At 56.5% G+C, this 56,841-nt stretch carries 53 protein-coding genes, 4 tRNA genes and 1 rRNA gene; 25 read left to right on the top strand and 33 right to left on the bottom strand.

The genetic code is table 11. From position 1 onward, the window contains the following. The first annotated feature begins 100 nt into the window (after positions 1 to 100). Positions 101 to 388, top strand: coding sequence for a DUF1471 family protease activator YjfN (yjfN, locus tag UTO39_RS16345; RefSeq protein ID WP_032644956.1), 288 nt, complete (start codon positions 101 to 103; stop codon positions 386 to 388). A gap of 171 nt (positions 389 to 559) precedes the next feature. After that, positions 560 to 2,491, top strand: a complete 1,932-nt coding sequence (locus UTO39_RS16340; RefSeq protein ID WP_320727578.1) for a Cache 3/Cache 2 fusion domain-containing protein — start codon at positions 560 to 562, stop codon at positions 2,489 to 2,491. On the opposite strand, the gene UTO39_RS16335 is transcribed toward UTO39_RS16340, so the two are convergent. Next, entirely contained in the window at positions 2,488 to 4,110 is a 1,623-nt protein-coding gene (locus tag UTO39_RS16335) for an isovaleryl-CoA dehydrogenase (RefSeq protein ID WP_048998725.1), read from the bottom strand. The genes UTO39_RS16340 and UTO39_RS16335 overlap by 4 nt on opposite strands. A 194-nt stretch (positions 4,111 to 4,304) precedes the next feature. On the opposite strand from UTO39_RS16335, the gene UTO39_RS16330 reads away from it, so the two are divergent. Further along, positions 4,305 to 5,579 (top strand): MFS transporter, encoded by a 1,275-nt coding sequence (locus UTO39_RS16330; protein ID WP_320727577.1) that lies wholly within the window; start codon positions 4,305 to 4,307, stop codon positions 5,577 to 5,579. Positions 5,580 to 5,669: 90 nt separating this feature from the next. Here UTO39_RS16330 and rlmB read toward each other — a convergent pair whose 3' ends face one another. The 14 genes from rlmB to nnr all read right to left on the bottom strand — a co-directional run bounded on the left by rlmB (position 5,670) and on the right by nnr (position 21,436). Then, a complete protein-coding gene (gene rlmB, locus UTO39_RS16325; RefSeq protein WP_061099474.1) occupies positions 5,670 to 6,404 on the bottom strand; it encodes a 23S rRNA (guanosine(2251)-2'-O)-methyltransferase RlmB in 735 nt (244 codons plus the stop codon). Positions 6,405 to 6,469: 65 nt separating this feature from the next. Continuing rightward, positions 6,470 to 8,911 (bottom strand): ribonuclease R, encoded by a 2,442-nt coding sequence (rnr, locus tag UTO39_RS16320; RefSeq protein WP_061099475.1) that lies wholly within the window; start codon positions 8,909 to 8,911, stop codon positions 6,470 to 6,472. Positions 8,912 to 8,949: 38 nt separating this feature from the next. Further along, on the bottom strand, positions 8,950 to 9,375 hold the full coding sequence (nsrR, locus tag UTO39_RS16315) for a nitric oxide-sensing transcriptional repressor NsrR (protein WP_061099476.1): 426 nt from the start codon (positions 9,373 to 9,375) through the stop codon (positions 8,950 to 8,952). Between the two features lie 192 nt (positions 9,376 to 9,567). Then, positions 9,568 to 10,866, bottom strand: coding sequence for an adenylosuccinate synthase (locus UTO39_RS16310; RefSeq protein ID WP_024907332.1), 1,299 nt, complete (start codon positions 10,864 to 10,866; stop codon positions 9,568 to 9,570). Positions 10,867 to 10,970: 104 nt separating this feature from the next. After that, positions 10,971 to 11,168 (bottom strand): DUF2065 domain-containing protein, encoded by a 198-nt coding sequence (locus UTO39_RS16305; protein ID WP_003855996.1) that lies wholly within the window; start codon positions 11,166 to 11,168, stop codon positions 10,971 to 10,973. Between the two features lie 71 nt (positions 11,169 to 11,239). Further along, positions 11,240 to 12,244 carry a protease modulator HflC gene (gene hflC, locus UTO39_RS16300; RefSeq protein ID WP_061099477.1) on the bottom strand — a complete coding sequence of 335 codons (1,005 nt, stop codon included), beginning with the start codon at positions 12,242 to 12,244 and terminating at the stop codon, positions 11,240 to 11,242. Positions 12,245 to 12,246: 2 nt separating this feature from the next. Next, positions 12,247 to 13,506 carry an FtsH protease activity modulator HflK gene (gene hflK / locus UTO39_RS16295; RefSeq protein WP_028015254.1) on the bottom strand — a complete coding sequence of 420 codons (1,260 nt, stop codon included), beginning with the start codon at positions 13,504 to 13,506 and terminating at the stop codon, positions 12,247 to 12,249. Positions 13,507 to 13,562: 56 nt separating this feature from the next. Continuing rightward, complete coding sequence (gene hflX / locus UTO39_RS16290; RefSeq protein ID WP_151412992.1) at positions 13,563 to 14,843, bottom strand: ribosome rescue GTPase HflX; 1,281 nt, start codon at positions 14,841 to 14,843, stop codon at positions 13,563 to 13,565. 73 nt (positions 14,844 to 14,916) lie between these two features. Continuing rightward, entirely contained in the window at positions 14,917 to 15,228 is a 312-nt protein-coding gene (gene hfq / locus UTO39_RS16285; RefSeq protein WP_008502919.1) for an RNA chaperone Hfq, read from the bottom strand. Between the two features lie 85 nt (positions 15,229 to 15,313). Further along, entirely contained in the window at positions 15,314 to 16,264 is a 951-nt protein-coding gene (gene miaA, locus UTO39_RS16280; protein ID WP_320727576.1) for a tRNA (adenosine(37)-N6)-dimethylallyltransferase MiaA, read from the bottom strand. After that, on the bottom strand, positions 16,257 to 18,101 hold the full coding sequence (gene mutL / locus UTO39_RS16275) for a DNA mismatch repair endonuclease MutL (protein ID WP_320727575.1): 1,845 nt from the start codon (positions 18,099 to 18,101) through the stop codon (positions 16,257 to 16,259). The genes miaA and mutL overlap by 8 nt, the downstream gene beginning before the upstream one ends. A gap of 9 nt (positions 18,102 to 18,110) precedes the next feature. After that, entirely contained in the window at positions 18,111 to 19,442 is a 1,332-nt protein-coding gene (amiB, locus tag UTO39_RS16270; RefSeq protein WP_320727574.1) for an N-acetylmuramoyl-L-alanine amidase AmiB, read from the bottom strand. A gap of 16 nt (positions 19,443 to 19,458) precedes the next feature. Continuing rightward, the gene (gene tsaE / locus UTO39_RS16265; protein ID WP_028015250.1) at positions 19,459 to 19,920 is read right to left on the bottom strand and encodes a tRNA (adenosine(37)-N6)-threonylcarbamoyltransferase complex ATPase subunit type 1 TsaE; all 462 of its coding nucleotides are present in this window, start codon (positions 19,918 to 19,920) and stop codon (positions 19,459 to 19,461) included. Further along, positions 19,913 to 21,436: a bifunctional ADP-dependent NAD(P)H-hydrate dehydratase/NAD(P)H-hydrate epimerase gene (nnr, locus tag UTO39_RS16260; RefSeq protein ID WP_320727573.1), complete on the bottom strand. Its 1,524-nt coding sequence runs from the start codon at positions 21,434 to 21,436 to the stop codon at positions 19,913 to 19,915. Before nnr ends, tsaE begins: the two co-directional genes overlap by 8 nt. Between nnr and queG the strand changes: the two genes are divergently transcribed. Continuing rightward, entirely contained in the window at positions 21,435 to 22,574 is a 1,140-nt protein-coding gene (queG, locus tag UTO39_RS16255) for a tRNA epoxyqueuosine(34) reductase QueG (protein WP_061099483.1), read from the top strand. The two genes, nnr and queG, sit on opposite strands and share 2 nt — an antisense overlap. Before the next feature lie 270 nt (positions 22,575 to 22,844). Here queG and UTO39_RS16250 read toward each other — a convergent pair. The 4 genes from UTO39_RS16250 to orn form a co-directional block, all read right to left on the bottom strand. Further along, positions 22,845 to 22,920, bottom strand: a tRNA-Gly gene (locus UTO39_RS16250). A 157-nt stretch (positions 22,921 to 23,077) separates the two neighbouring features. Beyond that, positions 23,078 to 23,153 (bottom strand) — tRNA-Gly (locus UTO39_RS16245). A gap of 36 nt (positions 23,154 to 23,189) precedes the next feature. Then, positions 23,190 to 23,265, bottom strand: a tRNA-Gly gene (locus tag UTO39_RS16240). Between the two features lie 196 nt (positions 23,266 to 23,461). Continuing rightward, entirely contained in the window at positions 23,462 to 24,007 is a 546-nt protein-coding gene (orn, locus tag UTO39_RS16235) for an oligoribonuclease (protein ID WP_028015247.1), read from the bottom strand. 107 nt (positions 24,008 to 24,114) lie between these two features. On the opposite strand from orn, the gene rsgA reads away from it, so the two are divergent. From rsgA to mscM, 3 genes are all read left to right on the top strand, one after another. Next, complete coding sequence (gene rsgA, locus UTO39_RS16230; protein ID WP_032644955.1) at positions 24,115 to 25,167, top strand: small ribosomal subunit biogenesis GTPase RsgA; 1,053 nt, start codon at positions 24,115 to 24,117, stop codon at positions 25,165 to 25,167. Positions 25,168 to 25,264: 97 nt separating this feature from the next. Beyond that, on the top strand, positions 25,265 to 26,233 hold the full coding sequence (gene asd, locus UTO39_RS16225) for an archaetidylserine decarboxylase (protein WP_028015245.1): 969 nt from the start codon (positions 25,265 to 25,267) through the stop codon (positions 26,231 to 26,233). Between the two features lie 19 nt (positions 26,234 to 26,252). After that, positions 26,253 to 29,576: a miniconductance mechanosensitive channel MscM gene (mscM, locus tag UTO39_RS16220; protein ID WP_320727572.1), complete on the top strand. Its 3,324-nt coding sequence runs from the start codon at positions 26,253 to 26,255 to the stop codon at positions 29,574 to 29,576. Between the two features lie 55 nt (positions 29,577 to 29,631). On the opposite strand, the gene yjeM is transcribed toward mscM, so the two are convergent. Both yjeM and epmA read right to left on the bottom strand, forming a co-directional pair. Further along, complete coding sequence (yjeM, locus tag UTO39_RS16215) at positions 29,632 to 31,113, bottom strand: glutamate/gamma-aminobutyrate family transporter YjeM (RefSeq protein ID WP_320727571.1); 1,482 nt, start codon at positions 31,111 to 31,113, stop codon at positions 29,632 to 29,634. Positions 31,114 to 31,311: 198 nt separating this feature from the next. Then, a complete protein-coding gene (epmA, locus tag UTO39_RS16210) occupies positions 31,312 to 32,289 on the bottom strand; it encodes an elongation factor P--(R)-beta-lysine ligase (protein ID WP_061099488.1) in 978 nt (325 codons plus the stop codon). A 310-nt stretch (positions 32,290 to 32,599) separates the two neighbouring features. Here epmA and frdA point away from each other — a divergent pair, with 310 nt between their 5' ends. From frdA to frdD, 4 genes are read left to right on the top strand one after another with little or no spacing between them, the layout of a single operon-like run. Then, positions 32,600 to 34,390: a fumarate reductase (quinol) flavoprotein subunit gene (frdA, locus tag UTO39_RS16205; protein ID WP_116344014.1), complete on the top strand. Its 1,791-nt coding sequence runs from the start codon at positions 32,600 to 32,602 to the stop codon at positions 34,388 to 34,390. After that, entirely contained in the window at positions 34,383 to 35,117 is a 735-nt protein-coding gene (locus UTO39_RS16200; protein ID WP_041911494.1) for a succinate dehydrogenase/fumarate reductase iron-sulfur subunit, read from the top strand. Before frdA ends, UTO39_RS16200 begins: the two co-directional genes overlap by 8 nt. Positions 35,118 to 35,127: 10 nt before the next feature. Beyond that, positions 35,128 to 35,523, top strand: a complete 396-nt coding sequence (frdC, locus tag UTO39_RS16195; protein ID WP_320727619.1) for a fumarate reductase subunit FrdC — start codon at positions 35,128 to 35,130, stop codon at positions 35,521 to 35,523. A 10-nt stretch (positions 35,524 to 35,533) separates the two neighbouring features. Beyond that, the gene (gene frdD, locus UTO39_RS16190) at positions 35,534 to 35,893 is read left to right on the top strand and encodes a fumarate reductase subunit FrdD (RefSeq protein ID WP_320727570.1); all 360 of its coding nucleotides are present in this window, start codon (positions 35,534 to 35,536) and stop codon (positions 35,891 to 35,893) included. Positions 35,894 to 35,922: 29 nt separating this feature from the next. Here frdD and ampR read toward each other — a convergent pair whose 3' ends face one another. Continuing rightward, positions 35,923 to 36,798 (bottom strand): LysR family transcriptional regulator AmpR, encoded by an 876-nt coding sequence (gene ampR, locus UTO39_RS16185; protein WP_061099491.1) that lies wholly within the window; start codon positions 36,796 to 36,798, stop codon positions 35,923 to 35,925. A 132-nt stretch (positions 36,799 to 36,930) separates the two neighbouring features. Here ampR and blaACT point away from each other — a divergent pair, with 132 nt between their 5' ends. Both blaACT and UTO39_RS16175 read left to right on the top strand, forming a co-directional pair. Further along, positions 36,931 to 38,076 carry an ACT family cephalosporin-hydrolyzing class C beta-lactamase gene (blaACT, locus tag UTO39_RS16180; RefSeq protein WP_320727569.1) on the top strand — a complete coding sequence of 382 codons (1,146 nt, stop codon included), beginning with the start codon at positions 36,931 to 36,933 and terminating at the stop codon, positions 38,074 to 38,076. Between the two features lie 106 nt (positions 38,077 to 38,182). After that, positions 38,183 to 38,713 (top strand): lipocalin family protein, encoded by a 531-nt coding sequence (locus tag UTO39_RS16175; RefSeq protein ID WP_119917119.1) that lies wholly within the window; start codon positions 38,183 to 38,185, stop codon positions 38,711 to 38,713. Here UTO39_RS16175 and sugE read toward each other — a convergent pair. Then, positions 38,710 to 39,027: a quaternary ammonium compound efflux SMR transporter SugE gene (sugE, locus tag UTO39_RS16170; RefSeq protein ID WP_266179807.1), complete on the bottom strand. Its 318-nt coding sequence runs from the start codon at positions 39,025 to 39,027 to the stop codon at positions 38,710 to 38,712. The genes UTO39_RS16175 and sugE overlap by 4 nt on opposite strands. A gap of 257 nt (positions 39,028 to 39,284) precedes the next feature. Here sugE and UTO39_RS16165 point away from each other — a divergent pair, with 257 nt between their 5' ends. After that, positions 39,285 to 39,884 (top strand): LuxR C-terminal-related transcriptional regulator, encoded by a 600-nt coding sequence (locus UTO39_RS16165; protein WP_151413448.1) that lies wholly within the window; start codon positions 39,285 to 39,287, stop codon positions 39,882 to 39,884. Positions 39,885 to 39,921: 37 nt separating this feature from the next. Here UTO39_RS16165 and ecnB read toward each other — a convergent pair whose 3' ends face one another. The 3 genes from ecnB to efp form a co-directional block, all read right to left on the bottom strand. Next, positions 39,922 to 40,068, bottom strand: a complete 147-nt coding sequence (ecnB, locus tag UTO39_RS16160; RefSeq protein WP_003025482.1) for a lipoprotein toxin entericidin B — start codon at positions 40,066 to 40,068, stop codon at positions 39,922 to 39,924. Between the two features lie 108 nt (positions 40,069 to 40,176). Beyond that, positions 40,177 to 40,308 (bottom strand): entericidin A/B family lipoprotein, encoded by a 132-nt coding sequence (locus UTO39_RS16155; RefSeq protein ID WP_320727568.1) that lies wholly within the window; start codon positions 40,306 to 40,308, stop codon positions 40,177 to 40,179. A gap of 58 nt (positions 40,309 to 40,366) precedes the next feature. Further along, positions 40,367 to 40,933 carry an elongation factor P gene (gene efp / locus UTO39_RS16150; protein ID WP_003855940.1) on the bottom strand — a complete coding sequence of 189 codons (567 nt, stop codon included), beginning with the start codon at positions 40,931 to 40,933 and terminating at the stop codon, positions 40,367 to 40,369. Between the two features lie 40 nt (positions 40,934 to 40,973). Here efp and epmB point away from each other — a divergent pair, with 40 nt between their 5' ends. Further along, a complete protein-coding gene (gene epmB / locus UTO39_RS16145; protein WP_320727567.1) occupies positions 40,974 to 42,002 on the top strand; it encodes an EF-P beta-lysylation protein EpmB in 1,029 nt (342 codons plus the stop codon). A gap of 65 nt (positions 42,003 to 42,067) precedes the next feature. Here epmB and UTO39_RS16140 read toward each other — a convergent pair whose 3' ends face one another. Continuing rightward, entirely contained in the window at positions 42,068 to 42,421 is a 354-nt protein-coding gene (locus tag UTO39_RS16140) for a DUF4156 domain-containing protein (RefSeq protein ID WP_014882205.1), read from the bottom strand. A gap of 234 nt (positions 42,422 to 42,655) precedes the next feature. Here UTO39_RS16140 and UTO39_RS16135 point away from each other — a divergent pair, with 234 nt between their 5' ends. From UTO39_RS16135 to iadA, 3 genes are read left to right on the top strand one after another with little or no spacing between them, the layout of a single operon-like run. Next, positions 42,656 to 43,321 carry a nucleoside recognition domain-containing protein gene (locus UTO39_RS16135; protein WP_061099498.1) on the top strand — a complete coding sequence of 222 codons (666 nt, stop codon included), beginning with the start codon at positions 42,656 to 42,658 and terminating at the stop codon, positions 43,319 to 43,321. Further along, on the top strand, positions 43,302 to 43,763 hold the full coding sequence (locus UTO39_RS16130) for a YjiG family protein (RefSeq protein ID WP_061099499.1): 462 nt from the start codon (positions 43,302 to 43,304) through the stop codon (positions 43,761 to 43,763). Before UTO39_RS16135 ends, UTO39_RS16130 begins: the two co-directional genes overlap by 20 nt. A 10-nt stretch (positions 43,764 to 43,773) precedes the next feature. Next, positions 43,774 to 44,937: a beta-aspartyl-peptidase gene (gene iadA, locus UTO39_RS16125; RefSeq protein WP_320727566.1), complete on the top strand. Its 1,164-nt coding sequence runs from the start codon at positions 43,774 to 43,776 to the stop codon at positions 44,935 to 44,937. A gap of 64 nt (positions 44,938 to 45,001) precedes the next feature. Here the strand turns inward: iadA and groL are convergent, their stop codons facing one another. Continuing rightward, positions 45,002 to 46,645 carry a chaperonin GroEL gene (groL, locus tag UTO39_RS16120; RefSeq protein WP_023310114.1) on the bottom strand — a complete coding sequence of 548 codons (1,644 nt, stop codon included), beginning with the start codon at positions 46,643 to 46,645 and terminating at the stop codon, positions 45,002 to 45,004. A 31-nt stretch (positions 46,646 to 46,676) separates the two neighbouring features. Next, positions 46,677 to 46,970 carry a co-chaperone GroES gene (locus UTO39_RS16115; protein ID WP_003855929.1) on the bottom strand — a complete coding sequence of 98 codons (294 nt, stop codon included), beginning with the start codon at positions 46,968 to 46,970 and terminating at the stop codon, positions 46,677 to 46,679. Positions 46,971 to 47,147: 177 nt separating this feature from the next. On the opposite strand from UTO39_RS16115, the gene yjeH reads away from it, so the two are divergent. Continuing rightward, on the top strand, positions 47,148 to 48,395 hold the full coding sequence (gene yjeH, locus UTO39_RS16110) for an L-methionine/branched-chain amino acid transporter (RefSeq protein ID WP_320727565.1): 1,248 nt from the start codon (positions 47,148 to 47,150) through the stop codon (positions 48,393 to 48,395). 22 nt (positions 48,396 to 48,417) lie between these two features. Here the strand turns inward: yjeH and UTO39_RS16105 are convergent, their stop codons facing one another. Next, complete coding sequence (locus tag UTO39_RS16105) at positions 48,418 to 48,882, bottom strand: FxsA family protein (RefSeq protein ID WP_028015228.1); 465 nt, start codon at positions 48,880 to 48,882, stop codon at positions 48,418 to 48,420. Between the two features lie 335 nt (positions 48,883 to 49,217). Here UTO39_RS16105 and aspA point away from each other — a divergent pair, with 335 nt between their 5' ends. From aspA to UTO39_RS16080, 5 genes are all read left to right on the top strand, one after another. Then, a complete protein-coding gene (aspA, locus tag UTO39_RS16100; RefSeq protein ID WP_003855923.1) occupies positions 49,218 to 50,654 on the top strand; it encodes an aspartate ammonia-lyase in 1,437 nt (478 codons plus the stop codon). Between the two features lie 116 nt (positions 50,655 to 50,770). Next, positions 50,771 to 52,072: an anaerobic C4-dicarboxylate transporter gene (locus UTO39_RS16095; RefSeq protein ID WP_008502949.1), complete on the top strand. Its 1,302-nt coding sequence runs from the start codon at positions 50,771 to 50,773 to the stop codon at positions 52,070 to 52,072. Between the two features lie 113 nt (positions 52,073 to 52,185). Beyond that, positions 52,186 to 52,509: a divalent cation tolerance protein CutA gene (gene cutA / locus UTO39_RS16090; RefSeq protein WP_014168278.1), complete on the top strand. Its 324-nt coding sequence runs from the start codon at positions 52,186 to 52,188 to the stop codon at positions 52,507 to 52,509. Beyond that, positions 52,485 to 54,188: a protein-disulfide reductase DsbD gene (locus UTO39_RS16085; RefSeq protein ID WP_320727564.1), complete on the top strand. Its 1,704-nt coding sequence runs from the start codon at positions 52,485 to 52,487 to the stop codon at positions 54,186 to 54,188. Before cutA ends, UTO39_RS16085 begins: the two co-directional genes overlap by 25 nt. A gap of 49 nt (positions 54,189 to 54,237) precedes the next feature. Continuing rightward, complete coding sequence (locus UTO39_RS16080) at positions 54,238 to 54,813, top strand: transcriptional regulator (protein ID WP_061099504.1); 576 nt, start codon at positions 54,238 to 54,240, stop codon at positions 54,811 to 54,813. On the opposite strand, the gene UTO39_RS16075 is transcribed toward UTO39_RS16080, so the two are convergent. Beyond that, positions 54,810 to 55,400, bottom strand: coding sequence for a LysE family translocator (locus UTO39_RS16075; RefSeq protein ID WP_061099505.1), 591 nt, complete (start codon positions 55,398 to 55,400; stop codon positions 54,810 to 54,812). The genes UTO39_RS16080 and UTO39_RS16075 overlap by 4 nt on opposite strands. A gap of 37 nt (positions 55,401 to 55,437) precedes the next feature. Continuing rightward, positions 55,438 to 56,283: an AraC family transcriptional regulator gene (locus UTO39_RS16070; RefSeq protein ID WP_061099506.1), complete on the bottom strand. Its 846-nt coding sequence runs from the start codon at positions 56,281 to 56,283 to the stop codon at positions 55,438 to 55,440. A 168-nt stretch (positions 56,284 to 56,451) separates the two neighbouring features. Between UTO39_RS16070 and UTO39_RS16065 the strand changes: the two genes are divergently transcribed. Then, positions 56,452 to 56,527 (top strand) — tRNA-Phe (locus UTO39_RS16065). 208 nt (positions 56,528 to 56,735) lie between these two features. On the opposite strand, the gene rrf is transcribed toward UTO39_RS16065, so the two are convergent. Continuing rightward, a 5S ribosomal RNA gene (gene rrf / locus UTO39_RS16060) occupies positions 56,736 to 56,841 on the bottom strand; the annotation flags it as partial.

Genomic DNA, 56,841 nt, shown 5'->3' with positions numbered 1-56,841 from the left:
TCCATAGACATTTTCCTGTCCACAATAAACTCCATGCCAGCGACAAGGAATGGGAGTTTATTCGCGAAGGATTGCCCGGCGGATACCGGAAATATGTGAAATGGAGCTGACGATGAAACGAACTCTTGCTTTGACCTCTCTGTTGCTCTCAGCAGGCCTTGTGAGCACCACCGCGCAGTCAGCAGAATTCGCCAGTGCGGATTGCGTAACAGGTCTGAATGAAATAGGCCAAATCTCCGTCAATAACATTCCGGGGAGCCCGCAAGACGTTGAACGTATCGTGGCATTAAAGGCCGATGAACAGGGCGCGTCATGGTATCGCATCATCCAGATGCAGGAAGATAACCATATCGACCAGTGGCGGGTACAGGCCATTCTCTACGTATAAATCCTACCTGATAAAAGCCACTTATTTTTAGTGGCTTTTCGTTTTTGCAAATTTTTTATCTATTTTAAAACCACTCTAAAACAATAAAATAACATTTTGTTACATTAATTCAGTAAACGTAATCTCCGCTCTGCCGTTGAAGAACCATACCTTTTCAATGATGAGCAATTTATGATCAATTTTTTCCGCCGTGCGGGCCTTGGAACAAAGCTGTCGCTGCTGACGGGCGTCAGCGTCGCCACGCTGTTTCTGCTTTTCACTTTCCTGCTCAGCCAAAAAGCCAGCCAGCAGCTTGAAGCCCTCGCGGTCGAAGATCTGCATAATCAGTCCACCGGTATGGTCGACATGGTACAGATGTTTAATACCAGCCTGAGCGAAGAAGTCGAAAGCTATACCAGGTTGTTTACGACATTTCTGCCCCAGCCGTTTAGCGTCGATACTCAGCAGACCCGGACTATTAACGGGCTCACCGTTCCCCTGCTGAAAGGCGGCGACGCTGAACTCCATGAAAATACAACCTTTTCTGATGACTTTCTGAGCCGTACAGGAGCGATCTCTACGCTGTTTGTTCGCAGCGGTAACGACTTCATCCGCGTTGCCACTTCCCTGCGCAAAGAGAATGGCGATCGCGCCATGGGAACCGTTCTGGACGCGAGCAGCCCGGCATTTGCTTCCGTCACGAAAGGCGAGGTGTACCGCGGCCTGGCGCTCCTGTTTGGCAAACGCTACATCACCCAGTATCAGCCCGTGAAGGATAGTGAAGGCAAGGTCATTGGGATCATCTTCGTGGGGGTGGATATCACTCACTCCTGGAACGTCATGCGCGAGAAAATCCTCAACCGCCGCCTGGGCGAGAGCGGGCACTTCTTTGTGCTGGACCGCAGCAACGGCAAAACGCGCGGTCAGTATCTGTTCCACCCCAGCGAAGAGGGAAAACAGCCGAAGTGGGATAGCGCCACCCAACAGCAATTGCTGAGCGATTCCTCAGGCACGCTGGAACGCATAAGCGACGACGGCCGCACGCTTAAAATGGCCTATACGCCGCTGCCCGGCTGGAACTGGACCATCGTCGGTGAAGTGGATAAATCAGTCCTCCTCTCGAGCGTTAACGCCATGCGCGACCGTTTCCTGCTGGCCGGCGTAGCGTTGTCTGTCCTTTTCGCGGGCCTCTTTGTAGTGCTCATTCGTCGGATGCTGACCCGTCCGCTGCGTAACGTGATTGACCTTGCCCGCCAGTATGCCGCGGGCGATTTACGCTCCAGCCTGCCCGTCACCCGTCAGGATGAGGTTGGCCAACTGGTTGAAGCCATTAACGGTATCGGCGATGGGCTACAAAAAATTGTCCTGCAGGTCCGCGAGGCCGCGGGCGAGATCCATCTGGGCACCAATGCGCTGGCCTCCGATACCGGAGACATCTCCGAACAGATCAACAAGCAGGCCAGCAGCGTTGAAGAGACCTCCGCCAGCATGGAGCAGCTGGCCGCGACCGTGCAGCAAAATGCCGCCAACATGGAGCAAACGCAGCAGCTGGTAGGTGAAACATCGCGCGCGGTTCATCAGGGTGGTGAAACGGTAACCCATGCGGTTGCCACGATGGACGACATTCGCGAAGCGTCAAAACGTATCGAAGACATCACCCGCGTGATCGAGTCCATCGCGTTCCAGACCAATATTCTGGCGCTGAATGCGGCGGTAGAAGCGGCACGCGCTGGCGAGCATGGAAAAGGGTTTGCGGTGGTCGCGCAGGAAGTTCGCGCCCTGGCAGGTCGAAGCGCCAACGCGGTGAAGGAGATTGAACAGCTGATTGGCGATACGCTGCGAAAAGTGGGCGAAGGCCACGCGCTGTCTGAACAGACGCGTCTGGCGATGGATTCCATCATCGTTCATATCGACAATATCAGCCAGCTGGTCACGGAGATTAACCACGCGTCACGCGAGCAGTCCGCTGGGATCGGCCAGGTCAATCTCGCCATGACCCACATTGGCGAAGCGTCGCATATCAATGCCGACCGTATCTCACGCAGCGAGCAAACCGCACGCACGCTGCGCGAAAAAGGATCACACCTTACCCAACTGGTGAGCCTGTTCCAGCTTAAACGCTAGCCAACCCTGCCCGTGGCGCGCAGCAGCAGATCGCTTTGCACCTGCTCATTCATGAGCGTACCGCCACGGGTATCCAGCATCATGCGGCACCACGCCTGCGCCACGGGCGGCGATGCGTGCCGCAGCATCTGGCTTCCGGCCCCCAGCAAAAAGAGCTGCTGCGCGATCTCCCTCCCCTGCGCCTCCTGCGGTTTACGCAGCTTTTGCTGAAGCTGCCGCCAGCTGCGGTCAAAGTGTCTGTCCTGCCCTTTGACCTGGGCAAACTCGTCGGCGAGCAGATCGTGGATCCCTGGCTGCTTTGCCAGCACGCGCAGCACGTCCAGACACATGATATTGCCCGATCCTTCCCAAATGCTGTTTACCGGCATCTCGCGATACAGGCGTGGAAGTTCATTCTCCTCGCAGTACCCGACGCCGCCGAGGGCCTCCATCGCCTCCGCCACAAACGGAATGCCCGCTTTGCACACGCTGAATTTTGCAGCCGGGGTAAAAAGCCGCGCCCAGGCGGCCTCCTGCGGGTCGGTGCGGTTGTCCCACGCCCGGGCCAGACGGAACAGCAGCGCCGTGTGCCCTTCCAGCACCAGCGCCATACGGCTCAGCACTTCACGCATTAGCGGCTGGTCGATAAGATTTTTGCCGAAGGTCTGACGCTGATGGGCGTGGTACAGCGCCACGGAGAGCGCCCGGCGCATTAGCCCGTGGCTGCCCAGCGCACAGTCGAAGCGCGTCAACCCGCCCATCTTCAGGATTTGCCGCACGCCTTCTCCCTCTTCACCCAGCAGCCAGCCGGAGGCATCAAGGAACTCCGCCTCGCTGCTGGCGTTGGAGCGGTTGCCGAGCTTGTCTTTCAGACGCTCAAGGCGCACGGCGTTGCGCTGTCCGTCGGGTAAGAAACGCGGAACAAAGAAGCAGGACAAACCGCCTTTCGCCTGCGCCAGCACCAGATGCGCATCGCTCTGCGGCACGGAGAAAAACCACTTGTGGCCCACCAGCCGGTAGCTGCCGTCGCTACATTTTTCCGCTCTGGTGGTGTTGCTGAGCACGTCCGAGCCGCCCTGCTTTTCCGTCATTCCCATGCCGATCAGCAGGCCGCGCTTTTGCCCACCCGGCGCAAGATGGGGATCGTAACGGTCGCTCATCAGCGGCGTTAACCATTCATGAAACGGTTTGGGCAGCGACTGCTGCAACAGCGGCGTGGCGGCAAAGGTCATGGTCACCGGGCATAACGTCCCCGCTTCTACCTGAGCATGGAGCACGAAGCGCGCGGCCCTGGCGACGAAAGACCCTTTTCGTGCCTCTTCCTCCCAAGCCAGATTATGTACCCGGTTGGCGCAGAGCCCCTGCATCAGCAGGTGCCATGCCGGATGAAAGCGGACGTCATCCAGCCGCTCTCCCGTGGGGTCGTAGCGTAATAGCTCCGGCGGATTGACGTTCGCCAGCCTGCCCAGCTCCAGCGACTCCGCCGTGCCTAACTGCTGTCCGATGCTGGCAAGAAGATCCATATCCCACTCGGCACCCTCGCGCGCAACCGCGTCGCGCAGGGCGCAGTCAGAGAGAAAAAGGTTGCTGTTAGAGAGTGGGGCTGGTTGATTAAAAACGGTATGGGTCTGCCAGTGCATGCTGTCTCCCTCCTTCAGTGGCAATGAAGGTAAGTATGGACAGACCGCATGAACGCTGCATGGGAGTGAAGTCACATGATGGCGATCCCGCTGATATCATTCGTGAAATAGCTCACAGAACATAAGAATAAACTATTTCATTACTCCGCTTATGCTGAATAATTTATTCTTAACCCGTCTTTGTGAGGATCGTTATGCAACAGGATGCGCACAAGCGAGCATTAATTGCAGGCTCCATTGGTAATTTTATCGAGTGGTATGAGTTTGCGGTCTACGGTTTTCTGGCGACCGTGATTGCGAAGAACTTCTTCCAGCTTGAGGGAGAGGCGGGGCTGACCAGTCTGATCCTCACCTGGGCCTCGTTTGCCATCGCCTTCTTCTTCCGTCCGCTGGGTGCGGTGGTATTTGGCCGCATGGGCGACAGGATTGGCCGAAAACCGACGCTGATTATTGTGCTGGTGCTGATGACGCTCGCCACCACGGCCATCGGCATCGTGCCCGTCTACGCCAGCATGGGCATTGCTGCGCCGCTGATCGTTACGCTGCTGCGCATCCTGCAGGGCCTGTTCGCGGGCGGCGAGTACGGCGGTGCGGTCTCGCTGATGACGGAGTTCGCCCCGCGCGGCAAGCGCGGCCTGTACGGCGCGTGGCAGTCCTTTACCGTGGCGCTCGGGCTGCTAGCGGGCGCAGGTATTGTCGCGCTGCTCTCTGCCCTCCTCCCCCCTGAAGCCCTGCACGACTGGGGCTGGCGCATTCCGTTCTTCCTTGCCCTGCCGATGGGCGCGGTCGCGCTATGGCTGCGGGTGAGCATGGAAGAGACGCCGAGCTTTGTGCAGCAGCAGGAAAAACCGGCTGTCGCTCGGGCCAGCACCTCCGCCACGTTCAAAATCATCCTGATGGGCATTGGCCGCGTGATGGTCTGGTCCGCAGCGGGGTATACCTATCTGGTGATTATGCCAACCTATCTGCAGTCAGCTCTGCACACCGGCTTTAACCAGGCGCTGCTGATCGCGGTGATTTCGAACATCGGTTTTGCGCTGACGATTATCCCGGCCGGGATCCTGAGTGACAGGATTGGCCGCCGCACGGTGATGATTATCGCCACCGCGCTGCTGCTGGTCCTCGCCCTGCCGCTGCTGAAAATTTTGCAGGCGGAGTCCGGCACGCTGGCCGTCAAAGCGATTGTGGTGTTGATTGCGGGCGGCCTGGTGGGGATGCTGGCAGGGCCAGGGCCAGCGATGCTGTCTGAAATGTTCCCGACGCGCGTGCGTTATACGGGGCTGGGGCTGGCCTATTCCTTGTCGAACGCGATCTTCTCGGGCTGCGCGGGGCTAATTATTACCGGGCTGATTAAAGAGACGGGCAACCTGGATATTCCGGCGTACTACGTGATGGCAACGGCGGTGGTGAGTATTTTCGCGCTGATGACGCTGAGGAAGGATGACCATTTGCGATCGTTAGAGGAGTGAGGTTGTCACCATCTGGTGGCCTCACCTCGGCCCTCTCCCACGGGGAGAGGGAGAAAACACAAAAGGCCGTCCTTTGGACGGCCTTACTGTTTATTCTCCGCGCTGACGCACCGCTTCAAACAGGCAGATACCCGTCGCAACGGAAACGTTCAGAGACGACACGCTGCCCGCCATCGGGATGCTAATCAGCTCGTCGCAGTGCTCGCGCGTCAGACGACGCATGCCTTCACCTTCCGCACCCATCACCAGCGCCAGGCGGCCGGTCATTTTGCTCTGGTACAGGGTATGATCCGCTTCGCCCGCGGTACCGACGATCCAGATATTCTCTTCCTGCAGCAGACGCATGGTGCGCGCCAGGTTGGTCACGCGGATCAGCGGAACGTTTTCCGCCGCGCCGCAGGCCACTTTCTTCGCCGTCGCGTTCAGTTGAGCAGAGCGATCTTTCGGTACGATCACTGCGTGCACGCCCGCCGCATCCGCGCTGCGCAGGCACGCGCCGAGGTTATGCGGATCGGTTACGCCATCGAGGATCAGGAAGAACGGGTTATCCAGCGCGGCAATCAGATCCGGCAGATCGTTTTCCTGATACTGACGGCCCGGCTTCACGCGGGCAATGATCCCCTGGTGCACCGCACCTTCGCTTTTCTCATCCAGGAACTGGCGGTTCGCCAGCTGGATCACCACGCCCTGCGCTTCCAGCGCGTGGATCAGCGGCATCAGACGTTTGTCTTCACGCCCTTTCAGAATAAACACTTCCTGAAAACGCTCCGGTGCGCGCTCGAGAAGGGCCTGCACCGCGTGGATGCCGTAAATCATTTCACTCATTGATGGTTCTCGTAATAAGTATTTCCCCTCTCCCGGTTGGGGAGAGGGTCAGGGTGAGGGGAGAATTATTCCGCCTGCTTTTTCTTGGCTGCGCGCTTCGCTTTGGTGGCGGCAGCAATTTTCTGCGTCTTCGCGGAAGGCTTTTTCGCTGAGCGAGCCTCTTTCTTCGCCGCCTTTGGCTTCTGTTTTTTCTCGCCGCGGAACGCGCTGTCCGGCTCGAAGTTTACCTTCTTGCCTGCCTGGCGACGTTTACCGCTCGCTTTGCCGTTTCCGCCTTTTTTCGCCCTTTCACGCTCGGTTTTACCCACGTTACGCGGCGCGCGCTCGCTGGAGATCAGGCTGAAGTCGATTTTACGGTCGTCCATGTTCACGGCTTCCACCTTCACTTCCACGCGATCGCCCAGACGGTAGGTCTGGCCGCCAGATTCGCCAATCAGACGCTGGCCGACCTGGTCGAAGCGGTAGTAGTCGTTATCCAGGCTGGAGACGTGCACCAGGCCGTCGATAAACAGCTCGTCCAGACGAACGAAGAAACCAAAGCCGGTGACGCTGGCAATCACGCCTTTAAAGACGTTGCCCACCTGGTCCAGCATAAAGTCACACTTCAGCCAGTCCGCCACGTCGCGCGTGGCTTCATCAGCACGGCGTTCGGTCATGGAGCAGTGCTGGCCCAGCTGCAGCATCTCTTCCATCGAGTAGTGGTAACCGCCGGTTTCGGTGGTGTTCCCTTTATGGCCCTGCTCCTGCGCCAGCAGATACTTGATCGCGCGGTGCAGGGACAGGTCAGGATAGCGACGGATCGGCGAGGTAAAGTGCGCGTAAGACTGCAGCGCCAGGCCGAAGTGGCCCCGGTTTTCCGGATCGTAAATCGCCTGCTTCATGGAGCGCAGCAGCATCGTCTGCAGCATTTCTGCGTCAGGACGGTCGCCAATGGATTCCAGCAGTTCGGCGTAATCGCGCGGCTCAGGCTTGTTACCGCCCGGCAGCTCCAGACCGAGTTCAGCCAGCACGGAGCGGAACGCAGTAATGGCTTCCGTCGACGGCTTATCGTGAATACGGAACAGCGCAGGCTCTTTCGCTTTCTCAACGAAACGCGCCGCCGAGATGTTCGCCAGGATCATACACTCTTCAATCAGCTTGTGCGCATCGTTACGCTGGGTCTGTTCGATACGCTCAATACGACGTTCTGCGTTGAAGATGAACTTCGCTTCTTCGCTCTCAAACGAGATCCCGCCGCGCTCTTCGCGCGCCTGATCCAGCGTTTTGTAGAGGTTATGCAGCTCTTCAATATGCTTAACCAGCGGCGCGTACTGCTCGCGAAGGTCCTGGTCGCCCTGCAGCATATGCCAGACCTTGGTATAGGTCAGACGCGCGTGCGAGCTCATTACCGCTTCGTAGAATTTATAACCCGTTAAGCGCCCTTTGTTGGAGATGGTCATCTCACAAACCATACAGAGGCGGTCAACCTGCGGGTTCAGGGAGCACAGGCCGTTGGAGAGCACTTCCGGCAGCATCGGTACAACCTGAGACGGGAAATAGACCGACGTACCGCGGCTGCGCGCTTCGTTATCCAGCGGCGTGTGCGGACGAACGTAGTAGCTTACGTCAGCGATAGCCACCCACAGACGCCAGCCGCCGCCGCGCTTTTTCTCGCAGTAGACGGCATCATCGAAGTCGCGGGCGTCTTCACCATCAATGGTGACCAGCGGCAGGGAGCGCAGATCCACACGGCCCGCTTTGGACTCTTCCGGCACTTCTTCACGCAGGTTTTCGATCTGCTCTTCGACCGCTTTCGGCCAGACGTACGGGATCTCATGCGTGCGCAGCGCCATATCAACGGCCATCCCGGTGCCCATATTATCGCCCAGCACTTCGACGATTTTCCCAACCGCTTTGGTGCGGCGGGTCGGACGCTGGGTGAGTTCTACCACCACCACAAAGCCCATTCGCGCGCCCATCACCTCTTCAGGTGGGATCAGAATGTCGAAGCTCAGACGGCTGTCGTCCGGCACCACAAAGCCCACGCCCGCGTCGGTAAAGTAGCGGCCCACAATCTGGCTGGTTTTCGGCACCAGCACGCGAACCACGCGCGCTTCGCGGCGGCCTTTACGGTCAGCGCCCAGCGGCTGCGCCAGGATCTGGTCGCCGTGGATGCACATTTTCATCTGTTCGGATGAGAGATACAGGTCGTCTTTACGGCCTTCCACGCGCAGGAAGCCAAAGCCGTCACGGTGACCAATCACGGTGCCTTTCAGCAGGTCGAGGCGTTCTGGCAGCGCGTAGCACTGGCGGCGGGTAAAGACCAGTTGACCGTCGCGCTCCATCGCGCGCAGGCGGCGGCGAAGGGCTTCAATTTGCTCTTCACCTTCAATATTTAATTCAACGGCAAGTTCTTCACGATTGGCGGGTTTTTCGCGTTTTGTTAAGTGTTCAATGATGAACTCGCGGCTGGGGATAGGATTCGCGTATTTTTCGGCTTCGCGTTCCTGGAAAGGATCTTGTGACATGTCGGTTCCTCCGTTGTCAGCTCCGGTGGAAATTTTCTTCATTCCACCAGCAATAATTTATAAAGCGGTTGATTCTCTTCAACCAAATCGGCCAGCGTGTAGTTATCCAGTTCCTTGAGAAAACTTTGCACGGCCTTAGAAAGCGCCTGTTTCAGGCGGCAAGCGGGCGTAATGTGGCAGAACTCGCTGCTGCAGTTCACCAGAGACAAAGGCTCCAGCTCGCGTACCACATCCCCGATACGAATGCTCTGTGCCGGTTTGCCAAGACGGATCCCTCCATTCTTCCCGCGGACGGCAGCAACGTATCCGGCACGGCTAAGTTGATTGATTATTTTGACCATATGATTACGGGATACACCGTATACCTCTGTCACTTCAGAGATACTGGTCATCTTCCCTTCGGGTAACGACGCCATGTAAATCAGCGCGCGTAAGCCGTAATCGGTGAAACTTGTTAACTGCACATCAACCTCAGGAAAAAGGGAAAACGCGGTTAAACCGCAGAGATATTCATTAATGATGATAAACCAGCCAGATAGTTAGGGGCTAATTTATTTGACAGACGGGGCGAAAAAGCGGAGATCCAGGAGCGGTCGCCGGTTGGCGCTACGCTTATCCGGCCTGCGGGTCTCCCCGCAGGCCAGCAGTCACGAAGATTATGCGTCGAACGGGTCGCGCAGGATCATCGTTTCAGTACGATCCGGGCCGGTAGAAATAATATCGATCGGCACTTCGGTCAGTTCTTCAATGCGCTTGATGTAATCCAGCGCCGCCTGCGGCAGGCCGCTACGCTCTTTCACACCGAAGGTGGTCTCAGACCAGCCCGGCATGGTTTCGTAGATTGGCTCGATGCCTTCCCAGTCGTCAGCGGCCAGCGGAGTGGTGGTCACTTCGCGGCCATCCGGCATGCGGTAGCCTACGCAGATTTTCACTTCTTTCAGGCCGTCCAGCACGTCCAGCTTGGTCAGGCAGAAGCCAGACAGGGAGTTGATCTGCACTGCGCGACGCACTGCAACCGCGTCCAGCCAGCCGGTACGACGACGACGACCGGTGGTCGCGCCAAACTCGTTACCCTGCTTGCACAGGAACTCGCCGGTTTCATCAAACAGTTCGGTCGGGAATGGACCCGCACCCACGCGAGTGGAGTACGCCTTGATGATACCCAGAACGTAATCCACATAACGTGGACCCAGGCCGGAGCCGGTCGCCACGCCACCCGCGGTGGTGTTCGAGGAGGTTACGTACGGATAGGTACCGTGGTCGATGTCCAGCAGCGTACCCTGCGCACCTTCGAACATGACGAAATCGCCACGCTTGCGCGCCTGGTCCAGCAGATCGGACACATCAACAACCATACCGGTCAGAATGTCTGCAATCGCCATGACGTCATCCAGCACTTTCTGGTAGTCAACAGCGTCAGCTTTGTAGAAATTCACCAGCTGGAAGTTGTGATATTCCATCACTTCTTTCAGTTTTTCAGCGAAGGTCGCTTTGTCGAAGAGGTCACCGACGCGCAGACCGCGACGTGCAACTTTATCTTCATATGCCGGGCCGATGCCACGACCGGTGGTGCCGATCGCTTTCGCGCCACGCGCTTTTTCACGCGCCACGTCCAGCGCCACGTGATAGTCCAGGATCAGCGGGCAGGCTTCGGAGAGCAGCAGACGCTCACGAACAGGGATACCACGGTCTTCCAGACCTTTCATCTCTTTCATCAGCGCAGCAGGAGACAGCACAACGCCGTTACCGATGATGCTGGTGACGTTATCGCGAAGAATGCCTGATGGAATAAGATGGAGGACGGTTTTTTCACCGTTGATTACGAGAGTATGGCCTGCGTTGTGACCGCCCTGGTAGCGTACAACATATTTAGCCCGTTCAGTCAGAAGATCAACAATCTTCCCTTTACCTTCGTCACCCCATTGGGTGCCCAGTACGACGACGTTGTTACCCATTTTTTTCAAAATCACCGTTTGCTTAAAAATGGATTCTACCATCGCTTTTTCAGATATACAGCACTTTTTGACCCTAAAATATGCCAATTGCGGCTAGTTTTTGATCAGCCAATCGTTTTCCTCAACATGTAGTAGATAACGATACCGGCAACCACAAGTCCACCGCCGAAACGACGCAAAATATTGTCCGGCAGCTGGCTCATGGTCGCGATCATACGACGCCATGCGCGCGGATAGAGCATCGGGCCGAGGCCTTCCAGCACCAGAACCAGGGCCAGCGCGAGCCAGATCGTTGAATTCATTTTTCATCCTTATAAAAGAAAACCACCGCTCCGTTGGGAGCGGTGGTTTGAATACTCAAACGAGCCTGAGTTTATCGCGTTGCGTTGGTCGGCGTCTTCATATAACGGAAGAAATCGCTGTCCGGGCTGAGCACCATCACGTCCTGGTTGCTCTTAAAGCTGTTCTCGTAAGCGCGCAGGCTACGGATAAAGGCGTAGAAGTCTGGATCCTGGCTGAAGGCATCGGCGAACAGCTTCGCGGCTTCCGCATCGCCTTCACCGCGCAGGATACGGCCCTGACGCTCAGATTCCGCCAGCGTCTTGGTCACTTCATAGTCCGCTGCCGCACGCAGTTTTTCAGCTTCTTCCTGACCCTGTGAACGGTGACGACGGGCTACCGCTTCACGCTCGGCGCGCATACGGTTGTAGATCGCCTCGGACACTTCAGCTGGCAGGTTGATCTGCTTGATACGCACGTCAACCACTTCGATACCCAGCGCTGCCATACTGTTCGGGTTGATCACCGGCACTTTACCGTTGGTTTCAGCCTGAACGCGTTCAGCGGCTTTAGCAATCGCGTCATCCGCTGCTGGCGTTTCCACTTCGTCTTCGGTGCCCGCTGTACCGGAGTTCAGCGCATCGCGCACTTCCAGGGTCAGACGACCGCGGGAGTCGGTCACGATGTCTTTCACATCCAGACGACCAATCTCGGAGCGCAGACGGTCAGAGAACTTACGTTTCAGCAGCACTTCCGCCTGAGAAACGTCACCGCCGCCCGTTGCCAGGAAGTAGCGGCTGAAATCGCTGATGCGCCATTTGATATAAGAATCAACGATCAGGTCTTTCTTCTCTTTGGTCACGAAACGGTCAGCCTGGTTATCCATGGTCTGGATACGCGCATCCAGCGTTTTCACTGACTGAATAAACGGCACCTTGAAGTGCAGGCCCGGCTCATAAATGACCGGACGTTTGTCACTGTCACGCACGACGCTGCTGAACTGGAATTTGATCCCACGCTCGCCCTCTTTCACCACAAAGATCGAGGTATACAGCACGACCAGTACGATGACGACGATCGCAATAACTGACTTACGCATCCTTATTCCCCCTGACGCTGGTAGTCGTTACGCTGTGCGTTAGCACGGCGTTGGTCCATAATGTCACCATCGTTCGAAGAAGGCGTTGTGTTCGCGCTGGAGCTGCCTGATGAGGCTGGCGGCAGACGCAGCAGGTTGTTCGCTCCGCTGGTGTCTTTCGCTGCCGGTGCAGAACCGCCTTTCAGCATCTGATCCAGCGGCAGAACCATCAGGTTTCCACCTTTGCTGTCGTTAACCAACACTTTGCGGGTGTGGCTCAGCACTTTTTCCATGGTCTCGATATACAGACGCTCGCGGGTAATTTCCGGTGCGGCTTTGTATTCCGGCAGGATGCGCGCGAAGCGAGCCACTTCACCCTGAGCTTCCAGGATGGTCTGGGTCTTATACGCACGCGCCTCTTCAAGAATACGCTGCGCCTGACCGTTAGCACGCGGCTGCACTTCGTTGGTGTACGCTTCTGCTTCACGGATGTACTGCTGTTCGTTTTCACGGGCAGCAATCGCATCATCAAACGCGGCTTTTACCTCTTCCGGCGGACGCGCAGCCTGGAAGTTGACGTCCAGCAGGGTGATACCCATGTTGTACGGACGAATGGTCTCTTCCAGCTCGCGCTGGGTATCGCTACGAATAACGGTACGACCCTCGGTCAGAATGCGGTCCATAGTGTATTTGCCGATCACACCACGCAGGGCGCTGTCGGTCGCCTGACGCAGGCTGTCATCCGCGCTGGTCACGCTAAACAGATAACGTTCTGGATCGGTCACGCGGTACTGCACGTTCATTTCAACGCGCACCACGTTCTCGTCAGACGTCAGCATCACGCCGGAAGCCGCCAGTTCACGGACGGACTCCACGTTGACAGCAGTGACGTCGTCAATGAAGGTCGGTTTCCAGTTCAGGCCCGGCTCAACCAGATGGCTGAACTTACCGAAACGGGTGACCACGCCGCGTTCTGCTTCTTTAATGGTGTAGAACCCGCTGGCTGCCCAGACGATCACCAGCCCGGCAGCAACGATGCCCACCAGGCGGCCACCTAATTGCGGGCGCGGTCCCTGGCTGGAACTGCCACCCGAACCAGAACCTTTTCCTCCGCCAAGACCACCAAGCTTTTTGCTCAGCTTGCGGAAGATATCATCCAGATCCGGCGGCCCCTGCTCGCGACCACCTTTGTTGCCATTTCCCCCAGAGTTGCCGCCTTGATTATTGCTGCTTCCCCACGGGTCGCGGTCTTGTCCGTTATTACCGGGCTGATTCCACGCCATGTATATGCTCCATATTTGTTATGCAAGGGCGAATTTTTCAGGCTTCCCCTTTCTGATCAGACGATATAGTCCGCCAGCGCAGGTTCTTGTTTACAGAGGCGACGCCAGTCAACGATCGGCATACGCACCTGCATCCCCACGCTGCCGTCATCCTCCATCCACTCTTTTTCTATCGCCTGAAGCTGATAAAACCGGCTGCGCAGCCTGCCTTCCTGTGGCGGCAGTCGCAGCGTGTGCTGAGCTACCTCACCGGAAAGACGTTCTGTCAAAGCCTGGAAAAGCAGTGGCACACCAACACCGGCCTGAGCAGAAAGCCAGACCCGTATCGGTTTGTTCTCTTCATCACGGTCGATACGCGGTTCGAAATCTTCCAGCATATCGATCTTATTCATCACCAACAGCGTGGGAATTTCGTGGGCGTCTATTTCTTCCAGCACCACGTTCACCGCGTCGATGTTCTCCTGCACGCGTACGTCAGCCGCATCAATCACGTGCAGCAGCAGGGTCGCCTGACGCGTCTCCTGCAACGTCGCCTTAAACGCCGCTACCAGATCGTGCGGCAGATGGCGGATAAACCCTACGGTATCCGCCAGCACTGTTTCACCCACGTCTGCAACGTCAATACGGCGCAGCGTCGGGTCCAGGGTCGCAAACAGCTGGTCTGCGGCATACACCTGGGCCTCGGTTATCTGGTTAAACAGGGTGGATTTACCGGCGTTGGTATAGCCCACCAGCGACACCGTTGGAATGTCGGCTTTGGTTCGCGCCCGACGCCCCTGTTCACGCTGTTTCTCTACACGTTCCAGACGAGAGAGGATCTGGGTAATACGGCCACGCAGCAAACGGCGGTCGGTTTCGAGCTGGGTTTCACCCGGACCGCGCAAACCAATCCCGCCTTTTTGTCTTTCAAGGTGGGTCCAGCCACGCACCAGACGCGTCGCCAGATGGCGCAACTGCGCCAGCTCAACCTGCAGTTTCCCCTCGTGGGTTCGGGCACGCTGAGCAAAAATATCTAAAATCAATCCCGTGCGATCGATAACACGGCATTCGCAGAGAGCTTCCAGGTTGCGCTCCTGGGCTGGAGACAGCGCATGATCAAACAACACGACTGACGCGCCGGTTGCTTTTACGGCATCCGCAATTTCTACTGCTTTACCTTCACCAACAAAATACTTTGGGTGCGGCGCTTTACGGCTACCGGTAATCACCTGCATTGCTTCGACACCGGCGGAAGAGACCAGAGATTCAAACTCCTGGAGGTCTTCCATATCTTTGTCTTGCGAAAAATAGATGTGTACCAGCACCGCCTGCTCACCGGCATCATAACGGTCAAACAAGCGTAAACCTCTCTAAAAAGATCAGCGGGGAACGCAGGATCCCTGGCTCCCCGTGTGGATAACAGCTAAAACCTTATTCGGTCTCGTCGCTGTCCTGCGCTGGCGTTGAAGAACCCTGCGCGTTGCTGCCATGATGGTAGTTACTGCCTGTGCCGCCGCCAGCGTTATTGCTGTGATGAGAGACCGGACGGGACGGAACAACAGTAGAGATAGCGTGCTTGTAGACCATCTGGCTGACCGTGTTTTTCAACAGGATCACGAACTGATCGAAAGACTCAATCTGACCTTGCAGCTTAATACCATTCACCAAATAAATAGAAACTGGAACACGTTCCCGACGCAATGCGTTCAGGAACGGATCTTGTAAAGATTGCCCCTTAGCCATTCTATCTTTTCCTTATATGCTTGTTTTGTACTTAGAACCTTGCGATTCTGAAAAATTGCGCACGATACGTCTCAATTGTACACATTCAGTGGGCGATATCACCAACAACCTCAATCACCTCGTTTAACGCCTGTTGCGGTTTTTCACTGTCTAACCAGTGAACTCCCTCCCAACCGCGCAGCCAGGTGATCTGGCGCTTCGCTAACTGTCTCGTGGCGCAAACACCTCGATAAACCATTTCATCGTATGAAATCTCACCTTCAAGATACGACCACATCTGGCGGTATCCCACACAACGAACGGAAGGCATATCCGTATGCAAATCTCCACGGGCAAATAGCGCCCGCACTTCTGCTTCAAAATCTGAAGCCAACATCTGATGAAAACGCTGCTCAATTCGTTGATGGAGCAGTTCACGGCTCGCCGGGGCGATGGCGAACTGATGCACCTGATACGGCAGAGCGTCTCCTGACGTTTGCGTCAGTTCCGTTAAAGTTTTACCCGAAATGAAAAAAACTTCCAGTGCCCGGGAAAGCCTTTGCGGATCATTTGGATGGATCCGCGCTGCCGCAACCGGGTCAACCTCCGCCAGCTGCATGTGCAATACGTCCCAACCCTGCTCTGCCGCCTGCTGCTCAATCTTTGCTCTCACTTCAGGGTCCGCGGAAGGTAATGGTGACAATCCTTCGAGCAGCGCCTTGAAGTAAAGCATGGTTCCGCCAACCAACAGCGGTATACGCCCCGCGGCGGTGATCTCGGCCATCTCAGCTAAGGCATCCCGGCGGAAATCCGCTGCGGAGTAAGCCTCTGCCGGGTCGAGAATGTCCAGCAAACGGTGCGGTGCCGCACGCAGTTCGTCTGCGCCGGGCTTCGCCGTGCCGATGTCCATCCCTCGGTAGATGAGGGCGGAGTCGACGCTAATCAACTCTACAGGCAAAACTTTACGTAGCTCAATGGCTAACGCCGTTTTACCGGAGGCCGTTGGGCCCATTAAAAAAATTGCCTTTGGCAGGCTCGCCTTACTTACGTCAGTCATGTTTCAGGGCGATCATCGCCGTTTTTAAATCAACAGGTTGTAATAACCCACCCGGCGGCGCTTTCACCAGCTGTGGGCAGAGGCGTTCCACCTCCGCCAGCACGCTAATCGCCTGCGCCATACTCCACGGTGAATGTTCGCTGGCCAGATGGCGGGCGATCCACTGCGCGGTGTTGGCAGCCTCAAACGATGTTTGCTGCGCCAGGTAGCCTATCAGTTCAGGAATCAAGTTTTGTAAATTTTGTTGGCGTAAGGGTAAAGGCACTGCGCGAATTGTCACATGTTGTGGTTCGAGCACAATTTCAATGCCCATTTGCGCCAGCTGGGCCTCTGCACGCTGCAATACCCTTGTTTCTTCAGCGGATATTTTCAGGCGCACCGGGATCAATAGCGGCTGCGCACAGGCCGCATTTTCCCCCGGTGTCAGCTGCGCCTGCTTGAGCCAGCGTTCGGCAACCGGCAGCGCCAGAAGCAGCAGTTTGCCGTCGCGCTCAAGCAGGGCCATATCCGGTGCGATAATCGTCAGCACCCGGCCAAAACTCTGGCTATGGCCTTCAAGAGAAGGTGTCGCCACCGAAACGTGCTCTTTGCGCTCGACTGCGGGCGTTTCCAGCAGTTTACGGTACAGCGCTCCCTGCTGCTTTTGATAGCCGGGCTGAGCGTTCGGGTAGTTCGCGCCCGTCGGACGCGGCGCAGCTCCCGCAGAGGAGAAACGCGGGGCGTCCGGTTCACGCGCGACGGCTGGCTCCGCAAAATGGTTGCGGCCCGCAGCGACACGGTTTTCCGGAATGGGGCGCGGAGCGGAGTCTTCTTTTTCCAGCGGCAGCGTGGGTTCAAGCTGCTGTTGCAGCACGCTCAGCACGCCCTGGTAGATAAAATCATGCACCAGGCGCGACTGATGGAAACGCACCTCATGCTTGGCAGGATGGACGTTGACATCCACCTGATGCGGGTCGATCTCCAGATAAAGCACAAAGGCCGGTTGCTGATCGGCCCCGAGCTTGTCTTCACAGGCCTGGCGAATGGCGTGGTTAATGAGGCGGTCGCGCATCATGCGGCCGTTCACGTAGCAATACTGAATTTCAGAGAACGCCGCGCTGCTGGCGTTTGGATCGGCCACCCAGCCACGTAAAGCCAGATCGCCGTGCTGCCACTCGATAGCCAGCGCCTGCTCCAGGAACGGCGTCCCGCAGATAGCCCCTAAACGTCGCTCTTTCTGCCCACCTTCAGCCACCGCGCGGTACTGGCGCATCACCTTGCCGTTATGGCTGAGGTTGATGGTGACGTCAAAACGGGCGAGCGCAATTCGGCGGATGATCTCGTCGATATGGCCGAACTCGGTTTTTTCGGTACGCATAAACTTGCGGCGAGCGGGAGTATTGTAGAACAGGTCCAGAACTTCCAGCGTGGTACCGACAGGGTGCGCCGCGGGCTTGACCGTCACGTCCATATCCCGCCCTTCAGCGTAGGCCTGCCAGGCTTCCTGCTGTTCAGCGGTGCGGGAGGTCAGCGTTAAACGGGAAACCGAGCTGATACTGGCCAGCGCTTCGCCGCGAAAACCGAGGCTGATAATCGCTTCCAGGTCATCCAGAGAGGCAATTTTACTGGTGGCATGACGCGCCAGCGCCAGCGCCAGCTCCTCTTTTTTGATGCCGCAGCCGTTGTCGCGAATGCGGATGAGCTTTGCGCCGCCGCGTTCGATATCAATATCAATGCGGGTGGCGCCCGCATCGAGGCTGTTTTCAACCAGCTCCTTCACCACCGACGCAGGGCGTTCCACCACCTCACCGGCGGCGATTTGGTTCGCGAGCTGCGGCGGCAGAACCTGAATCGGCATGAATTCTCCTTAATTTGTGGCGGTCAACTCGCCCGGCTGCGCGGCGCTGGCCGTCTGGGCTGCTCCGCCCTGCGGCGCGGACTGCAGAGGATGCGCCTCAAAATAGTTACGTAAACCGTTATAAATCGCTTCGGCAATTTGCTGCTGGTAGCTGTCGCTACCCAGCAGGCGCTCTTCACTGTTATTGCTGATAAAGCCGGTCTCTACCAGAATTGACGGAATATCCGGCGAACGCAGAACGCCCAGGCTCGCATGTTCCGGGCGACGCTTGTGCAATGCCCCGATGCCCTGCAGCTGATTCAATACGTTAGTGGCGACATCATACCCGACGCGCTGAGAATGACCGAACTGTAAATCCAGCACAGCCTGGCTGAGGTACGGGTCAGACTGGCTGTTTGCCAGCACGTCACCCGCGCCGCCTAACAGTTCAGACTGTTTCTCATGCTCTTCCAGCCAGTTGGCCATTTCGCTGTTCGCCCGGCGGTTCGACAGAACCCATACCGAGGCCCCCGTCGCGTTACGGTTCGGTGCGGCATCCGCGTGAATGGAGACCAGGAAATTGGCGTTTTGCTTACGCGCCACGTCTGAGCGGCCCATCACAGAGATAAAATAGTCGCCGTCGCGGGTCAGTACGCCTTTAAACATCGGGTCATCGTTTAACAGCGTCCGCAGCTTGCGGGCCACCGCAATAGTGACATTTTTCTCTCGCGTGCCGCCCGGGCCAATCGCACCAGGATCCTGTCCACCGTGTCCGGCATCAATGGCAATAATCACTTTGTCACCGCTGACCGCGCGCCGTGCGCTGGCCGCCGGACGCGTTACCGTGTTGCTGCTGGTCGCCGCGGTGATGCGATCGTTCTGCGATTTAAACGGATTACGCGCAGGTTCCGATGGGCGCGGCGTATACACAGGCTCTTCCACGCGTTTCGCGACAACCGGTGGAGGCGGCGGCGGAACGTCGGCATTGATGGTGAAGACCACCGTATAGTTCGCCCCGTTTTGCTGCTTCACCGCCTTCGTTTTGCCCTTTTCGGTCAGATCGACCACCAGGCGCAATGACTGGCTGTCCTGAGGGGTACCCGAGCGGATACTTTTCACCAGGTTATTACCGCTAAAACGCAGCGGTAACCCCTGGATCACGCCAGTCTGTTTAATATCCAGCGCCACGCTGTGGCTGTCTGGCTGTGAAAACGCGTATTCAGGGTCACCCATAAAGCTGAACGTGATCCGGGCCTGGCTTTCGCCGTTTGACACCTGAATATCCGATAGGCTTGCCGCCCCGGCCTGCGCGCACAGCAGCACCGTCGCAGCCAACACCCAACCTTTAACGCGACTAATCATCCCGTCATCCCTACTCTTAACCAGCGAGACGCGCTAGTAAGGAACACCCTGATGAGGAAACCGCACTGATGCGAGCCTCACGCCCTTGAGCCTGGTAATCTAAGTGAATTTCGACATCCGGGTCAGGCAGCACACCCGCACCTTGTTGCGGCCACTCCACCAGGCAGATGGCGTCGTTGGCAAAATAATCACGGATCCCCATAAATTCCAGCTCCTCAGGATCCGCAAGGCGGTATAAATCAAAGTGGTACACCATTAGATTGTCGAGGGTGTACGGCTCAACCAGCGTATAGGTGGGGCTTTTCACGTTCCCGTTGTGTCCTAACGCCTGCAAAAAACCCCGGCTGAAGGTGGTTTTACCCGCACCTAAATCACCATACAGATAAATGACGGTTGCCCCCTGACAGGCCTGCGCCACGCGCTTGCCGAGATCTAAAGTGGCTTGTTCATCAGGTAAAGGAATCGCTCGATTAGTCATTTTCTACGTCAATCACATCCGGGTTAACAACACGCCGCAGCGTGCAAAAGAGATCGGTGGCCAGCATACCGCGCGTACCCTCTCGTGCAGCAAGCCTGTCAGCCGCCGCGCCGTGGGCCACGCAGCCCGCACAGGCTGCATCATAAAGGGGAAGTTTCTGTCCAAGCAATGCGCCGATGATGCCTGAAAGCACATCGCCCATACCGCCGCTCGCCATGCCCGCATTTCCGGCATCAATAATGCCCTGCGTCTCGTCACTGGCGACAACGGTTCCTGCCCCTTTCAAAACGGCAACACCTCCGTAACGTTTTACCAGACGCTGAGCAGAAAGTAAGCGATCGCTTTCAATTTCTGCCACGCTGCAGTTAAGCAGGCGCGCGGCTTCGCCGGGGTGTGGCGTCAGAATGCGATTGTGACGCTTATCCGGATTTATTGCCAGAAGGTTAAGCGCGTCGGCATCCCACAGCATCGGTTTACGAAAATTCTCGACTTTTTGCAGAGCCTGTTTACCCCATGCCTGTTGCCCAAGCCCGGGACCAATAACCACCACATCCGCCCATTCGAGGCTTTCTTCCAGCGCCTGGGGCGTAAGCTCATGGACCATCAGCTCCGGCCGGGCCGTGATGATTGGCGCAATATTTTCAATGCGAGTGAGGACTCGCACTAATCCGGCACCGCTGCGCAGTGCCGCCTCACCGGTCATGCGAACCGCTCCTGCCGTACCGCGATCGCCACCAATAATTACCAGCCTGCCGTGGTCGCCCTTATGGGAGGTTGGGCGGCGCGGCGGAAGCCACTCTTTTAGCTGCGAGGAATCAAAGCGCGACAGGCGCGTTTCCTGCCCAACGAGCCAGCTCTCCAGCCCCAGCGCGTTATGGTGCAATACGCCGACCACATCCCGCGCTTTTCCGGTTAACAAGCCCGGCTTCAGGGCGATAAAGGTCACGGTGTGCGCAGCCTGAATAACGGCGCCAGGCGTCGCGCCGGTCTGCGCGATCAGGCCAGACGGAATATCCAGCGCGACTACCGGCGCGGAGTGCCCGTTAGCGTGTTTAATAAGCGCGGCGATGTTCTCGCGAGGCGCGCTGCGTAGCCCGGTCCCCAGCAGACCATCAACAATCAGATCAACATCTTCCGGCCAGACGATATCAGGGGCATGAATCACGCCGCCTGCGTTCAGCCATGCCTTCCGCGCCCCATCGGCTTCCTCCGGCAGAGGCTTATCGCTCTCCAGCGCCAGCAGAGTAACGCGCAGACCGGCCGCAACCGCGAGACGCGCAACAACGTAGCCGTCGCCGCCGTTATTGCCGTAACCGCACAAAATCAGCCAGTGAGTGGATTGCGGGTACGCGCTGCGGGCAACGTTAAACGCCGCCTCTCCCGCTCGCTGCATCAGTTCATAAAGGGTAATGCCGAGGCTGTCTGCGGCCTCTTTTTCGGCGCGCCGGAGGTCATCCGCATGCCAGATGGAATGTGGTATACTTGCGGGGTTTTTCTTCACCGTATGGTCCGTCATGTCACAGCCCCTCGATCTCAATGAATTAGCGCAAAAAATAAAACAGTGGGGTGCTGAGCTTGGCTTCCAGAAGGTAGGCATTACCGATACCGACCTCTCTGCCAGCGAGCCAAAACTGCAGGCCTGGCTGGACAAACAATACCACGGCGAAATGGAGTGGATGGCGCGTCACGGCATGATGCGCGCCCGTCCACATGAGCTTTTACCGGGTACGCTTCGCGTCATCAGCGTGCGCATGAACTACCTGCCAGCCAACGCGGCCTTTGCGCGCACGCTAAAAAATCCCTCCCTGGGTTACGTCAGCAGGTACGCCCTGGGACGTGATTACCATAAGCTTCTGCGTAACCGCCTAAAAAAACTTGGAGAAACTATTCAGCAGCACTGTGTTTCGCTGAATTTTAGACCCTTTGTCGATTCCGCGCCTATTCTTGAGCGCCCGATCGCCGAAAAAGCCGGGCTTGGCTGGACAGGTAAGCACTCACTTATCCTTAGCCGCGACGCCGGATCGTTCTTCTTCCTCGGTGAACTGCTGATTGATTTACCCCTGCCAGTAGATGGCCCGGTGGAGGAAGGCTGTGGGCGCTGCGTGGCCTGCATGACTATCTGCCCGACGGGCGCCATCGTTGAGCCGTACACCGTCGATGCGCGCCGCTGTATTTCCTATCTCACCATCGAGCTCGAAGGGGCGATCCCGGAAGAGTTTCGACCGCTTATCGGCAACCGCATCTACGGCTGCGACGACTGCCAGCTGATCTGCCCGTGGAACCGCTATTCACAGCTGACGGACGAGGAAGACTTCAGTCCGCGCAAGGCGCTACATGCCCCGCCGTTGATCGAGCTATTCGCCTGGACCGAGGCCTGGTTCCTGAAGGTGACGGAAGGTTCCGCCATTCGGCGTATCGGCCATCTGCGCTGGCTGCGAAACGTGGCCGTCGCGCTGGGCAATGCCCCGTGGGATGAAGCGAATATTCAGGCGCTCGAAAGCCGTAGAGGTGAGCACCCACTTCTTGATGAACACATAGAATGGGCGATTGCGCAGCAAATCGAGAAGCGAAATGCCTGCGTGGTCGAGGTGCAGCTTCCAAAGAAACAGCGGCTGGTTAGGGTGATCGAAAAAGGGCTTACGCGGGATGCGTGATATATTCACAGCCTGTGAATAAAAATAAAAACTCAAGCGCCATCTGGGCTTGATAAGAGGTCAAGTGATCTCGATAACATTTTGAAATGAAAATTTATCCAAATAATACAGTAGCTTGTGAAGATATTATTCACCCTGCTAACTTTCTGTACAGTTTGGGCAAAGCGCGAATTCTGTGGATAACTCTGTTTACAACAGTATTTCAGATGCAATAGAAAACGTCCCCAGCGCGTCTTTTCGCTGTGGATATTTTAGAGATGAAGAAGAATTTGGAGCGGGAAACGAGACTCGAACTCGCGACCCCGACCTTGGCAAGGTCGTGCTCTACCAACTGAGCTATTCCCGCTTAATCTGTGTCTTTCAAGCTGCCACTGCGTTGGCCGCCTTCACTCACCTTAGTCACTTACTTAAGCAAGCTCCTAAGGATTCGTTCAGTTGCCGCCTTGTTGCAACTCGAAATCCCACGATTTGGTGGTCCGTGCTTTAGAAGCACTTTCAAATTTTGGAGCGGGAAACGAGACTCGAACTCGCGACCCCGACCTTGGCAAGGTCGTGCTCTACCAACTGAGCTATTCCCGCTTGGGCAGTCTGTGCTGTGGAAGCACTTTCAAATTTTGGAGCGGGAAACGAGACTCGAACTCGCGACCCCGACCTTGGCAAGGTCGTGCTCTACCAACTGAGCTATTCCCGCAAATCTGTACTGCTTTTGTTGCTGTCGTAACGTGTAATTCTCTGTCGTTACGGGAGGCGCATTATACGAGAAATCCTTTTAGCTGCAACCCCCCTTAAAGTGATTTTTTCGAAATTCAGTTCAAATGCTTATTTAATCGGCAAGCTGAACAATTTAGCGACAAAAACCCGGCCACGCAAGGCGCCGGATCTCAAAATCACAGCTTAATAAAGTTTTCGCGGTAGTACGCGAGTTCCGCCACGGACTCGCGGATATCGTCCATCGCCTGGTGCGTACCCTGTTTTTTAAAGCCGTCCAGAATTTCAGGTTTCCAGCGACGCGCCAACTCTTTCAGGGTGCTCACATCCAGATAGCGGTAATGAAAGTAGGACTCCAGCTCCGGCATGTACTTAAACAGGAAACGGCGATCCTGACCGATGCTGTTCCCGCAGATCGGCGATTTGCCCGCCGGTACCCACTGCTTCAGAAATTCAAGCGTCGCCAGTTCCGCCTCACGGTCACCCAACGTGCTGGCCTTCACGCGCTCGACAAGGCCGCTGCCGGTATGGGTACGCACGTTCCACTCATCCATCAGCGCTAGCTGGTCGTCTGACTGATGCACCGCAATCGTTGGCCCTTCGGCCAGGATATTCAGGTTGGCATCGGTCACCAGGGTTGCAATCTCAATAATGCGATCGCGCTCAGGATCCAGCCCGGTCATTTCGAGATCGATCCAAATCAGGTTGTTTTCATCCGCGCTCATGTTATTTTCCACCCTTCTCGCATAACCGGCAGTAGCAGGTTAACTAGTATTAATTAGAGTGTATCATAGAGGTTTTGCCCCCTACGGGCGACCAGGAGCCAGTGCGATTGAGTAAAAATAAACTCTCCAAAGGGCAGCAGCGCCGCGTAAATGCCAATCACCAGCGCCGTCTTAAAACCACTTCGGAGAAGGTCGATTACGACGACAACCTGTTTGGCGAACCAACGGAAGGCGTAGTCATCAGCCGTTTCGGTATGCACGCCGACGTGGAATCCGCCGATGGCGAAATCCACCGCTGCAACATCCGCCGAACCATTCGTTCTCTGGTCACCGGCGACCGCGTCGTCTGGCGACCGGGTAAAGAGGCGGCAGAGGGCGTTACGGTAAAAGGTATCGTTGAAGCGGTCCATGAGCGTACGTCCGTATTAACACGTCCCGATTTTTACGACGGGGTGAAGCCGATTGCCGCCAACATTAACCAGATTGTTATCGTATCGGCGATTTTGCCCGAACTTTCGCTCAATATTATCGACCGATATCTCGTCGCCTGCGAAACGCTGCAGGTTGAACCGATTATTGTGCTGAACAAAATCGATCTGCTGGATGACGAAGGCATGGCTTTCGTTAATGAGCAGATGGATATCTATCGCAAGATTGGCTATCGCGTCCTGATGGTCTCCAGCTACACCAAAGATGGCCTGAAACCGCTGGAAGAGGCGCTTACCGATCGCATCAGCATTTTTGCGGGCCAGTCCGGCGTGGGCAAATCGAGCCTGCTGAACAATCTGCTCGGCCTCCAGCAGGAGATCCTCACCAACGATGTGTCTGATGTCTCGGGTCTGGGCCAGCACACCACCACCGCATCACGCCTGTATCACTTCCCGCACGGCGGCGATGTCATCGACTCCCCGGGCGTGCGTGAATTCGGGTTATGGCACCTTGAGCCGGAACAAATCTTTAATGGATTTGTCGAATTCCATGATTATTTAGGCGCTTGCAAATACCGCGACTGTAAACACGATAACGATCCAGGCTGCGCTATCCGCGAAGCGGTGGAGAAAGGTGAGATTGCGGAAACCCGCTTCGAGAATTACCACCGCATTCTTGAGAGCATGGATCAGGTAAAAACGCGTAAAAACTTTTCTGATTCTGATAACTGACAACTAAGCTAAGCATCGCTAAAATCGTCCCCTTTTTTCAGGTTCCGGCGGCTTACCGCCGGATCAGGAACGGCAAAACAATGGCCTGGAGGCTACCTTGTTAAACGCATTTAAACTTTCGCTTCAATACATTCTGCCAAAACTGTGGCTCACTCGCCTGGCGGGCTGGGGCGCAAGCAAACGCGCGGGCTGGCTGACCAAACTGGTCATCGACCTTTTCGTGAAGTATTACAAGGTCGACATGAAAGAAGCGCAGAAGCCGGACACCGCCAGCTACCGCACGTTCAACGAGTTTTTCGTGCGCCCGCTGCGCGACGAAGTGCGCCCGCTGAACACCGATCCTAACGTCCTGGTGATGCCAGCAGACGGCGTGATCAGCCAGTTGGGTAACATCGAAGACGACAAAATCCTGCAAGCGAAAGGCCACAACTACAGTCTGGAAGCGCTGCTGGCGGGCAACTACCTGATGGCGGACCTGTTCCGCAACGGCACCTTTGCCACCACCTATCTGTCACCGCGCGACTACCACCGCGTGCACATGCCGTGTAACGGTATTCTGCGTGAGATGATCTACGTGCCGGGCGATCTGTTCTCCGTGAACCACCTGACCGCGCAAAACGTACCGAACCTGTTTGCCCGTAACGAACGCGTCATCTGCCTGTTCGATACTGAATTCGGCCCTATGGCGCAGATTCTGGTAGGCGCGACCATTGTCGGCAGCATCGAAACCGTCTGGGCTGGCACCATCACTCCGCCGCGTGAAGGCGTGATCAAGCGCTGGACGTGGCCTGCCGGTGAAGAGGAAGGCTCTGTCGCCCTGCTGAAAGGCCAGGAGATGGGTCGCTTCAAGCTGGGCTCTACCGTCATCAACCTGTTTGCGCCGGGCAAAGTGAAGCTGGCTGAACAGCTCGAAAGCCTGTCGGTGACTAAGCTTGGCCAGCCGCTGGCGGTCTCTACCGAAACCTTCGTGACGCCGGACGCAGAGCCTGCTCCGCTGCCGCAAGAAGAGATTGACGCCGAGCACGACGCCAGCCCGCTGGTTGACGACAAAAAAGACGAAGGCTAACAACAGAAGGAACGCTGACGTGCGCCCGATTATCGTTTTACTGATGGCCTGGTGCCTCAGCATGGGGGCGTACGCAGCGACAGCCCCCGACGCCAAACAGATAACCCAGGAGCTGGAGCAGGCGAAAGCGGCCAAACCCGCTCAGCCAGAGACCGTTGAGTCGCTCCAGTCCGCACTGAACGCGCTTGAGGAGCGGAAAGGCTCTCTTGAGCGCGCTCAGCAGTATCAGCAGGTTATCGACAACTTCCCTAAACTCTCGCAAACGCTGCGCGCGCAGCTCGCTAATCTGCGCGATGAGCCGCGTGACGTGCCGGAAGGCATGACCACCGACGCCCTAAATCAGGAAATCCTGCAGGTCAGCAGCCAGCTTCTGGAAAAGAGCCGCCTGGCTCAGCAGGAGCAGGAGCGGGCGCGTGAAATTGCCGACTCCCTCAGCCAGCTTCCGCAGCAGCAAACCGACGCCCGCCGCCAGCTTAACGAAGTGGAACGCCGCGTGGGTACGCAAAGCGGCAACACGCCGCAGGCTCAGGCGCAAAATGTGGGTCTGCAGGCCGAATCTGCTCGTCTGAAAGCCCTTGTGGATGAGCTGGAGCTGGCGCAACTTTCCGCCAACAACCGCCAGGAGCTGGCGCGGATGCGCTCTGAACTCGCTCAGAAGCAGAGCGAGCAGCTGGATGCGTACCTTCAGGCCCTGCGTAATTTGCTTAACAGCCAGCGCCAGCGCGAAGCCGAGCGAGCGCTTGAAAGCACCGAGCTGCTGGCGGAAAACAGCGCCAATCTGCCAGAAGGTATCGTCGATCAGTTCAAGGTCAACCGTGAGCTTTCAGCCGCCCTGAATCAGCAGGCGCAGCGTATGGATCTGGTTGCCTCCCAGCAGCGCCAGGCGACGAATCAAACCCTGCAGGTGCGCCAGGCGCTCAACACCCTGCGCGAGCAGTCCCAGTGGCTCGGGTCATCAAACCTGCTGGGCGAAGCGTTACGCGCCCAGGTCGCGCGCCTGCCGGAAATGCCGAAGCCGCAGCAGCTGGATACCGAGATGGCCCAGCTGCGCGTGCAGCGACTGCACTTTGAAGATCTTCTCAATAAGCAGCCGCAAATTCGCCAGATCCGTCAGGCTGACGGGCAACCTCTGACCAGCGAGCAAAACCGTATTCTGGAAGCCCAGCTGCGCACCCAGCGCGAACTGCTGAACTCCCTGCTGCAGGGCGGGGATACGCTGATTCTGGAACTGACTAAGCTCAAAGTCTCTAACAGCCAGCTGGAAGACGCGCTGAAAGAGGTGAACGAGGCTACGCACCGTTATCTCTTCTGGACGTCCGACGTGCGTCCGATGACCTTCTCGTGGCCAATTGAGATCGTTCAGGATCTGCGCCGCCTGATTTCGCTCGACACCTTCAGCCAGCTCGGACAGGCCAGCGTGATGATGCTGACCAGTAAAGAGACGATTTTCCCGCTGCTGGGCGCGTTGATCCTGGTAGGCTTCAGCATTTACTCGCGCAGACATTTCACCCGCTTCCTGGAACGTTCCAGCGCGCGGGTGGGGAAAGTCACTCAGGATCACTTCTGGCTGACGTTGCGCACCGTGTTCTGGTCGATTCTCGTCGCGTCTCCGCTACCGGTGCTGTGGATGACGCTTGGCTACGGCCTGCGGGAAGCCTGGCCCTATCCGCTCGCGGTCGCCATTGGCGATGGCGTCACCGCCACGGTGCCGCTGCTGTGGGTGGTGATGATTTGCGCGACGTTTGCACGGCCCAACGGCCTTTTCATCGCACACTTTGGCTGGCCGCGTAACCGCGTGGCGCGCGCCATGCGCTACTACCTGATGAGCATCGGGCTGATTGTGCCGCTGATTATGGCGCTGATCATGTTTGATAATCTCAACGACCGGGAGTTCTCAGGCTCGCTGGGCCGCCTCTGCTTTATGCTGATCTGCGGCGCGCTGGCCATCGTCACGCTCAGCCTGAAACGCGCGGGTATACCGCTCTATCTGGATAAATCCGGCAGCGGCGACAACATGTTCAACCGGCTGCTCTGGAACCTGCTGCTGAGCGCTCCTCTGATTGCGATGCTGGCAGCGGCGGTAGGTTACCTGGCAACCTCGCAGGCGCTGCTGGCGCGACTGGAAACGTCGGTGGCGATCTGGTTCCTGCTGCTGGTGGTGTATCACGTGATCCGTCGCGGGATGCTGATCCAGCGCCGCCGTCTGGCCTTTGACCGCGCCAAGCATCGCCGGGCGGAGATCCTCGCTCAGCGTGCCCGTGGCGAGGAAGAGCCAACCCATGTCAACAGCACGGAAGGCACGATGGATGCGGACGAGGTCGAACTGGATCTGGATGCCATCAGTACCCAGTCTCTGCGCCTGGTGCGTTCCCTCCTGATGCTAATTGCCCTTCTGTCGGTGATCTTCCTGTGGTCGGAAATTCATTCCGCGTTTGGCTTCCTGGAAAACATCTCTCTGTGGGACGTGACGTCCACGGTGCAGGGCGTTGAAAGCCTGGAGCCGATCACCTTAGGCGCGGTGCTGATTGCCATTCTGGTGCTGATCATCACCACCCAGCTGGTGCGTAACTTCCCGGCACTGCTGGAGCTGGCGCTGCTGCAGCATCTGGATTTAACCCCCGGCACCGGATACGCCATTACGACCATTACGAAATACCTGATACTGCTGTTTGGCGGGATGGTCGGGTTCTCAATGATGGGTATTGAGTGGTCTAAACTGCAGTGGCTGGTGGCCGCGCTGACGTTTGGCCTTGGCTTTGGCATGCAGGAGATTTTCGCCAACTTTGTATCCGGCCTGATCATCCTGTTTGAAAAGCCGATTCGTATTGGCGATACGGTGACGATCCGCGATCTGACCGGGAGCGTAACGAAGATCAACACCCGCGCCACCACGATCAGCGACTGGGACCGTAAAGAGATCATCGTGCCGAACAAGGCATTTATTACCGAGCAGTTTATCAACTGGTCCCTGTCGGACTCCGTTACGCGTGTGGTGCTGACGGTACCAGCGCCGTCGGATGCCAACAGTGAAGAAGTCACCCAGATCCTCTACACCGCTGCCGAACGCTGTACGCTGGTGCTCGATAACCCCGTACCGGAAGTGTTCCTGGTCGATTTACAGCAGGGGATCCAGATTTTCGAACTGCGTATTTACGCTGCCGAAATGGGGCACCGCATGCCGCTGCGCCATGAGATCCACCAGCTGATTCTGGCGGGCTTCCGCGAGCATGGTATTGATATGCCGTTCCCACCGTTCCAGATGCGTCTGGAGAGCATGGACGGACGTAAGATGGGTAAAACGCTCACGTCGGCGGCAAGATCGCGCCCGGCGGGAAGTCTGTAATCTTTCGCCCCTCCCTTTCGGGAGGGGCATTTTACCGCTACGCCACTTCCGCGACTTACGCTATTGAGCGCCGACGGTAATTCTCATAAATCCCCATCGCCAGCAGCGAGAAGAAGACAGGCCCACCGACCATCCACAGCGCGCTGTTCCAGTCGTTCGCCTCAACCACGGGCTGAATAACGGTAAAGATATTGGCAAACGCCACCACCAGCACCACCACCGTGGTCGCCAGCAGCGTTGCCGCACGGGTTTTGAAGATTACAAACGGACGCTCAAGATCCCGCTTCGCCTTAAAGAACGGGAACGCCAGGGTCAGGAACAGGTACGGCAGCGTCATCGACACGTTCGCCATCAGGGTCAGCTTGTTATAAAACGCAGACGCGGTATCACCGCCAAATGACACCAGCAGAATGAACACGCACACCAGCAGACACTGCATCCACATGGCGTTGGCAGGCATGCCTGCGGTGTTGAGCTGCGTCATGCGCGCTGGCCACAGCGCTTTAGGCGTACCCTGGATGATGGCTTTCAGCGGCGAGTAGATCAGCGTGAAGAACGCGCCGGTATAGGCCAGAAACATCGACAGGCCGGTAATGCGCGCAAACCAGATCCCCATCGTGGCCGATGCTTCCGGCGTCAGGTGCATGGCGTTACCCAGCGTCATCCCCAGGCTTTTCATCAGCACGTAGGTGATGTTCCCGAGGTTGGTGGTGTCGTTACTCAACACCTGCTGCCAGTTAGTGCTGACGCCCCAGAGGAAAATCGCCAGCGAATAGCCGATGGAGATGACGATGGCGGCAAAAATAATCCCTTTGGCAAAGTTCTTTTCCGGGTTCTCGGTCTTATCGACCAGCCCACCGACCGCTTCAATACCGCCGTAGGCAAAAATGGCAAACACCACGAAGGAGAGCATGGCCAGCCCGGACTGATAGCCCGGATTAGGCGATGAAACGAAGTTCACCTCCTGAGCAAAGTGTCCGCCGTTCAGGCACAGAATGGCGATACTCACCAGCAGCAGCACCAGGTTCAGGCACATCACGGAAATACCGCCAACGGCGGTGATACGGGCAATTTTGTTGATGCCTTTTGACGCCACCAGCGTGACCACCACCATCCAGCAGACTGCCAGAATACCGACCACCTGCGTGGAGCTCAGCCCGGCTAAAGACCAGACCTGCGTTTTATCCGCGCCGAAAAGAAACGTGGAGAACGGCACCCAGACTTTGGCCGCCGTGCTGACCATCCAGACGACGTAGGAGGAGAACCACATAAACGTGCCGATAAACGCGTAACGCGGGCCGATGCTGTTGTTCATCCATGAATAGATACCGCCCTCTTCTTTCCGGTAAGCCGAGCCCATCTCCGCCATCATCAGCGCAAACGGGATAAAGAAGAACAGAGCGGACACGATATAAAACGGCGTCGCGCTGTAGCCCATCAGATAGAAGGCCGACGGGCTATTGGCAAAGCCAAAGACTGACGTAAAAATCATCAGGATGAGCCCGGTGAGGGTCATCTTTTTAAGTGAGTGGGACATATCGCCATCCGAAGAGGAATTAAACTGCGCGGATGGTAGCAGATGACCAGACTAATATTGTGGCTATGCGAGGCAATTTAAGAAAAAGCCCTGTGTACAGAGAAAATGGCAGTTTTTAATGTTGCCGATAAGAAATGGAAAGGAATATTGCCACAGATAATCTATGCCGGGTAAGCGACAGCGCCACCCGGCAATTCTTTAGGCGCGATCGACCGTAAACGCAATCACGTCGCCCAGCTGCTCGGCGTCCAGCGCCAGCATGACCAGACGATCAACGCCCAGCGCCACGCCGGAGCAATCCGGCAGACCGGCTTTTAATGCTTCCAGCAAGTTAACATCAATCGGCTGCTGCGGCAGACCCCGCGCGGCGCGCTTGCGGTTATCCTGCTCGAAACGCTGCTGCTGTTCGCGCGCGTCGGTCAGCTCGTGGAAGCCGTTCGCCAGCTCGATGCCTTTGTAGTAGACCTCAAAACGCTCTGCCACGCGGTGATCCTCAGTGCTGATCTGCGCCAGAGACGCCTGGCTTGCCGGGAAGTGATAGACAAACGTTGGGCGATCTTTGCCGATCTGCGGTTCCACGCCGAAGGTGAACAGCAGCTGCAGCAGCGTGTCGCGATCCTCCTCGGTATCCGCCACGTTGCTCAGATCCAGTTTTGCTGCCACTTCACGCAGCTGGGCTTTGTCCGCCGACAGCGGATCGATTTCCAGATGGCGCTGGAAGGCCTGCTGATAGGAGAGCGTTTCGGCTTCTGAGCAGTCCAGTACCTGCTGCAGCAGATCGTCCACCTCATTCATCAGGCGGTACATATCATAGTGCGGGCGGTACCACTCCAGCATGGTGAATTCCGGGTTGTGGTGACGCCCCATTTCTTCATTTCGGAAGCTGCGGCACAGCTGATACACCGGACCACACCCCGCCGCCAGCAGGCGCTTCATGTGATATTCCGGGCTGGTCATCAGATACAGATTCATGCCCTGAGAGTGGCCAGGACCAACAAAACGGGTTTCAAACGGGACCAGATGAATATCCGTTACCGTTGCCTGACTCATGCACGGGGTTTCCACCTCCAGGACGCCGCGGTCGGCAAAGAAACGGCGGATCTCCGTCATAATTGCGGCGCGTTTTAACAGATTTGGGATGGATGCGCTCGGCTGCCAGGTGGCCGTTTCGCTCATGAGTATTTCTCCGATTTCAGACAAGGGCACGAAGTCTACTCGTTAGCAGGGGCAGAGACAAATTTTGCGCAGTAAAAATGCGCATTTCATTTAGGTGGATTATTCCGTGATGCAATTCATCAATCACGATGATAAATCACCGCACAGAACAGCAAAAAAATCGAACACGTCAAATTTCCCTGACATCTACACGGTTATACTCTTTTACCCATAAAGGAGCAGTGGAAACGCTTTCGCAATCGTCCCGTTGGGCGGGTGAACTACCTTTAGTTTGTCGCGTTGCGAAATAACAAAAATCTGGAGGAATGTCGTGCAAACTTTTCAAGCCGATCTTGCCGTAATAGGCGCTGGCGGGGCGGGATTACGTGCTGCGATTGCTGCAGCACAAGCTAATCCTGACGCTAAAATCGCATTGATTTCAAAAGTCTATCCAATGCGCAGCCACACGGTGGCAGCAGAAGGAGGGTCCGCTGCCGTTGCGCAGGATCATGACAGCTTTGAATACCATTTCCACGACACGGTTGCAGGGGGCGACTGGCTTTGCGAACAGGATGTCGTTGACTACTTCGTGCACCATTGCCCAACGGAGATGACTCAGCTTGAGCAGTGGGGGTGTCCGTGGAGCCGCCGTCCGGACGGGAGCGTTAACGTCCGCCGCTTCGGTGGAATGAAAATCGAACGCACCTGGTTCGCCGCCGATAAGACCGGCTTCCACATGCTGCATACCCTGTTCCAGACCTCCCTTCAGTTCCCACAAATCCAGCGCTTTGATGAACATTTCGTCCTCGACATTCTGGTCGACGACGGTCATGCACGTGGCCTGGTGGCGATGAACATGATGGAAGGCACGCTCGTCCAGATCCGCGCTAATGCGGTGGTAATGGCAACGGGCGGTGCGGGACGCGTCTATCGCTACAACACCAACGGCGGCATCGTCACCGGCGACGGAATGGGCATGGCGCTGAGCCACGGCGTGCCGCTGCGCGATATGGAGTTTGTGCAGTATCACCCAACCGGCCTGCCGGGCTCCGGCATTTTGATGACGGAAGGCTGCCGCGGTGAAGGCGGTATTCTGGTCAACAAAAACGGCTACCGCTATCTGCAGGATTACGGCATGGGCCCGGAAACCCCGCTCGGCGAGCCGAAGAACAAATACATGGAACTTGGCCCGCGCGACAAAGTTTCTCAGGCCTTCTGGCACGAGTGGCGCAAGGGCAACACCATCTCAACGCCGCGCGGCGACGTGGTCTATCTCGACCTGCGTCACCTGGGCGAGAAGAAACTGCTGGAGCGTCTGCCGTTTATCTGCGAACTGGCAAAAGCTTACGTCGGCGTCGATCCGGTGAAAGAGCCGATTCCGGTACGCCCAACCGCGCACTACACCATGGGCGGGATTGAAACCGACCAGCAGTGTGAAACCCGCATTAAAGGGCTGTTCGCCGTGGGCGAGTGTTCCTCCGTCGGCCTGCACGGCGCCAACCGTCTGGGCTCTAACTCGCTGGCAGAGCTGGTCGTCTTTGGCCGCATGGCGGGCGAGCGCGCGATGGAGCGTGCGGCGACCGCAGGCGAAGCAAACGGCGCGGCGCTGGATGCGCAGGTCACAGACGTTGAAAAACGCCTGAAGGATCTGGTGAACCAGGAAGGCAACGAGAACTGGTCGAAGATCCGCGACGAGATGGGCCTGTCGATGGAAGAAGGCTGCGGTATCTACCGTACGCCGGAGCTGATGCAGAAAACCGTCGACAAGCTGGCGGAACTCCAGGAACGCTTCAAGCGCGTGCGCATCACCGACACCTCCAGCGTCTTCAATACCGACCTGCTCTATACCATTGAGCTGGGCCACGGCCTGAACGTCGCAGAATGTATGGCGCACTCTGCGCTGGCGCGTAAAGAGTCTCGCGGCGCCCATCAGCGTCTGGACGAAGGCTGTACCGAACGTGACGACGTCAATTTCCTGAAACACACTCTCGCCTGGCGCGATGCGGATGGCACCACGCGTCTGGACTACAGCGACGTGAAAATCACCACGCTGCCACCGGCTAAACGCGTGTACGGCGCAGAAGCAGAAGCCGCCGAGAAGAAGGAGAAGGCGAATGGCTGAGATGCAAAAACTGAAAGTTGAAGTGGTGCGCTATAACCCGGAAGTGGATACCGCCCCCCACAGCGCTTTCTACGAAGTGCCTTATGACGAGCAAACCTCCCTGCTGGATGCGCTCGGCTATATCAAAGACAACCTGGCGCCGGACCTGAGCTACCGCTGGTCTTGCCGCATGGCGATCTGCGGCTCCTGCGGCATGATGGTCAACAAGGTACCGAAGCTGGCGTGCAAAACCTTCCTGCGCGATTACACCAAAGGCATCAAGGTTGAAGCGCTGGGCAACTTCCCGATCGAGCGCGATTTAGTGGTCGATATGACCCACTTTATTGAAAGCCTGGAAGCGATTAAGCCGTACATCATCGGCAACCCGCGCACGCCGGACCAGGGTCCGAACACCCAGACGCCGGCGCAGATGGCGAAATACCATCAGTTCTCCGGCTGCATCAACTGCGGCCTGTGCTACGCCGCCTGTCCACAGTTTGGCCTGAACCCGGAGTTCATCGGCCCGGCCGCCATTACCCTGGCGCACCGCTATAACGAAGACAGCCGCGACCACGGCAAAAAAGAACGTATGGCGCAGCTTAACGGCCAGAACGGCGTCTGGACCTGTACCTTTGTGGGCTACTGCTCCGAAGTCTGTCCGAAGCACGTCGACCCGGCCGCCGCCATTCAGCAGGGTAAAGTGGAAAGCTCGAAAGACTTTCTTATCGCTACCCTGAAACCACGCTAAGGAGTGCATGATGACGACTAAACGCAAAGCCTACGTGCGGCCAGTGCCGTCCACCTGGTGGAAAAACCTGCCGTTTTATCGCTTCTATATGCTGCGTGAAGGCACGGCGGTACCGGCGGTATGGTTCAGCCTTGAGTTAATGTATGGCGTTTTTGCCCTTAAACACGGGCCGGAAACCTGGGCGAACTTTGTCGGTTTCCTGCAAAACCCAATCATCGTGGTTCTGAACCTGATCGCGATCGCGGCGGCGCTGCTTCATACCAAAACCTGGTTTGAACTGGCGCCAAAAGCGGCGAACATCATCATTAAAGACGAAAAAATGGGGCCGGAGCCAGTCATTAAAGGGCTGTGGGCAGTGACGATCCTGGTCACTGTGGTCATTCTGTTTGTCGCACTGTTCTGGTAAGGAGACTACTGTGATCAATCCAAATCCAAAACGTTCAGACGAGCCGGTCTTCTGGGGCCTGTTTGGCGCAGGCGGCATGTGGAGTGCCATCATCGCCCCGGTTATTATCCTGCTGGTCGGCATTATGCTGCCGCTGGGGCTGTATCCGGGGGATGCGCTGAGCTACGAGCGCGTGCTGGCGTTTGCGAGCAGCTTTATTGGCCGCGTGTTCATCTTCCTGACGATCGTCCTGCCGCTGTGGTGCGGCCTGCACCGCATTCACCATGCGATGCACGATCTGAAAATCCATGTGCCGAGCGGTAAATGGGTGTTCTACGGGCTGGCAACCATCCTGACCGTGGTGACGCTAATTGCCGTGGTCACTATCTGACGCTTCAGGCCCGCCATCCGGCGGGCCTTTTATTTCTGCATTTTGCCCACCAGCCACTGGGCAAATTCACGCATTGCGGACGTTTCAGCCCGCGACTGCAGCCTTGTTAACCAGTAACTGCCCAGATCAATTTGCGTGGTAAACGGCTGCACAATGCGCTCGCTGTTCAGCAAATGGGTAAACATATCGACAGGCGCAATAGCAATGCCCATACCTGCCTGCGCGGCTTCCAGCATGGTGACAGACGAATCAAACACCATCACCCGGTGCGTTGGCGATGGAGGATGCTCGCCTGCTGCCTGCATCCACGCCGACCATTCGTCGCGTCGGTAAGAGCGTAGCAGGGTAAACTTCAGGATATCGGCCGGAGACTGGAGCACGGCGGCGATGTCAGGCGAGCAAAGCGGCGCCAGCGGCGCGGGGCACAGGAACTGCGCCTCGGTGCCGTGCCACGCCCCACCGCCGTAGCGGATCGTATAATCAAGCCCTTCAGCCGCCGGATCGACGCGGTTGTTATGGGTGGAAAGGTGAAGATCGATATGCGGATAACAGCGGCGAAAGTCCGCGAGCTGAGAGAACAGGATACCCGTGGCGAAAGTCCCTACTACGCCAATTTTTAGCTTCTCCTGAGCGCGCTGGCTGGCAAAGCGATCCAGCATTCCGGCGATGCGATCGAATGAATCATTCAGCACCGGCAGCAGATTTTCCCCCTCCGTGGTCAACATCAGGCCACGCGAGACGCGGACAAAAAGCTGACAGTTCAGATGCTGCTCCAGCGCCTTAACGTGCTGGCTGATGGCAGAATGGGTGACGTTCAGCTCTATCGCAGCATGCGTAAAACTGAGGTGCCGGGCGGCCGCTTCGAAGGCGCGAAGCGAATTAAGCGGAAGATAGCTGCGGGTCATTGTTCCATCCGTTAGAAAAATTAACAGCTCATGCTAAATTTAACCGTTTGTCAGCCATAGTCAAATCCCACAGACTACAGCGGTCTGCCGGGCCCGGACACTCCCTTGACCTGCTATTATGGAAGATAATTAATGATGAAAAAATTCCTTTGCTGCGCCCTGCTGCTCAGCACATCCTGCTCTGTACTCGCCGCGCCGATGTCGGAAAAACAGCTGGCTGACGTGGTAGAACGCCACGTTACGCCCCTGATGAAAGCGCAGGGTATTCCAGGCATGGCGGTGGCCGTGATTTATCAGGGCCAGCCACACTACTTTACCTTCGGAAAGGCCGATATCGCGGCGAACAAACCCGTCACCCCGCAAACCCTGTTCGAGCTGGGCTCTATAAGTAAAACCTTCACCGGCGTGCTGGGGGGCGATGCCATTGCCCGCGGCGAAATTTCGTTGGGCGATCCGGTAACCAAATATTGGCCTGAGCTGACGGGCAAGCAGTGGCAGGGAATTCGCATGCTCGATCTGGCGACCTATACCGCCGGTGGCCTGCCTCTCCAGGTGCCGGACGAAGTGACTGATAATGCCTCCCTGCTGCGCTTCTATCAAAACTGGCAGCCCCAGTGGAAGCCGGGCACCACGCGTCTTTACGCCAACTCCAGCATCGGTCTTTTTGGCGCGCTGGCGGTCAAACCTTCCGGCATGAGCTATGAGCAGGCCATGACGACGCGGGTCTTTAAGCCGCTCAGGCTGGACCATACCTGGATTAGCGTTCCGAAAGCGGAGGAGACGCATTACGCCTGGGGATATCGTGACGGTAAAGCGGTCCATGTTTCACCGGGCATGCTGGACGCAGAGGCGTATGGCGTGAAAACCAACGTGCAGGATATGGCGAGCTGGGTGATGGCCAATATGGCACCTGACGCGCTGCAGGATACGCCCCTGAAGCAAGGCATTACGCTGGCGCAGTCTCGCTACTGGCGCGTGGGGGCCATGTATCAGGGGTTAGGCTGGGAGATGCTCAACTGGCCGGTCGATGCCAAAACCGTTGTCGGAGGCAGCGATAACAAGGTGGCGCTGGCACCGTTGCCTGCAAGAGAAGTGAGTCCACCCGTTCCCCCGGTTAAGGCCTCATGGGTGCACAAAACGGGCTCAACCGGCGGGTTTGGCAGCTACGTGGCCTTTATTCCTGAAAAGCAGCTCGGCATTGTGATGCTGGCGAATAAAAGCTATCCGAACCCGGCGCGAGTTGAGGCGGCATACCGTATCCTCGACGCGCTGCAGTAAAACATTGCCGGGTGGCGCTGCGCTTACCCGGCGAAACACAGCGCACAAAAACCCCATTTTCCTTGCCGTCATCTACACTTAACAAAAAAACAGTAAGGAAACTCCTATGCGCATTCTGCCTGTTATCGCCGCGGTGACAGCCGCGTTTTTAGTGGTTGCCTGCAGTTCCCCTACCCCACCGCCCGGCGTCACCGTCGTCACGCCTTTTGATGCACAACGCTTCCTCGGAACATGGTACGAAATCGCACGACTCGATCATCGGTTTGAGCAGGGCCTGGAGAAGGTCACGGCACATTACAGCCCGATGGATGATGGCGGTATTCAGGTGATCAACCGGGGCTATAATCCCGACCGGGAGATGTGGCAGCAGTCGGTGGGGAAAGCCTACTTCACTGGCGACCCGCGACGGGCCGCGCTCAAAGTCTCTTTCTTCGGCCCGTTTTATGGCGGCTATAACGTGATAGCGCTCGACAGAGAGTACCGTCACGCGCTGGTCTGCGGGCCGGATCGCGACTATCTTTGGATACTTTCCCGCACGCCAACTATTTCGTCAGAGATGAAACAGCAGATGCTGGACGTCGCGACCCGACAGGGGTTTGATGTGTCGAAACTCATCTGGGTAAAACAGCCCCGTTAATGGGTGCTGAGCTTCAGTCCAATGATACCGGCCACAATCAGAGCGAGGCTGGCAATGCGCGCCAGGCTCGCTGACTCACCCAGCAGCAGAATGCCGGTAATCGCCGCGCCTACGGCACCGATCCCCGTCCAGACGGCATAGGCCGTTCCCACCGGCAGGGAACGCATCGCCCACGAGAGCAGAATAATACTCACGATCATCGCAGTAACGGTAATGACGCTGGGCGTCAGGCGGGTAAATCCGTGGGTGTACTTGAGGCCAATCGCCCATACCACTTCGAGCAGGCCAGCAATTAAAAGAATAATCCAGGACATCTCGGGCTCCTTAACTTAAAAAGTTGGGGCCGTCCCCGATGAAAGAAGCGCTTACGAGTCGTCCCGCAAGGCAGATAACACCCCATATTTTGGTTAGCGTGCGATTTTTTTTCAATCATTTTTTGATGAACGCGTTAAGCCCAGAAATAGCCGCAGTATGGCGCGGAGTTCAGGCATTTATACCTCATCGGACTTCTCTATGATGATGTGCTTTCTGATGGCAGGAAGCCAAACCACTAGCCGACTGCGAATAAAATATGTTCAAAATTCTTTTGATTGACCGTTGTCACTTCACCCGCACCGGGTTTGAAGCCTGGCTCAATCATTCCGGTTTGTTCCCGGGGCACTATGTTGTGACCGGGCTGAACAATCTTTTCCTCGCCAGAGAACACATTCTGCAATGGAAACCTGCGCTGGTTATCGCTGATCTGCACGGTTTCAGGCAGGATATTCACCATTTCCAGCAATTCTCTTCCTTGCTGAACGCCAGCGAAAAATTACCTTTTATAATGCTGCAATCAGGAGAGGACAGGGACATGACGGCCTGGCTGGAGAACTTCCCGGTCTGGTCTACGTTAATGAAAAACGCCCCTCTTGAGGAACTCGCGGAGGTTATTAATGACGCGTTAATCTCGGGCGCAAGCACGCACAGACCAACCGTGGCCGCTCCCTTGCTAACCCGACAGGAAGAGAAAGTGCTGACGTTGTGGATGGACGGCGCGAGCAATCAAAAAATTGCCGCTCACCTGAGTATCAATGGCAAAACGGTTTATACCTATAAACGCAATATCCGCATGAAGCTGCATATGGATACGCGCTTTTCACCGTTTTTATCCCTGCAGGAGTCAGAAAGCTGACGGTACGAAACCCATTCGGTCCCGTACCGTTTGTTAATTACTGCTGAGCTTTCGTCGCCGCACCAGAGATCGCGCTACCACCTTCAGAGATATCCTGACCGACGCCGCGCGTGGTATTACAGGCCGTTAACACTGAAGAAAGTACCAGGACTGAAAAGATCGCTGCAATTGTTTTCTTAACCATAATATCTTCCTTTTATAGCCAAAGTTGTTTTGTGTATAGCAACTTAAGAATAGACAAGATCCCGCCGATTGACGGAAAAGGAAGCATTTTTAGGAAAATTAGACGAGCTTAGCTGGCTGCGTGAGAAATGATATGACCGAGGTCCTGGATATCTTCCCCCATGCCACGGGCGGTGTTACAGCCGGAAAGCAGTACGCTGAAGAGCGCTAACAGAAGCAGAATTTTAACGGTGCGTTTCATCATCCCTGCCTGCAAAAATCAGGCGCAGCGGGCGCTGCGCCTCGAATCATGACGTAAATTACTTCACGCGGGATACGTATTCGCCGGAGCGAGTATCCACTTTAATCACTTCACCGATCTGAACGAACAGTGGCACTTTCACCACAGCGCCGGTGGAGAGCGTTGCTGGCTTGCCGCCAGTACCCGCGGTGTCACCTTTCAGACCTGGATCGGTTTCAACGATTTCCAGCTCAACAAAGTTTGGCGGGGTAACAGCGATAGGCTGGCCGTTCCACAGGGTCACGATGCATTCGGCCTGATCCAGCAGCCACTTCGCGTTATCGCCAATCGCTTTCGCGTCAGCAGACAGCTGCTCGAACGTTTCGTTGTTCATGAAGTGCCAGAACTCACCGTCGTTGTACAGGTAAGTCAGGTTCATATCGACAACATCAGCGCCTTCAGCGGAGTCAGTAGATTTGAAGGTTTTCTCAACACGGGTACCGGTCAGCAGGCGGCGCAGCTTAACGCGTGCGAATGCCTGGCCTTTACCTGGTTTAACGAATTCGCTGGCTTCAACCGCGTACGGTTCGCCGTCCATCATGATTTTAAGACCAGCACGAAAATCGTTGCTATAGTACGTTGCCATAAGGCCCTCTAAATTTGTTAACTGGTAGCTAAGCCACAAAATGGCGCATATTGTAACCCTAAACACCCCATCCAGAGAAGATTGGTTATCGCAACTTGCCGATGTAATCACCAGTCCTGATGAATTGCTGCGTCTTTTAGACCTCGATCAGCACCCGGAGTTGCTTGCCGGCCGTGAGGCAAAGCGGCTTTTCGCCCTGCGCGTTCCCCGCGCGTTTGTTGCGCGCATGGAAAAAGGCAATCCTGACGATCCATTATTAAAACAAACCCTTACGTCGCAGGATGAGTTTATTACCGCGCCGGGCTACAGCACCGATCCGCTGGAAGAGCAAAACAGCGTGGTGCCGGGTTTACTGCACAAATATCTCAATCGCGCCCTGCTGCTGGTAAAAGGCGGCTGCGCGGTAAATTGTCGTTATTGCTTCCGTCGGCACTTCCCGTACGCCGAAAACCAGGGAAATAAGCGTAACTGGCAGGTTGCGCTGGACTATATCGCCGCCCATCCAGAGCTGGATGAGATTATTTTTTCCGGCGGTGACCCGCTGATGGCAAAAGATCATGAGCTGGACTGGCTTTTGACGCAGCTTGAAGCCATCCCGCACATCAAGCGTCTGCGCATTCACAGCCGTTTACCGATTGTCATTCCGGCACGTATCACTGACGGCCTGGCTGCACGCCTGGAGCAGTCCCGTCTGCAGGTGCTGCTGGTAAACCATATCAACCACGCGAACGAAATCGACGATGAATTTCGCGCGGCGATGGCGCGCCTGCGTAAGGCGGGCGTCACGCTGCTCAACCAAAGCGTCCTGCTGCGCGGCGTGAACGATAATGCCCGCGTGCTGGCCGATCTCAGCAATGCCTTGTTTGACGCAGGCGTGATGCCCTATTACCTGCACGTGCTGGATCGCGTGCAGGGAGCGGCGCACTTTATGGTGACGGATGAGGAGGCCCGACAGATTATGCGCGAACTGTTAACGCTGGTTTCGGGTTATATGGTGCCGAAGCTGGCACGCGAGATTGGCGGAGAGCCGAGTAAGACGCCGCTGGATTTGCAGCTGCGGCAGCGCTAAAAGGCAGGTGGCGCTACGCTTACCTGCCCTACGAGGTGGGGGCGCAGCGCCATCAGCAAGTTAACTCAGTTCGGGCACTTATAGACCTGGCCGCTCATCTGGCTGGCCGTTGGCACGAAGCTGGAGAGCATTCCCTGCGTCGGGCTGCTCACGCCGTAAATCACGTTACCACCCATAGCAGCAGCCTGGTTACGCAGGGCATTCGCCGCGCCGCGCATAGAACCGCCTTCTTCACCGTGCTGACCCGACATCCAGTTGCTTTGTTCACCGGTGGCTGTACCCAACAGCTGGCATTCGCTGCCTGGCTTATCTTCCACAAAGCGAACGCCCTGGCCCGCTGCCGACAGTTCATTGCTGGAGCTACAACCCGCCAGCAGCAACGCTGCTCCTACGATCCCTGCACAGACTTTTACGCGCATGTTATTCCTCGTTTTCAATAAGCTGGACAGTAATTGTCCGTGTGTAAATCTTATACCTAAAAGATGACTAAAAGAAAAATCCCCGCGCATTTCTGCGAGCCAGATTCCGTACGTCACTCCTCCGATATCTTAAATGAATTCTGATAATGCCCTTTGGGATATCGTGTTTTAGCCCCCGATCGTTTTTAGTGTTGTGACGTACAACTTTTGTACGCGATTAAAACAGGGGGTTTCATGAGTGCATCATCCTCAGGAGAGGAAAAGGTAACATGGGTGGGCTATCTGGCGTTTGTGCTCACCATCGTATTTTTCTCAGGCTTTTTCGCCAAAAGTACCGAATGGTGGCGCGTGCTGGATTTTACCGTCCTAAACGGCAGCTTTGGTTCGGTGAACGGCGCGCTAACGTTTCGCGGCGAGGGCGGCACGGGGGCGAAAGACGGTTTCTTATTTGCCCTTGAGCTGGCGCCTTCGGTCATTTTATCGCTCGGGATCATTGCCGTCACCGAGGGGCTGGGCGGGCTGCGTGCCGCGCAACAGCTGATGACGCCCATTTTGCGCCCGCTGCTTGGCGTACCGGGCATCTGCTCTCTGGCCCTCATCGCCAACCTGCAAAATACCGATGCCGCAGCAGGGATGACCAAAGAGTTGACCGACGAAGGGGCTATTACCGATCGCGAGCGCGCCATTTTCGCCACCTTCCAGACCAGCGGTAGCGCCATCATTACCAACTATTTTTCTTCCGGCGCTGCACTCTTTACCTTCATCACCGTCCCGGTGATTACGCCGCTGGCCGTCATACTGGTGTTTAAATTTGTTGGCGCGAACTTCCTGCGTCTGTGGATCGCTCACATGGAAGATCGTTGTATTCAGGAGGAAAAAAATGATCGCCCAGCCGCGTAAAAATATCATGGACATGTTTATTGATGGCGCCCGCCGAGGCTTTACCATCGCCACCACCAGCCTGCTGCCGAACGTGGTTATGGCGTTTGTCATCATTCAGGCGCTCAAGGTGACCGGCCTGCTGGATATTGTTGGCAATATTTGCGAGCCGATCATGGCGCTGTGGGGGCTTCCGGGCGCGGCGGCAACGGTCCTTCTGGCCTCGGTGATGAGTATGGGCGGGGGCGTGGGGGTTTGCGCCAGCCTGGTGGCTGCCGGCACGCTCAACGGCCACGATGCCACCGTCCTGCTTCCCGCCATCTATCTGATGGGCAATCCTGTGCAAAACACGGGACGCTGCCTGGGTACCGCAGGGGTTAACCCCAAATATTACCCGCACATCATTACGATCTGCGTCATTAACGCCCTGCTCTCAATGTGGGTAATGCAGCTACTCTTCTGAGGAGATAAAAATGGATTTTTCAGTGCTGGACCCCCATCTTTTCCGCAATGTGCACCTTTACGCGCCGGAGGATCGGGGGTATTGCGACCTGCTAATCGCCGGGGGAAAAATCGTCGCGATTGAAAAAACGGATCGCGCAACAGCGCGGCTTAACTGTCCTGAAAGCGATCTCGCCGGGGCGGTGGTTTGCCCGGGCTTTATCGATCAGCATGTGCATCTGATCGGCGGCGGCGGTGAAGCCGGTCCGCACACCCGGACGCCGGAGGTGCGGTTATCCGCGCTGGTGGCGGCGGGCATCACCTCCGTTGTTGGCCTGCTGGGTACCGACGGCGTGACCCGCCATCCCGAATCCCTGCTGGCAAAAACGCGGGCGCTTGAGCATGAAGGGATCAGCGCGTGGATGCTGACAGGCGCGTACGGACTGCCTTCTCCGACGATTACCGGCAGCGTCGAAAAGGATGTGGCGCTGATTGATAAAATCATCGGCGTGAAATGCGCGATTTCCGACCATCGCTCATCCGCACCAACGGATGACCAGCTCGCGAATATGGCCGCTCAGTCGCGCGTCGGCGGGCTGCTGGGCGCCAAAGCGGGCATATCCGTGTTTCACCTCGGCAACAGCCCGAAGCTGCTGGAGCCGCTGTTTAACATCCTCGATAACGCCGACGTTCCCCGTATGAAGCTGCTGCCAACCCACGTTAACCGCGACCAGGCGCTGTTCCTCGCCGCGCTTAACTATGCCCGCGAAGGGGGTTATATCGATATTACCACCAGCATTCGAGAGCCCATTGATGCCGCCACCGCCATCATGACGGCCCGTGAAGCGCAGGTGCCGTTTAACCGGCTTACGCTCAGCTCGGACGGTAACGGCAGCCAGCCGATTTTTGATGCGAACGGTAATCTGGTGGGCATTGGCGTAGCGGGCTTCGAGTCCCTGCCCGAAACCCTACAGCAGCTGGTCAACCGGTATCACCTACCGCTGGAGGAGGCGCTTCTGCCGTTTACGCGTAACGTGGCGGAGTTTCTCGGGCTGGAGCATAAGGGGCGGATCGCGCCCGGATGCGATGCCGATTACCTGGTGCTGACAGATGACCTGAAGATCCGCGAGGTCTGGGCGAAAGGCCGCCAGATGGTGCGCGAAGGCGTAGCATGCGTGAAGGGAACATTTGAGTAGCGGCAATAAAAAACCCCGGACATTTCTGTCCGGGGTTCGTTCTGAGAGGTTCAGAACAACATGATTACATCATGCCGCCCATTCCACCCATGCCGCCCATACCAGCAGCACCTAAGTCAGGCGCGTCGCCTTTTGGCAGGTCGGTTACCATGCACTCGGTAGTGATCATCAGGCCAGCTACAGATGCCGCGTACTGCAGAGCAGAACGGGTCACTTTAGTTGGGTCCAGGATACCGAAGTCGATCATGTTGCCGTATTCTTCAGTTGCAGCGTTGTAACCGTAGTTACCTTCGCCCGCTTTCACGTTGTTCGCAACGACAGATGGCTCTTCACCGGCGTTGGACACGATCTGACGCAGAGGAGCTTCCATTGCGCGCAGCGCAACTTTGATACCCACGTTCTGGTCTTCGTTCTGAGCAGTCAGGCCAGCCAGTTTAGCGGCTACACGCACCAGCGCGACACCACCACCAGCAACGACGCCTTCTTCTACCGCAGCACGGGTCGCGTGCAGGGCATCGTCAACGCGTGCTTTCTTCTCTTTCATTTCAACTTCGGTCGCAGCACCAACTTTGATTACCGCAACGCCGCCTGCCAGTTTCGCTACGCGCTCCTGCAGTTTTTCACGGTCGTAATCGGAAGTGGCTTCTTCGATCTGCTTACGGATCTGACCAACACGGCCCTGAATAGCGGCTTCTTCACCCACACCGTCGATGATGGTGGTGGTGTCTTTGTTGATCACAACGCGTTTTGCCTGGCCCAGGTCTTCCAGAGTCGCTTTTTCCAGCTCCATACCGATCTCTTCAGAGATCACGGTACCGCCGGTCAGGGTAGCGATATCCTGCAGCATTGCTTTACGGCGATCGCCGAAGCCAGGTGCTTTAACCGCAGCCACTTTCACGATGCCGCGCATGGTGTTAACCACCAGGGTCGCCAGCGCTTCGCCTTCAACGTCTTCAGCGATGATAACCAGCGGCTTGCCTGCTTTCGCAACGGCTTCCAGCACTGGCAGCATTTCGCGGATGTTGGAGATTTTCTTGTCAGCCAGCAGGATGAACGGGCTTTCCAGCTCAACAGCGCCAGTTTCTGGCTTGTTGATGAAGTATGGGGACAGGTAACCGCGGTCGAACTGCATACCTTCAACCACGTCCAGTTCGTCTTCCAGACCGGTCCCGTCTTCAACGGTGATCACGCCTTCTTTACCGACTTTATCCATCGCTTCTGCGATCAGTTTACCTACGGTTTCGTCGGAGTTAGCGGAGATAGTACCAACCTGAGCAATGGCTTTAGAGTCAGAGCACGGTACGGACAGCGCTTTCAGTTCTTCAACAGCGGAGGCGACAGCTTTGTCGATACCACGTTTCAGATCCATTGGGTTCATGCCCGCAGCAACGGCTTTCAGACCTTCGGTGATGATTGCCTGCGCCAGTACGGTCGCGGTGGTGGTACCGTCACCCGCAGCGTCGTTCGCTTTAGAGGCAACTTCTTTCACCATCTGCGCGCCCATGTTTTCGAACTTGTCTTCCAGCTCGATTTCACGTGCAACGGAAACACCATCTTTAGTGATGGTTGGCGCACCGAAGGATTTATCCAGCACTACGTTACGGCCTTTCGGGCCCAGGGTCACTTTAACTGCATCTGCCAGTACGTTTACGCCGCGGAGCATTTTTACACGAGCGTCGTTACCGAATTTTACGTCTTTAGCTGCCATGTTCTTATTTCCTCAAATTCTCGTGCGTAAATTACGCTTCAACAATTGCCAGAATGTCGCTCTCGGACATGATCAACACTTCTTCATTGTCGATCTTCTCGGATTTCACGCCGTAGCCATCGTTGAAAATTACGATGTCACCAACTTTAACGTCCAGCGGCTGCACAGTTCCGTTTTCCAGGATGCGGCCCTTACCGACAGCGATGATTTCGCCACGCGTTGATTTGGCTGCTGCAGAACCGGTCAGAACGATGCCGCCAGCAGACTTGGTTTCAACTTCTTTACGTTTGACGATCACACGATCATGTAACGGACGAATACTCATTGATAGCTCTCCTTTGAGAAAGTCATTATCAGTTATGGATGACGCCGGCCCGCATGCGGTTTTCCGACTAGTGCCCTGAGAGATGGGGATAGCTTTTTACCCCTTCAAGGGGGAATCGAAAAAAAATTTGCGAAAGTGTTACCATCCACTCTCTTTTGATGGTGGCGGGACAGGTAAATGAGTGGACTCAGGCAGGAGCTGGGGCTGGCGCAGGGCGTTGGCCTGCTTTCAACCTCCTTGCTAGGTACGGGCGTGTTTGCCGTACCGGCACTGGCGGCGCTGGTCGCCGGAAATAACAGTCTTTGGGCATGGCCGGTGCTGATCCTGCTGGTGTTCCCGGTGGCGATTGTGTTTGCCATCCTCGGACGACATTTCCCCAGCGCGGGCGGCGTGGCGCATTTTGTCGGCATGGCGTTTGGTCCGCGCATGGAGCGCGTGACCGGCTGGCTGTTTTTGTCGGTAATACCCGTTGGCCTTCCGGCAGCCCTGCATATCGCCACCGGCTTTGGACAGGCGTTGTTTGGCTGGCACGACGAGCAACTGCTGCTGGCTGAACTGGGTACTTTGGCAATTGTCTGGTGGGTGGGCTCGCGCGGGGCCAGCTCAAGCGCGAATCTGCAAACGCTGGTTGCAGCGTTGATCGTCGTGCTGATCGTCGCCATCTGGTTTGCGGGTAACATTACCGTGGCGGATATCCCCTTCCCTGCGATAAACGATATTGACCATTCACAGCTTTTCGCTGCGTTATCCGTCATGTTCTGGTGTTTCGTTGGTCTTGAAGCGTTCGCTCACCTGGCATCCGAGTTTAAACAGCCCGAGCGTGATTTTCCCCGCGCGCTGATGATTGGTCTGCTGCTGGCGGGCACCGTATATTGGGCCTGTACCGTGCTGGTGCTGCACTTCAACGCGTTTGGCGAAGATAAAGCCGCCGCCGCATCGCTACCGGGTATCGTGGTTGAACTGTTCGGCGTGAAGGCGCTATGGGTGGCCTGCGTGATTGGCTATCTCGCCTGCTTTGCCAGCCTCAACATTTATATCCAGAGCTTCGCCCGTCTGGTGTGGTCACAGGCGCGCGACAAACCCGAGAGCCGCCTCGCGCGGTTGTCTAAACGTCAACTTCCGATGAATGCGCTGAATGCCGTGCTGGGCTGCTGCGTCCTGAGCTCGCTGGGCATTTATATTCTCGACATCAACCTTGATGCGCTAATTATCTACGCCAACGGCATTTTCATCATGATCTACCTGCTGTGCATGCTGGCGGGTTGTCGTCTGCTGAAAGGTCGCTATAAAGCACTGGCGGTCGTAGGGGGCGTGCTTTGCCTGTTGCTGCTGGCGATGGTGGGATGGAAGAGTGTGTACGCCATCGTCATGCTGGCGGGACTGTGGGCGTTTTTACCGAAGCGGAAAAATCCGCAGGCCCGGTAAGCGAAGCTACCGGGCAAAAAAATTACCGATCGTCTTTATGGTCTAAACGGTCGCGCTGTTCATCCTTGCGCTGATACTCCCCTTCGAAGGTATCGCCTGGCCCTGTGCTGAACCCGCCGCCCGGCATGCGGCTAAAGCGCAGATGCGGCAGCAGCTTCATGGTCAGGTGCTTCTGTACCGGCGGCAGCAGCAACAGCAGGCCGAGGAAGTCGGTGAAGAACCCCGGCAGAATCAGCAGCAGGCCCGCAATAATCAGCGACACGCTTTTGATCATCTCTTCTGCCGGGCTTTCGCCTGCGGCCATCTTCTGCTGCATTATCAGGAAATTTTTGAAACCCTGATTACGCACCAGTGACATACCGATGACGGAGGTGAAGATCACCAGAATCAGCGTCAGCAGGACGCCCAGCACGTGGGCAACCTGGATAAAAATGGAAATCTCAATGTAAACATAGAGAAAGAAAGCAATAAACGGTATCCAGCGCACTGGCATCTCCTGTAGGGCAGGTGCCGTCGGGCCCCTGTCTGAATGTGTTCGCGACGCGCGTTTGTATGAGATGGTGACGGTTAGCGAAAATTCAATCGGTTTGCACGGATATTTTTTTTGGAAATATTAAAGCGGTGACCCATTTCACAGATTAATAATTATCATGGAATCGGCTCGATAATAAGTGATCCAGCTTACGGCAATTCGCTATCATCAGCATATGATCTCGAACATCTGGCTGATTGAGGGAATAATCGTCGGTCAGAAAATATTCAAAACCACATAAATACTGTGTGTTTAGTACAATCCATCGGCAGCTTGAAAAGAAGGTTCACATGTTAAACAACATTCGTATCGAAGAAGACTTGTTGGGTACCAGGGAAGTTCCAGCGGATGCCTACTATGGTGTTCACACTCTGAGAGCGATTGAAAACTTCTACATCAGCAACAGCAAAATCAGCGACATCCCTGAGTTTGTCCGTGGCATGGTGATGGTGAAGAAAGCCGCAGCGCTGGCGAACAAAGAGCTGCAAACCATTCCTAAAAGCGCGGCAAATGCGATTATCGCTGCCTGCGATGAAGTGCTGAACAACGGCAAATGTATGGACCAGTTCCCGGTTGACGTCTATCAGGGCGGCGCGGGTACCTCCGTCAACATGAATACCAACGAAGTACTGGCAAACATTGGCCTGGAACTGATGGGGCACCAGAAAGGTGAGTACCAGTACCTGAACCCGAACGACCACGTTAACAAATGCCAGTCCACCAACGACGCCTACCCAACCGGCTTCCGCATCGCGGTGTATGCCTCCGTGGTCAAACTGGTGGACGCGATCAACCAGCTGGGCGATGGCTTCCAGCGTAAAGCGGTTGAGTTCCAGGACATTCTGAAAATGGGTCGTACCCAGCTGCAGGACGCGGTGCCAATGACGCTGGGTCAGGAATTCCACGCGTTTAACGTGCTGCTGAACGAAGAGACCAAAAACCTGCTGCGCACTTCCGAGCTGCTGCTGGAAGTGAACCTGGGCGCAACCGCCATCGGTACGCGTCTGAACACCCCGGATGGCTATCAGCAGCTGGCGGTTCAGAAGCTGGCGGAAGTGTCTAACCTGCCGGTGGTACCTGCGGAAGACCTGATTGAAGCCACCTCCGACTGCGGCGCGTACGTGATGGTACACAGCGCCCTGAAACGTCTGGCGGTGAAACTGTCCAAAATCTGTAATGACCTGCGCCTGCTCTCCTCCGGCCCGCGCGCTGGCCTGAACGAAATCAACCTGCCAGAACTGCAGGCCGGTTCGTCCATCATGCCAGCCAAGGTAAACCCGGTTGTGCCGGAAGTGGTGAACCAGGTGTGCTTCAAAGTCATCGGTAACGACACCACCGTGACGATGGCCTCCGAAGCGGGTCAGCTGCAGCTGAACGTGATGGAGCCGGTGATTGGCCAGGCGATGTTTGAATCCATTCACATCCTGACAAACGCCTGCTACAACCTGCTGGAAAAATGCATTAACGGCATCACCGCGAATAAAGAAGTCTGTGAAGGCTATGTTTATAACTCCATCGGGATCGTTACTTACCTCAACCCGTTCATCGGCCACCACAACGGTGACATCGTTGGTAAGATTTGTGCCGAAACCGGTAAGAGCGTGCGTGAAGTGGTGCTGGAGCGTGGACTGTTGACCGAAGCTGAGCTGGACGATATCTTCTCGGCCCAGAACCTGATGCACCCGGCATATAAAGCGAAACGATATACTGATGAAAGCGAACAGTAACAGTTCAGGCTAGGCTTCCGAAAGGCACGTCACTTGTGACGTGCCTTTTTTCTTTTTAGGCGTTACCTAAATACAACAATTCAATATCAACTTGTTAATAAGCAAGGCAGGTCTTTATGTTTGGAGCAGAACTCGTCATCGTCCTGTTGGCGATTTATTTGGGCGCGCGGCTCGGGGGTATCGGCATTGGTTTTGCCGGTGGTCTCGGGGTGCTCGTACTTACCCTTATCTTTCAGATTAAACCCGGCGCAATTCCTTTTGACGTTATCGAAATCATCATGGCGGTTATTGCCGCTATTGCGGCCATGCAGGTGGCAGGCGGTATGGACTACCTGGTGAGCCTGGCGGAGCGCATGCTGCGCCGCCATCCGAAATATATAACCTTCCTTGCCCCGCTGGTAACCTGGTTTATGACCATTCTCGCGGGAACCGGCCACACGGCGTTCTCCACGCTGCCGGTGATCACTGAAGTGGCAAAAGAACAGGGTATTCGCCCGTCTCGTCCGCTTTCTATTGCCGTGGTGGCATCGCAGATTGCGATCACCGCGTCGCCAATCTCAGCCGCCGTGGTCTTTTTCGCGGGTATCCTTGAGCCAATGGGCGTGAGCTACCTGACGCTGCTGGCGATCTGTATTCCAGTTACGCTGATTGCGGTGATGATTACCGCCGTGCTGTGTAACTTCCTCGGCGCCGAACTGAAAGACGACCCGGTTTACCAGGAGCGTCTGGCAAAAGGTGAAGTGAGCCTGCGCGGTAGCCAGGTCTTCGAACTGAAGCCGCACGCGAAGCGCTCCGTGCTGCTGTTCCTGATCGGTATCGTCGCCGTGATGTTCTACGCGACCGCCATCAGCGACACCGTGGGGCTGATTCAGAACCCGGTGCTGCCGCGTAACGAAGCGATTGTGGTGTTCATGCTGACCATCGCGACGCTGATTAGCATCACCTGTAAAATCGACACCAGCGAAGTGCTGAACGCCAGCACCTTCAAATCCGGTATGAGCGCCTGCGTGTGCGTACTGGGCGTGGCGTGGCTCGGTGACACCTTTGTGAAAGCGCACATCAGCGACATCCAGACCGTTGCCGGCGACCTGCTGCACAACTACCCGTGGCTGCTGGCGGTAGTACTGTTCTTTGCCGCGACGCTGCTTTACTCCCAGGCTGCCACCACCAAAGCGCTGATGCCTGCGGCACTGATGCTGGGCGTGACGCCGCTGACGGCGATTGCCTCTTTCGCGGCGGTTTCTGCGCTGTTCGTTCTGCCAACCTACCCAACCCTGCTGGCGGCGGTTGAGATGGACGATACCGGCTCAACCCGCATCGGTAAGTACGTGTTTAACCACGCGTTCCTGATCCCGGGCGTGGTGGCGATTACGCTTTGCGTCGTCCTCGGCTTTATCATCGGCGGCATTGTGCTGTAAACCGTTAGCCGTTGTAAAAATAGTTAAAATCGGGCCGCTCTGCGGCCCGTTTCATTAATGACCAATCGTCTTGCGTGATATAGTGAAGACTTTCGTGATGAGGAGGTCGACTTGTGAACACGCCTGATGCTGTCGTCGTACTGTGTACCGCCCCTGATGAAGCCTCTGCCCAGGATCTCGCCGCCAAGGTGCTGGCCGAAAAACTGGCAGCCTGCGTAACGCTGCTCCCCGGCGCGACCTCCCTCTATTACTGGGAAGGCAAGCTGGAGCAGGAGTATGAAGTCCAGATGTTACTTAAAACCAATCTGGCGAATCAGCAGGCGCTCCTTGACTGCCTCAAGTCTCATCATCCTTACCAAACCCCGGAGCTGCTGGTGCTGCCAGTGGTCCACGGCGATAACGACTATCTCTCATGGCTCAACGCTTCTTTACGCTGATCCTGCTGCTGTGCAGCACGTCAGTATTTGCCGGGTTGTTTGACGCACCCGGCCGTTCAAACTTTATTCCTGCCGATCAGGCATTCATTTTCGACTTTCAGCAAAACCAGCACGATCTCAATCTGACCTGGCAGGTGAAAGAGGGCTACTACCTCTACCGCAAGCAGGTCAGCATCACGCCTGCAAAGGCTAGCGTCGGCGCGCTGCAGATGCCCGCAGGCGAGTGGCACGAGGACGAGTTCTACGGTAAAAGTGAAATCTATCGCCAGCGCCTGAGCGTGCCCGTCACGGTGAATCAGGCGGATAAAGATGCCACGCTGACGGTGACGTATCAGGGCTGTGCCGACGCTGGCTTCTGCTACCCCCCTGAAACGAAGGTCGTTCCGCTTAGTGAAGTTAAAGCGGCTGCCTCCCCTCTTCCCTCAGGGGAGAGGGCAAAGGTGAGGGGTGAAGGCGAAGCTGCTTCTGAGCTGCCTTTCTCAGCGCTTTGGGCCTTACTGATTGGTATCGGCATTGCCTTTACCCCGTGTGTCCTGCCGATGTACCCGCTTATCTCCGGGATTGTCCTGGGCGGCAAACAGCGTCTTTCTACCGCCCGCGCGCTGCTCCTGGCGTTTATCTACGTGCAGGGTATGGCGCTCACCTATACCGCGCTCGGCCTCGTGGTCGCCGCGGCTGGGCTGCAGTTCCAGGCGGCGCTTCAGCACCCTTACGTGCTTATCGGCCTGTCCGTCGTATTTATCCTGCTGGCGCTGTCGATGTTTGGCCTGTTCACGCTGCAGCTGCCGTCTTCGCTGCAAACCCGCTTAACGCTGATGAGCAATCGCCAGCAGGGCGGCTCTGCGGGCGGCGTGTTCGCAATGGGTGCCATCGCCGGGCTGATCTGCTCCCCCTGCACCACCGCACCGCTCAGCGCTATCCTGCTGTACATCGCCCAGAGCGGCAACATGTGGCTCGGCGGGGGTACGCTGTATCTTTACGCGCTGGGGATGGGCCTGCCGCTGATTCTGGTGACGGTGTTTGGCAACCGCCTGCTGCCGAAGAGCGGCCCGTGGATGGAGACGGTGAAAACCGCGTTTGGCTTTGTCATCCTGGCGCTTCCGGTGTTCCTGCTGGAACGCATTATTGGTGACGCGTGGGGTCTGCGCCTGTGGGCCATGCTCGGCGTGGCGTTCTTCTCCTGGGCGTTTATCGTTAGTCTGGGGGCAAAAAAAGCGTGGATGCGTCTGGTGCAAATTCTCCTGCTCGCCGCCGCGCTGGTGAGCGTGCGCCCGCTTCAGGATTGGGCGTTCGGCTCGCCTGTGGGCCAGACGCAGGCACATTTAAACTTTATACACGTTAAGAACGTCGATGAGCTCAACAGCGCGCTGGCGCAGGCAAAAGGCAAACCGGTGATGCTCGATCTCTATGCCGACTGGTGTGTCGCCTGCAAAGAGTTTGAAAAATACACCTTTAGCGATCCAAAGGTGCAAAATGCCCTGAAGGAGACGGTACTCCTTCAGGCAAACGTCACAGCCAACAATGCGCAGGATAAGGCCCTGCTTAAACACCTTACCGTACTCGGGCTGCCGACTATTCTGTTCTTCAATGAGCAGGGGGAAGAGCAGCCAGAACAGCGTGTAACCGGGTTTATGGATGCAACGGCATTCAGCGCGCATTTGCGCAATCGCCAACCGTAAACAACACTTTAGACGGGACATACCGTTGGGAATAGCGGAGGAGATAACCGTGCAACGCGAAGACGTACTGGGACAAGCCCTGCAACTACTTGAGATTCAAGGGATCGCCAGCACCACGCTTGAGATGGTAGCCGACCGTATCGATTACCCTCTGGATGAGCTAAAGCGCTTCTGGCCGGATAAAGAGGCGCTGCTTTATGATGCCCTACGCTATCTTAGCCAGCAGGTGGATATCTGGCGCAGGCAGCTAATGTTGAATGAAGAGCTGACGGCTGAGCAAAAGCTGTTGGCGCGCTACACCGCCCTGACAGAATGCGTCAGCAACAATCGTTATCCAGGCTGCCTGTTTATTGCTGCCTGTACGTTTTACCCCGATCCTGGCCATCCAATACACCAGCTGGCGGATCAGCAAAAACGTGCGGCGCATGACTTCACCCACGAACTGCTGACAACGCTTGAAGTGGATGACCCGGCAATGGTCGCTAAGCAGATGGAGCTCGTACTGGAAGGTTGCCTGAGCCGCATGCTGGTGAACCGTAGCCAGGCCGATGTGGATACGGCGCACCGCCTGGCGGAAGACATTCTGCGCTTTGCCCGGTGTCGTATGGGCGGGGCGCTGACCTAAACCAGCATGCCTGCCCAGGCGGAGACGAGCAGACATAGCGCCATCATGCGCTGAAACCGCACCATCGCCACGGTGGTGCGAAACACCCGGTTTACCGCCTTCCCCAGCCACGCCCAGCACATCAGGCACATCACAGAAATCACTAAGAACCATAGCGCCATCAGCGCAATATCTCTTAACGGATGAATGCTCGCGGGGGCAAAAAGACTCACTACCGCCAGCGCCATCATCCACGTTTTCGGATTCACCACCTGCAGGAGCGCTGCGGCTTGCGCGGTGAAGCGATGAGGCGCCTTCTCAGAAAGATTCGCCGCAGGCGCGCAATACAGTTGCCAGCTCATCCAGGTGAGCCACACTACGCCCGCCCAGCTCATTGCCTGGCGTATCAGAGGAAACTGACGCAGCACCTCTCCGGCGCCTGCGCCCGATATCAGCACAATCAGACTCGCCGTAATACATCCCCCCAAAATGGCGGGGACGGTATTTTTTACACCAAAGTGCTGGCTGTTAGTGAGAACGAGGATATTCGTCGGGCCGGGCGTTATCGACGCGACAAAGGCAAACAGCAGATAAGGCATCAGACTCACAGAGGGCTCCTTTTTTCTTAGAGCCATCACTGTGCCGCTATTTTCTGGAAACGTCTGGAAGGTTTGTGCATAACCGGCGGTAGTGGGCAGGGGAAATGCGGTATGCACGCTGGAACCAGCGTCCCAGATGGCTTTGGTCGGCAAAGCCGAGCGCTGTAGCCACGTTAACAGGCTGCTCGCCGTGCGCCAGCAGCTGTCGCGCCTTTGCCAGACGCAGCTGAATAAGCCAGGCGTGCGGCGCCATGTTGAACTCGCGCTTAAAACAGCGCGTCAGCGTAAAACGATCCGTGCCCGTCTCGCGCGCAAGGTCAGACAACCCCACGTTCTCGCCGATATGCGCATAAAGATAGTCGCGTGCGCGGTGCGCCACGGCAGCGCTTTGTAGCTGCGACGGGTGTTTCTTACGCCAGTGGCAATGGGAGGTGATCTGAGAGAGCAGCTTATCCATTGTGCTCTGCTGAACAATTTTCATCTCATCGCTATGCAGCGCGTTAAACGTCTCGCCGATAGAACGGACCAGCTGAGGTTCTCGCGTTAGCGTTTGAGCAAAGTGAAGCGAGTAGCGATCCGGCGTGGCTTCATATAATCCCCGGAGGGTGCGCGTCAGCCACTGCTCGTCAAGATAGAAGGTGAGATAGGTAAAGCCCCCTTCCACAGGCGCGTCGCCGTCATGAATTTCACCCGGCTCCAGTAAGAACGCATCACCCGGACGGCTGTGGTGTCGTTCGCGACGACAGTGGAACTGCTGGGTGCCTGAAAGGGTAATGCCGACCAGATAGCTATCGTGCCAGTGGGGATCGAAGGCATGGCCTTCGAAGTGCGCTTTGATCGTTTCAATGCCGGTATCCGCATGCTGACGGAGCTCAAGCCAGTCGTTTGCCATACTGCCCTCCTGTTGTTATCAGCATTGCCGCACGGCCCGGTATTGTCTGGAAGATTTGTGCATTTTCACGGCGAAAACGAACAGATTGCCGCAAACTTAAGCAGTTGAACAGCTTTTCCTGAAATAATGTTGACGATAAGGCGCGATTGCGGTTTAATGCGCTCCGTTGCCCGGATAGCTCAGTCGGTAGAGCAGGGGATTGAAAATCCCCGTGTCCTTGGTTCGATTCCGAGTCCGGGCACCACTATTTAAAGAACCCAGCCTATGGCTGGGTTTTTGCTTTTCTGCGTTTCTAAATCCCTTCTTTATATTCTTGCTTCTCTTTGCCGTGGGATCGTGCGGTCTGTATTATCGGATGGCGCTGTGTTTACCGGGCCTGCGGCTCCTCGCGGAATGGAAAAACAAAAGCAAAAAACCCCGCACCTTACGGTACGGGGTTCTTCTTAATTGATGCCTGGCAGTTCCCTACTCTCACATGGGGAGACCCCACACTACCATCGGCGCTACGGCGTTTCACTTCTGAGTTCGGCATGGGGTCAGGTGGGACCACCGCGCTAA

This window comes from Enterobacter sp. 118C5 (assembly GCF_034107645.1).
Taxonomy (GTDB): domain Bacteria; phylum Pseudomonadota; class Gammaproteobacteria; order Enterobacterales; family Enterobacteriaceae; genus Enterobacter; species Enterobacter nematophilus.
The sequence above is the reverse complement of the archived record's forward strand: the minus strand, read 5'-3'. Positions and strand labels throughout refer to the sequence as shown.

Coding starts and splice junctions, on each gene's coding strand:
- yjfN (WP_032644956.1), top strand. CDS start 101: ATGGAGCTGACGATGAAACGAACTCTTGCTTTGACCTCTCTGTTGCTC.
- UTO39_RS16340 (WP_320727578.1), top strand. CDS start 560: ATGATCAATTTTTTCCGCCGTGCGGGCCTTGGAACAAAGCTGTCGCTG.
- UTO39_RS16335 (WP_048998725.1), bottom strand. CDS start 4,110: ATGCACTGGCAGACCCATACCGTTTTTAATCAACCAGCCCCACTCTCT.
- UTO39_RS16330 (WP_320727577.1), top strand. CDS start 4,305: ATGCAACAGGATGCGCACAAGCGAGCATTAATTGCAGGCTCCATTGGT.
- rlmB (WP_061099474.1), bottom strand. CDS start 6,404: ATGAGTGAAATGATTTACGGCATCCACGCGGTGCAGGCCCTTCTCGAG.
- rnr (WP_061099475.1), bottom strand. CDS start 8,911: ATGTCACAAGATCCTTTCCAGGAACGCGAAGCCGAAAAATACGCGAAT.
- UTO39_RS16310 (WP_024907332.1), bottom strand. CDS start 10,866: ATGGGTAACAACGTCGTCGTACTGGGCACCCAATGGGGTGACGAAGGT.
- UTO39_RS16305 (WP_003855996.1), bottom strand. CDS start 11,168: ATGAATTCAACGATCTGGCTCGCGCTGGCCCTGGTTCTGGTGCTGGAA.
- hflC (WP_061099477.1), bottom strand. CDS start 12,244: ATGCGTAAGTCAGTTATTGCGATCGTCGTCATCGTACTGGTCGTGCTG.
- hflK (WP_028015254.1), bottom strand. CDS start 13,506: ATGGCGTGGAATCAGCCCGGTAATAACGGACAAGACCGCGACCCGTGG.
- hfq (WP_008502919.1), bottom strand. CDS start 15,228: ATGGCTAAGGGGCAATCTTTACAAGATCCGTTCCTGAACGCATTGCGT.
- miaA (WP_320727576.1), bottom strand. CDS start 16,264: ATGACTGACGTAAGTAAGGCGAGCCTGCCAAAGGCAATTTTTTTAATG.
- mutL (WP_320727575.1), bottom strand. CDS start 18,101: ATGCCGATTCAGGTTCTGCCGCCGCAGCTCGCGAACCAAATCGCCGCC.
- amiB (WP_320727574.1), bottom strand. CDS start 19,442: ATGATTAGTCGCGTTAAAGGTTGGGTGTTGGCTGCGACGGTGCTGCTG.
- tsaE (WP_028015250.1), bottom strand. CDS start 19,920: ATGACTAATCGAGCGATTCCTTTACCTGATGAACAAGCCACTTTAGAT.
- queG (WP_061099483.1), top strand. CDS start 21,435: ATGTCACAGCCCCTCGATCTCAATGAATTAGCGCAAAAAATAAAACAG.
- nnr (WP_320727573.1), bottom strand. CDS start 21,436: ATGACGGACCATACGGTGAAGAAAAACCCCGCAAGTATACCACATTCC.
- orn (WP_028015247.1), bottom strand. CDS start 24,007: ATGAGCGCGGATGAAAACAACCTGATTTGGATCGATCTCGAAATGACC.
- yjeM (WP_320727571.1), bottom strand. CDS start 31,113: ATGTCCCACTCACTTAAAAAGATGACCCTCACCGGGCTCATCCTGATG.
- epmA (WP_061099488.1), bottom strand. CDS start 32,289: ATGAGCGAAACGGCCACCTGGCAGCCGAGCGCATCCATCCCAAATCTG.
- UTO39_RS16200 (WP_041911494.1), top strand. CDS start 34,383: ATGGCTGAGATGCAAAAACTGAAAGTTGAAGTGGTGCGCTATAACCCG.
- frdC (WP_320727619.1), top strand. CDS start 35,128: ATGACGACTAAACGCAAAGCCTACGTGCGGCCAGTGCCGTCCACCTGG.
- ampR (WP_061099491.1), bottom strand. CDS start 36,798: ATGACCCGCAGCTATCTTCCGCTTAATTCGCTTCGCGCCTTCGAAGCG.
- blaACT (WP_320727569.1), top strand. CDS start 36,931: ATGATGAAAAAATTCCTTTGCTGCGCCCTGCTGCTCAGCACATCCTGC.
- UTO39_RS16175 (WP_119917119.1), top strand. CDS start 38,183: ATGCGCATTCTGCCTGTTATCGCCGCGGTGACAGCCGCGTTTTTAGTG.
- sugE (WP_266179807.1), bottom strand. CDS start 39,027: ATGTCCTGGATTATTCTTTTAATTGCTGGCCTGCTCGAAGTGGTATGG.
- UTO39_RS16165 (WP_151413448.1), top strand. CDS start 39,285: ATGTTCAAAATTCTTTTGATTGACCGTTGTCACTTCACCCGCACCGGG.
- ecnB (WP_003025482.1), bottom strand. CDS start 40,068: ATGGTTAAGAAAACAATTGCAGCGATCTTTTCAGTCCTGGTACTTTCT.
- UTO39_RS16155 (WP_320727568.1), bottom strand. CDS start 40,308: ATGAAACGCACCGTTAAAATTCTGCTTCTGTTAGCGCTCTTCAGCGTA.
- efp (WP_003855940.1), bottom strand. CDS start 40,933: ATGGCAACGTACTATAGCAACGATTTTCGTGCTGGTCTTAAAATCATG.
- epmB (WP_320727567.1), top strand. CDS start 40,974: ATGGCGCATATTGTAACCCTAAACACCCCATCCAGAGAAGATTGGTTA.
- UTO39_RS16140 (WP_014882205.1), bottom strand. CDS start 42,421: ATGCGCGTAAAAGTCTGTGCAGGGATCGTAGGAGCAGCGTTGCTGCTG.
- UTO39_RS16135 (WP_061099498.1), top strand. CDS start 42,656: ATGAGTGCATCATCCTCAGGAGAGGAAAAGGTAACATGGGTGGGCTAT.
- UTO39_RS16130 (WP_061099499.1), top strand. CDS start 43,302: ATGATCGCCCAGCCGCGTAAAAATATCATGGACATGTTTATTGATGGC.
- iadA (WP_320727566.1), top strand. CDS start 43,774: ATGGATTTTTCAGTGCTGGACCCCCATCTTTTCCGCAATGTGCACCTT.
- groL (WP_023310114.1), bottom strand. CDS start 46,645: ATGGCAGCTAAAGACGTAAAATTCGGTAACGACGCTCGTGTAAAAATG.
- UTO39_RS16115 (WP_003855929.1), bottom strand. CDS start 46,970: ATGAGTATTCGTCCGTTACATGATCGTGTGATCGTCAAACGTAAAGAA.
- yjeH (WP_320727565.1), top strand. CDS start 47,148: ATGAGTGGACTCAGGCAGGAGCTGGGGCTGGCGCAGGGCGTTGGCCTG.
- aspA (WP_003855923.1), top strand. CDS start 49,218: ATGTTAAACAACATTCGTATCGAAGAAGACTTGTTGGGTACCAGGGAA.
- UTO39_RS16095 (WP_008502949.1), top strand. CDS start 50,771: ATGTTTGGAGCAGAACTCGTCATCGTCCTGTTGGCGATTTATTTGGGC.
- UTO39_RS16085 (WP_320727564.1), top strand. CDS start 52,485: ATGGCTCAACGCTTCTTTACGCTGATCCTGCTGCTGTGCAGCACGTCA.
- UTO39_RS16070 (WP_061099506.1), bottom strand. CDS start 56,283: ATGGCAAACGACTGGCTTGAGCTCCGTCAGCATGCGGATACCGGCATT.